Origin of the sequence: Nitrosomonas sp. (assembly GCF_020852615.1) — a bacterium.
Taxonomy (GTDB): Bacteria; Pseudomonadota; Gammaproteobacteria; order Burkholderiales; family Nitrosomonadaceae; genus Nitrosomonas.
This window is the reverse complement of sequence record NZ_JADZAJ010000022.1, coordinates 1-52,938: the sequence shown is the minus strand read 5'-3', so window position 1 is coordinate 52,938 and position 52,938 is coordinate 1. Positions and strand designations below refer to the sequence as shown.

37 protein-coding genes, 2 tRNA genes and 1 pseudogene are annotated in these 52,938 nt (G+C 47.7%); 10 read left to right on the top strand and 30 right to left on the bottom strand.

Annotation, left to right across the window (positions count from 1 at the left end):
* Window positions 1–326 precede the first annotated feature (326 nt).
* Complete coding sequence (locus IT527_RS05010) at window positions 327–1,004, top strand: GNAT family N-acetyltransferase (protein ID WP_292967295.1); 678 nt, start codon at window positions 327–329, stop codon at window positions 1,002–1,004.
* Between the two features lie 5 nt (window positions 1,005–1,009).
* On the opposite strand, the gene IT527_RS05005 is transcribed toward IT527_RS05010, so the two are convergent.
* The 14 genes from IT527_RS05005 to IT527_RS04940 form a co-directional block, all read right to left on the bottom strand.
* Window positions 1,010–2,242 carry a GNAT family N-acetyltransferase gene (locus IT527_RS05005; RefSeq protein ID WP_292967293.1) on the bottom strand — a complete coding sequence of 411 codons (1,233 nt, stop codon included), beginning with the start codon at window positions 2,240–2,242 and terminating at the stop codon, window positions 1,010–1,012.
* A gap of 45 nt (window positions 2,243–2,287) precedes the next feature.
* Window positions 2,288–3,226 (bottom strand): GNAT family N-acetyltransferase, encoded by a 939-nt coding sequence (locus tag IT527_RS05000; protein ID WP_292967291.1) that lies wholly within the window; start codon window positions 3,224–3,226, stop codon window positions 2,288–2,290.
* Entirely contained in the window at window positions 3,226–4,218 is a 993-nt protein-coding gene (locus IT527_RS04995) for a hypothetical protein (RefSeq protein WP_292967289.1), read from the bottom strand. Before IT527_RS04995 ends, IT527_RS05000 begins: the two co-directional genes overlap by 1 nt.
* Window positions 4,219–4,268: 50 nt before the next feature.
* Complete coding sequence (locus IT527_RS04990; protein ID WP_292967287.1) at window positions 4,269–6,203, bottom strand: XrtA/PEP-CTERM system amidotransferase; 1,935 nt, start codon at window positions 6,201–6,203, stop codon at window positions 4,269–4,271.
* A 12-nt stretch (window positions 6,204–6,215) separates the two neighbouring features.
* Entirely contained in the window at window positions 6,216–7,415 is a 1,200-nt protein-coding gene (locus tag IT527_RS04985) for a TIGR03088 family PEP-CTERM/XrtA system glycosyltransferase (RefSeq protein ID WP_292967285.1), read from the bottom strand.
* Window positions 7,408–8,976 (bottom strand): exosortase A, encoded by a 1,569-nt coding sequence (xrtA, locus tag IT527_RS04980; RefSeq protein WP_292967283.1) that lies wholly within the window; start codon window positions 8,974–8,976, stop codon window positions 7,408–7,410. Before xrtA ends, IT527_RS04985 begins: the two co-directional genes overlap by 8 nt.
* A gap of 67 nt (window positions 8,977–9,043) precedes the next feature.
* Window positions 9,044–10,249 carry a TIGR03087 family PEP-CTERM/XrtA system glycosyltransferase gene (locus IT527_RS04975; protein ID WP_292967281.1) on the bottom strand — a complete coding sequence of 402 codons (1,206 nt, stop codon included), beginning with the start codon at window positions 10,247–10,249 and terminating at the stop codon, window positions 9,044–9,046.
* Window positions 10,250–10,254: 5 nt separating this feature from the next.
* On the bottom strand, window positions 10,255–11,298 hold the full coding sequence (locus IT527_RS04970) for a FemAB family XrtA/PEP-CTERM system-associated protein (RefSeq protein ID WP_292967301.1): 1,044 nt from the start codon (window positions 11,296–11,298) through the stop codon (window positions 10,255–10,257).
* 33 nt (window positions 11,299–11,331) lie between these two features.
* On the bottom strand, window positions 11,332–12,180 hold the full coding sequence (locus tag IT527_RS04965) for an XrtA system polysaccharide deacetylase (RefSeq protein ID WP_292967279.1): 849 nt from the start codon (window positions 12,178–12,180) through the stop codon (window positions 11,332–11,334).
* On the bottom strand, window positions 12,177–13,010 hold the full coding sequence (locus IT527_RS04960; RefSeq protein ID WP_292967278.1) for an XrtA/PEP-CTERM system-associated ATPase: 834 nt from the start codon (window positions 13,008–13,010) through the stop codon (window positions 12,177–12,179). The genes IT527_RS04965 and IT527_RS04960 overlap by 4 nt, the downstream gene beginning before the upstream one ends.
* Before the next feature lie 13 nt (window positions 13,011–13,023).
* Entirely contained in the window at window positions 13,024–14,604 is a 1,581-nt protein-coding gene (locus tag IT527_RS04955; protein WP_292967277.1) for a TIGR03016 family PEP-CTERM system-associated outer membrane protein, read from the bottom strand.
* A complete protein-coding gene (locus IT527_RS04950; RefSeq protein ID WP_292967275.1) occupies window positions 14,604–15,539 on the bottom strand; it encodes an XrtA-associated tyrosine autokinase in 936 nt (311 codons plus the stop codon). The genes IT527_RS04955 and IT527_RS04950 overlap by 1 nt, the downstream gene beginning before the upstream one ends.
* A 68-nt stretch (window positions 15,540–15,607) precedes the next feature.
* Window positions 15,608–17,158 carry an XrtA system polysaccharide chain length determinant gene (locus IT527_RS04945; RefSeq protein WP_292967274.1) on the bottom strand — a complete coding sequence of 517 codons (1,551 nt, stop codon included), beginning with the start codon at window positions 17,156–17,158 and terminating at the stop codon, window positions 15,608–15,610.
* Between the two features lie 42 nt (window positions 17,159–17,200).
* Window positions 17,201–17,818, bottom strand: a complete 618-nt coding sequence (locus tag IT527_RS04940) for an XrtA/PEP-CTERM system exopolysaccharide export protein (protein WP_292967273.1) — start codon at window positions 17,816–17,818, stop codon at window positions 17,201–17,203.
* A 729-nt stretch (window positions 17,819–18,547) separates the two neighbouring features.
* On the opposite strand from IT527_RS04940, the gene ettA reads away from it, so the two are divergent.
* Both ettA and IT527_RS04930 read left to right on the top strand, forming a co-directional pair.
* Entirely contained in the window at window positions 18,548–20,215 is a 1,668-nt protein-coding gene (ettA, locus tag IT527_RS04935) for an energy-dependent translational throttle protein EttA (protein WP_292967272.1), read from the top strand.
* A 268-nt stretch (window positions 20,216–20,483) separates the two neighbouring features.
* Window positions 20,484–21,863, top strand: a complete 1,380-nt coding sequence (locus IT527_RS04930) for a DEAD/DEAH box helicase (RefSeq protein WP_292967271.1) — start codon at window positions 20,484–20,486, stop codon at window positions 21,861–21,863.
* 90 nt (window positions 21,864–21,953) lie between these two features.
* On the opposite strand, the gene radA is transcribed toward IT527_RS04930, so the two are convergent.
* Complete coding sequence (radA, locus tag IT527_RS04925; RefSeq protein WP_292967269.1) at window positions 21,954–23,303, bottom strand: DNA repair protein RadA; 1,350 nt, start codon at window positions 23,301–23,303, stop codon at window positions 21,954–21,956.
* A gap of 100 nt (window positions 23,304–23,403) precedes the next feature.
* Between radA and IT527_RS04920 the strand changes: the two genes are divergently transcribed.
* Window positions 23,404–23,496, top strand: a tRNA-Ser gene (locus IT527_RS04920).
* A 3-nt stretch (window positions 23,497–23,499) separates the two neighbouring features.
* On the opposite strand, the gene IT527_RS04915 is transcribed toward IT527_RS04920, so the two are convergent.
* Window positions 23,500–24,885, bottom strand: a complete 1,386-nt coding sequence (locus tag IT527_RS04915; RefSeq protein ID WP_292967268.1) for an L-serine ammonia-lyase — start codon at window positions 24,883–24,885, stop codon at window positions 23,500–23,502.
* A gap of 301 nt (window positions 24,886–25,186) precedes the next feature.
* Here IT527_RS04915 and IT527_RS04910 point away from each other — a divergent pair, with 301 nt between their 5' ends.
* The 4 genes from IT527_RS04910 to IT527_RS04895 all read left to right on the top strand — a co-directional run bounded on the left by IT527_RS04910 (window position 25,187) and on the right by IT527_RS04895 (window position 31,568).
* On the top strand, window positions 25,187–25,969 hold the full coding sequence (locus IT527_RS04910; protein ID WP_292967267.1) for a serine protease: 783 nt from the start codon (window positions 25,187–25,189) through the stop codon (window positions 25,967–25,969).
* Between the two features lie 105 nt (window positions 25,970–26,074).
* A complete protein-coding gene (locus IT527_RS04905) occupies window positions 26,075–27,472 on the top strand; it encodes a TIGR03013 family XrtA/PEP-CTERM system glycosyltransferase (RefSeq protein WP_292967266.1) in 1,398 nt (465 codons plus the stop codon).
* A gap of 37 nt (window positions 27,473–27,509) precedes the next feature.
* Window positions 27,510–29,567 carry an XrtA/PEP-CTERM system histidine kinase PrsK gene (gene prsK, locus IT527_RS04900; RefSeq protein ID WP_292967265.1) on the top strand — a complete coding sequence of 686 codons (2,058 nt, stop codon included), beginning with the start codon at window positions 27,510–27,512 and terminating at the stop codon, window positions 29,565–29,567.
* A gap of 105 nt (window positions 29,568–29,672) precedes the next feature.
* The gene (locus tag IT527_RS04895; protein ID WP_292967264.1) at window positions 29,673–31,568 is read left to right on the top strand and encodes an ABC transporter ATP-binding protein; all 1,896 of its coding nucleotides are present in this window, start codon (window positions 29,673–29,675) and stop codon (window positions 31,566–31,568) included.
* Here IT527_RS04895 and IT527_RS04890 read toward each other — a convergent pair.
* The 4 genes from IT527_RS04890 to IT527_RS04875 all read right to left on the bottom strand — a co-directional run bounded on the left by IT527_RS04890 (window position 31,554) and on the right by IT527_RS04875 (window position 38,197).
* The gene (locus IT527_RS04890) at window positions 31,554–34,658 is read right to left on the bottom strand and encodes a CusA/CzcA family heavy metal efflux RND transporter (RefSeq protein ID WP_292967263.1); all 3,105 of its coding nucleotides are present in this window, start codon (window positions 34,656–34,658) and stop codon (window positions 31,554–31,556) included. The two genes, IT527_RS04895 and IT527_RS04890, sit on opposite strands and share 15 nt — an antisense overlap.
* Window positions 34,659–34,660: 2 nt before the next feature.
* Complete coding sequence (locus IT527_RS04885; protein ID WP_292967262.1) at window positions 34,661–35,824, bottom strand: efflux RND transporter periplasmic adaptor subunit; 1,164 nt, start codon at window positions 35,822–35,824, stop codon at window positions 34,661–34,663.
* A gap of 9 nt (window positions 35,825–35,833) precedes the next feature.
* Window positions 35,834–37,138 carry a TolC family protein gene (locus IT527_RS04880; RefSeq protein WP_363278051.1) on the bottom strand — a complete coding sequence of 435 codons (1,305 nt, stop codon included), beginning with the start codon at window positions 37,136–37,138 and terminating at the stop codon, window positions 35,834–35,836.
* A 414-nt stretch (window positions 37,139–37,552) separates the two neighbouring features.
* The gene (locus IT527_RS04875) at window positions 37,553–38,197 is read right to left on the bottom strand and encodes a hypothetical protein (RefSeq protein ID WP_292967261.1); all 645 of its coding nucleotides are present in this window, start codon (window positions 38,195–38,197) and stop codon (window positions 37,553–37,555) included.
* A 110-nt stretch (window positions 38,198–38,307) separates the two neighbouring features.
* On the opposite strand from IT527_RS04875, the gene IT527_RS04870 reads away from it, so the two are divergent.
* Together IT527_RS04870 and IT527_RS04865 are read left to right on the top strand one after the other, a co-directional pair.
* Entirely contained in the window at window positions 38,308–39,045 is a 738-nt protein-coding gene (locus tag IT527_RS04870; protein WP_292967260.1) for a glycerophosphodiester phosphodiesterase family protein, read from the top strand.
* A complete protein-coding gene (locus IT527_RS04865; RefSeq protein ID WP_292967259.1) occupies window positions 39,008–40,231 on the top strand; it encodes an FAD-dependent oxidoreductase in 1,224 nt (407 codons plus the stop codon). The genes IT527_RS04870 and IT527_RS04865 overlap by 38 nt, the downstream gene beginning before the upstream one ends.
* A 245-nt stretch (window positions 40,232–40,476) precedes the next feature.
* Here the strand turns inward: IT527_RS04865 and rpoC are convergent, their stop codons facing one another.
* The 10 genes and pseudogenes from rpoC to tuf form a co-directional block, all read right to left on the bottom strand.
* Window positions 40,477–44,694 (bottom strand): DNA-directed RNA polymerase subunit beta', encoded by a 4,218-nt coding sequence (gene rpoC, locus IT527_RS04860; RefSeq protein WP_292967258.1) that lies wholly within the window; start codon window positions 44,692–44,694, stop codon window positions 40,477–40,479.
* A gap of 74 nt (window positions 44,695–44,768) precedes the next feature.
* Window positions 44,769–48,845, bottom strand: coding sequence for a DNA-directed RNA polymerase subunit beta (gene rpoB / locus IT527_RS04855; protein WP_292967297.1), 4,077 nt, complete (start codon window positions 48,843–48,845; stop codon window positions 44,769–44,771).
* A gap of 338 nt (window positions 48,846–49,183) precedes the next feature.
* Complete coding sequence (gene rplL / locus IT527_RS04850) at window positions 49,184–49,558, bottom strand: 50S ribosomal protein L7/L12 (protein ID WP_292967256.1); 375 nt, start codon at window positions 49,556–49,558, stop codon at window positions 49,184–49,186.
* Between the two features lie 67 nt (window positions 49,559–49,625).
* On the bottom strand, window positions 49,626–50,141 hold the full coding sequence (gene rplJ, locus IT527_RS04845; protein WP_292967254.1) for a 50S ribosomal protein L10: 516 nt from the start codon (window positions 50,139–50,141) through the stop codon (window positions 49,626–49,628).
* A 309-nt stretch (window positions 50,142–50,450) separates the two neighbouring features.
* Complete coding sequence (gene rplA, locus IT527_RS04840; RefSeq protein ID WP_292967253.1) at window positions 50,451–51,143, bottom strand: 50S ribosomal protein L1; 693 nt, start codon at window positions 51,141–51,143, stop codon at window positions 50,451–50,453.
* Between the two features lie 3 nt (window positions 51,144–51,146).
* Window positions 51,147–51,578 (bottom strand): 50S ribosomal protein L11, encoded by a 432-nt coding sequence (gene rplK / locus IT527_RS04835; protein WP_292967252.1) that lies wholly within the window; start codon window positions 51,576–51,578, stop codon window positions 51,147–51,149.
* 117 nt (window positions 51,579–51,695) lie between these two features.
* Complete coding sequence (nusG, locus tag IT527_RS04830; RefSeq protein WP_292967251.1) at window positions 51,696–52,229, bottom strand: transcription termination/antitermination protein NusG; 534 nt, start codon at window positions 52,227–52,229, stop codon at window positions 51,696–51,698.
* An 18-nt stretch (window positions 52,230–52,247) separates the two neighbouring features.
* Window positions 52,248–52,592 carry a preprotein translocase subunit SecE gene (secE, locus tag IT527_RS04825; protein ID WP_292967249.1) on the bottom strand — a complete coding sequence of 115 codons (345 nt, stop codon included), beginning with the start codon at window positions 52,590–52,592 and terminating at the stop codon, window positions 52,248–52,250.
* A gap of 101 nt (window positions 52,593–52,693) precedes the next feature.
* A tRNA-Trp gene (locus IT527_RS04820) sits at window positions 52,694–52,769 on the bottom strand.
* Window positions 52,770–52,810: 41 nt separating this feature from the next.
* Window positions 52,811–52,938 (bottom strand): annotated as a pseudogene (gene tuf / locus IT527_RS04815) (elongation factor Tu); the annotation flags it as partial.

Below are 52,938 nucleotides of genomic sequence, written 5' to 3'. Positions count from 1 at the left end.
CTTCTACAACCGCACCCGCAAACAGGCACGACTTGGTTATCTGTCGCCTGCTGCTTTCAGCCAACAATACTATGCAAAACAGATGACCGCTTAACCCGTTGGACTCTGTGATTGACGACCTACCTCAGGTTTCTGGTCGGAAGAAATTGAAATGGTACGCCGCCAGTCGTATCCGCGATATTGGGAGCAATTGAGCTGGTCACAGAAAAAGCTGGCCAATCTGATGCGTAAAATTGATGTTTTTTTCTAAATACACGGACTGCATGCAGCCGCTTGCTCGTCCGGGTAGAAAGGGTAGTGGTTACTTTATTTGGCAGATCAATATCATGAACGCATGGCAGGAAAGATTGGCACTCCTGAAATATAAGGGAGGATTCAAGGCGGCAGTATTCTGGCTGATTAAAGTGCTATGCAGAGTAGAGATTTATTTTTTCTGCACAACTGATTTGACACAGCGGCAAACGCCGTTATCACAGCCTCCTGTAAAAAAACCCGGGGCAGAAGTATTCCACTTTATTTCTCTAAGCTCCACCCGGGATATTGCCATATATCCAAACGAACTGATCGAACAAATCAATTCACAAAGCGGTCAGAGTGTTGCACAACTTATCCGTAACAATGCAAGAGTCTACGCATTGATCGACGGGACACAAGTCGTATCACAAACAAATATCAGCCACAGCGCTGTTATCCGGGTTGATTCACCAACAGATTTAGATATTGGCCTGGTGTCCGGGGACGCCTTCCTTGGCTATTTATTCACTTCCCCCCGTTACCGTGGATTAGGTGCTGCAGCATTGCTACTGGAAATGGTGTGTGAAGATATGAAGAAGCATGGCTGTTCCAGAATCGTGACACATATCCGTTCCACCAATGTGTCTTCACTTAATACTTTCAGGAAATGCGGCTGGCTCAAAGCCGGCTGGATAGCTGTCAGTACCGGCAATCGCCTTCTGCTGCGCCACCTGCAAAAAACCGGCATTACTGTCCTGGCTGTTAAATAATCCCGCTAGTCCCGACTGACTGACCACTTACGGAGAAAGCGGCGAATTCTGGATTTTAATCCCCATTTTTCAATAAAATCCCCTCCTAATCGGGAAAGCGTGTTGAATCCGCGTAAGGTATAGGCAAGCACGCCCAGCGGAAATTTTCTCGGAACCAGATAAAAATTCTGCTCTATCCGATACATATTGGATAAGCTTCTTTTTCTTTCATTATCTCCATACAAAAAATCCAATCGGGTGACTCCACAGCCAATCAGATCACGGATCCGATAGATCTGCACAATTGTACCGACAGATTTATCTCCCCAGGCGGGATCGTAGCCGGTTTGTTCCGCATAGTAGATACCACCATAAATGTAACCATGCTGGAACGCGACCGGCTCCTGATTACAAATCAGAAGATAACTCTGAAACCAGCCATTCTCTGCAGCACTTGTAAGAACATGGCGTGTTTCAATATCATCGCGAATACCAAGACCGAGTAAATTACGCTGATAAGTTTTATCAGATACCTGTTGAGCCAGAGGTAAAAATTCCAGTACATCTTCAGGTGTAGTAAATATGTGGTGATTAATCGTGATTTCAGGATCCTGTTCAAGACGGCGCAAAGCACGTCGCACTTCTTTACGGGTTCCATATCCCAGATTCTGAATATATTCCTCAAAGCTTTTAGGTAATGCAATCAGCCGTCTGTGATAAGCCTTTCCGGAAGGGAAAATCTGATACTTTTTCTGCAAAGCAGCATCGTTCTGAAGAAACTGGCCAAACGGTGAATCCAGTTCAACGCCCAGCCCAAACAAGGTTTCGCGATTTCCAAGTATTTGCCATATGCTATCGAACAGACTGCGCAGGACTTTCTCTGCATCGATTCCTTCCGACAACAAAGGGCTTGTTGTCATGCTGTAACGACGGATCCGGTATTCCCAGAGTGAAATACCGAATAATTCAAAACTCAAAGAGGATGGATGTACGAAAAATGGAGCGTAACCGGACAATGAGCCATCTCGTGCAAAATACAAAAAGATTTTGACGGATTTATCATGGCTGCATTTGGTATAAAGCCAATCCGGGTCATGATCCATAACAGCAGCGGAATGGTGCCGAATCAAATCTTTAACAGCCAGCAATGCCTGAGTTCGTGCTGTGGTATCGAGCTGATCCAGATCTTGCCATTCCCGGCCATCATCAAGTTGCGGTATATCGTATGATTCTGGAAGCGGTACATTTTGCGAAGACATAAACCTTCAGGATAAATAAATTCAGAGTAAGTAAACAATATGACCTTATGCGGCCGATCGAAGTATTTTTTTGATATAGGACTTCAATTTCAGCCTGTCCAGTACCTGGACGATACCGCGTGATAATCCGTCACTACCGGCATGTAATGCCACTCTGATCAGATTGCGCCAGGTGCGTCGAAAATAATAAATATCCGCACAATATTGTGCACTGGTTGCAAAGAATGCCTTATGGGCTCCCTCTCCCTCAGTAAAATCGAAGATCTTTATGCGGTCCGCTGCAAACAGACATTGCAAAGCATAGTACTGAAGTAATGTTCCAGGTGACCAGCATTGATATTCCGGATCGTGACCCACGTATTCGTAGAGAGCAATCCCGTTATGCACCGGACAATAAATATAGGCAACCGGTTTTCCCTGATAAAAAAGAATATAACCGCGAACGTTACCCTCTGCGGCAAGCGCCAGCATATCTTTACAGAATTGTTGACCGGAAGGCAAGCCACAGTCAAGTAGCCGTTCCTGGTAAGTCTTCTGTGAAACTTCCATTGCCAGTTTATAGAATTCATGCATCTCTTCCGGCCTAAGATATTCTCTCCAGTCGATTTCTCCCCCCGAAAATTCCGCAAACTTCTTTATTTTTCGTAAAAGTGTATTTCTGGATTTGGCAGAAAATTTCTTCAGATAATTCTCAAAACCACCATCGAGTACAACCCAGTGTCGCTGATAGCTTGAGGGAATATATCGAATTGTTTGCGGCAATATATTGAGTCTTGGCAAAGGAGACTCAATCGGATGAGAACGTGTTACCACCACATTAACAGAATTTCCAAAAAATTCTGCAAGCTCTTCCGGCACGACCGGATGAGCAGGTAGTTCAGTAAAATGCGTTTTCAGTACACAGGCATTCAGCGGCCAGGTAAGAAGCCTGATTTCCCCCAATCGTACGGTAAAATTTATTGATTGCCTGGACCATTTCTCCATTAGAAAAACCTTGAATAGACCTGCTCGGTATAACGTCTGATTGTATGATGCGGGCGGGAACGCAAAACCCCGGGTGAGTTTATTTCAGGAATGACTCCCGGATCAAGTTCAGAGAACAAAGCCGTTCTAAACTTACCGGCATGATCAGACAAAAATTTGCACAAATGATTAAAGCGGCTGATATTCAACTTATCTGGCAAACTCAGCTTGCCAGCACTTCTACCCTTGACCAGCTCAAAGCTGTGCAAAACAATCACAAATGAAAACCAGCCCTGCCGCCAGGCATCCAGTAAAGCTGTTTTCATTTCCTCAGCTGAACATGCTGCCAGCTGCGCATGCCGTTGATGCCCGGGATAATCCTGGAAAAATGAAATTGGAAATTCCCATACTTCTTCAAATTTATGCGGCTGCAACAACGGTTTATCCACATCAATCTTGCAGTCTTCCCCCAGATAGCAAAAGTTATAGCTGGAATCAAACGACAACCCGTTTTGTGCCACAGCACGTAACGTATCCCGATTGGCGCCATAACTCCCGGCACGAAAGGCATGGAGCTTTTTTACGCCAGCTGCCTGGAGACTGCGTACTCCCTTTGCTATCAATGCAGCCTGTTCATCCAGCGTGAATTGGTGTATGTATTGCCTGAAACAGGGAGGAACAGTCGGATCATGAATTTCACTGAGCCATTCAGTATGCAGGTGCAGCTGGACTTCCTGGCCATTACGCTGAATCAAATCAACCACATCAGCAAGATGATGGCCGCCAGCCCGGTCAGCAAACAGTGGCTCCAGAAAATAAGTGGCTTTTAACCCGTACCGGTTTAGCTGCTCAATTTGATAAGGCAGCCCAAAATCCCCTTCAGCAGTTCTGCCATAAAAGCACGCAGCAATTTCTTCATCAAACGTTTTTTTATCCGGTGACAGGGCACGCACCGGCCAACCCTCGGAATAAGGCCATAGCTCGGTATCAACAGTGAGATAGACGTTCAGCACTGAATTACCCTGCTTTCCGGTTGAGCATTCTGTGATTGACTGAATCAACCTCAGGCAACTTTTCTATCCTGACCCGTATATGACACATTTCCCGCATTGAGGGTATTGCGCAGAAAAGCCTCAAACATCAGTAACGTCCAGATAGGGGCGCTAAAATCCCGCCTGCCGGACTGGTGCTGATCCAGCATTTTTTTAACGAAGGCCATGTCAAAGATTCCTGTATCCGCTAACGTATTGCCAAGTAATGCTGTACGTACACGTTCGCGCAACGGGCCGCGAAACCAGCTGGCCAGCGGTACGGCAAAGCCCATCTTGTTACGGTAAAGCACTTCATGTGGCAAATACGGTTCCAGTGATTTTTTGAGCACGTATTTACCCTCCTGCTGGTGTAATTTCATGGAAGCAGGCAGCCCCGAGACCCATTCAACCAGCTCATGATCCAGCAGCGGAACGCGCACCTCCAGCGAATGGGCCATACTGGCACGATCCACCTTGGTCAGGATATCACCTGTAAGATAGGTTTTCATATCCAGATACTGAATCAGTGACAAAGGATCCTGTGTCGGGCTTTTATCCGCATAACCACGCAGCACCTCAACTGCCTGATAGCCTCGCAAACTGTGATGAAAATCCCGGGTAAACAATTGTGCACGCAGCCGATTGTCCAGAATGGATACGCTATGGAAATAACCTTCCACAGAATCACGTGCAAGCGATTCAAACGTGGTCTTGGCACGCAGAAACTTAGGCGCCCAGTCCGCCTTGGGATAAACATCACCCAGCAGGCCAAACAAGGGTTTTCGTAATCCTAACGGTAACCTGGAACGCAACCGTTCTTCTATCATGTGCCAGCGGTAACGGCGGTAACCGGCAAAGTTCTCGTCGCCCCCGTCTCCGGAAAGTGCCACTGTCACCCGTTTTCTGGCGAGCTCACAGACACGATAAGTCGGAATGGCGGAACTGTCAGCAAACGGCTCATCGTACAATGCGGCCAGCCGGTCAATAAGATCAAAATCGTCCTGTTTTACCTGCTCAGTAAAATGTCGGGTCTGGTAGCGCTCGGCAACCAGTCGGGCATAATCTGATTCATCAAAAGCAGGGTCAGCAAAAGCAATCGAGCAGGTATTGACCGATTCTTTCATCAGGCCACCCATCATTGCCACAACAGCACTGGAATCCACTCCCCCGGAAAGAAATGCGCCAAGCGGCACTTCGCTCATAAGATGACTGTCCACAGCATTTCGTAACCGGACAACCAGCTCTTCTGCCGCCTCCTCTTCACTTAAAACACCATGTGGCGCAAATGGTATATCCCAGTACTCACGGGGTAAGGCTGGCTGCTGTCCCTGATGCAATAATAATGAGTATCCAGGGTTCAGCTTGAACGCATTTTTAAAAATGGTTTTCGGCTCGGGGATGTAGCCATAGGCAAAATAATCTTCTATCGCCTGATGATCGAGTGTCTTGTCAAAATCCGGGTGGACCAGCAATGCCTTGAGTTCCGAAGCAAACAAAAATAACCCGTTATCCAGCAGGGTGTAATAAAATGGCTTGATACCCAGCCGGTCACGCGCCATAAACAGCATTTGCCGGTTGCGATCCCATACGGCAAAAGCAAACATGCCGCTGAAACGTTCCACACAGTGTTCGCCCCACTCTTCCCAAGCATGTACGATTACCTCAGTATCACAATGGGTACGGAATTGATGCCCCAATGCTGTCAGTTCTTTAGCCAGCTTCTGAAAGTTATAGATTTCACCATTGAACACGACAACCACGCTGCCATCTTCATTAAACAGCGGTTGCTGACCACTGGATACATCCATGATAGACAGGCGGCGATGTCCAAATCCCAAACCGGGCTCAATATGTACCTGCCCTTCGTCCGGGCCACGGTGCGTTAGTGTCTGGTTCATGCAGTGCAGCAGATTACGGTCAATCCCGCTGCCACTTCGTATATCAAATACACCTGTTATTCCACACATATCTTTATCCGGTCAGTTGGTTATTTCAGTTTCTGGTTGAACAACAGCATGACCCAATACCCGATCATATACTGCAAGGTAACCGTTTGTCATGGAACTCATACTGAATTGCTGCTCAATAACTTCACGTGCACGTTGCCCGTGTCTGCGGGCCATTACATCATTCCGGCAATATCCATGGATTGCACGGGCCATTGTTGCGGGATCTCTCGAAGGTACCAGATAACCGGTTTCTCCTTCCGTTACCAGTTCGGTATTCCCCCCCACCCGGGTTGCCACAACCGGCAAACCGCTTGCCATGGCTTCCAGTATGGTATTGGAAATACCCTCGGACAGTGATGGCAGTACAAACACATCCATCGCCTGCATTAGTTGTGCGATATCGTTACGCTCTCCCGGGAGCCAGGCAAATTGCTCAACCCCGGCTGAGCGCAGCATAGCTTCACATTGTGCTTTTGCAATACCATCTCCGATGATTACGAGCCGTACGGGCCTGTCTGTTGCAGATTGCTTTTCGTGCAACAATAAAAAAGCCTTGATCAGTGTTGGAAAATCCTTGATTTCAGCCATTCTGCCAACACTACCGATAACGAATGGATTACCTTCAAAAAACCCGGAAGGAAACAATTCAACCGGAATCGTGTTATCCGGATGAAAATGCAGATGCTCCACTCCGTTATAAATCTGATGTGTTTTTGTTAAGGGCACCCTGATTGTATCGGTTAACCAGCTCTCCAGGTCTCTGCTAACCGTAATGTAACGGTGAACGAGCGGACGAATCGATTTACGCAACAGGTTATATTTCCAGTTCTGCCCGTCAAGATCAAAAACATCCCGCCCATGTTCCCCGTGTATACGTGCCTTCACTCCGGATACAGCAGCAATCACCTGGGCTTCCATAGCGGCAAGGTTACGGGTATGCACGATATCTGGCTTAAGCTGCCTGAAAATCCGGTAGAGTTTTCCATAGACACTCAAATCGTTACCTTCACGCTTATTCAGCGTAATGATCCTGACATCGTCCCGGTTAAGCCGTTTATGAAATTCCGAGCACCCTTTGAGGCAAATAATGACGTGCCGGTAACGGTTCTCGGGAATATGATTAATCAGATTCACCAGGCCATTTTCCAGCCCTCCCACGCCAAAATGAAAAATCACATGGGCTATCAGTGGCGGGCAAGACATTTTCCCGGCTCCGTTTCGCTTAGTCATGCGCGCTGTGCACAGCCAGGAGTTTCCCGACAATCACCGGCTTCATATCAGCCATAAATTCGTGCAGCACCGATGCAGCTTCTTCCGGATCACGATCGTACGATGCAGCCACTATGATTTCAGCACCATCCTCTCCTTTACCGAGAATCCGGTTCATCGCAAGGATCGCTTTAGCAAGATAAGGATCAGCCGTTTCGTGTTCAATCAGCCAGAACCACCGCCAGATCAGTAATTTATCCTTCGGCCCGTACAGCTGGTTCTGATTGACAGTAAATTCTGCAGATCCCAATGATAAATTCTGCCTTTCTCCGTCTACGTTCCGCCAGCCACTGCGGTCAGTTGCCAGAACGTTGCCGGAACTGATCAGCCCGTTTCCCTGCTTCTGTCCCCGGTAATAGGTTATATAAAGGCTGATACGCCTGTTTTTCTGGTAAAAATGGCCAATAAACTGTTGAGAAAAACCAGTGTAATCCGGAACCCAATCGGTAAGTCGGGTCGGGTCAGCCTCCCATTTGCCGGAAGGATCAGTCACCCTGGTTTCCGGTACTGCGCGTACATCCGTTTCCTTATTTAAATAATCCAGATAAACCGGCCAGATCAGCGCAATCGCCACAACAGATCCAGCCATACCCAGCATTGATTTCACCGGAACAGCAGAAGATTTCAGATTGGTGGGAACACTCTCTGCTGATACGACCTCATCAATATGATCTTCCCGCCAGAATGAACCCAGCCAGAACAGCAAGAGCATAACCAGACCAAAAAAAATCCAGCCATAAACCAGATGATCTACGCCGACAGCAAGCGTCATGCCGCTCAAATGCCCGATCATGACGATCAGATAGGCACGCATCCCATTGGCGATAATGGGTACCAGGATGGAAAATATAATGAATATCAGTCGCCTGCTGACACTGCGGTAAGTCAGGTAAGCGTAGAGCGTTCCTAACGTCACCGAAGCAATCAGATAACGTACGCCACTGCAAGCCTCTACTACTGACCAGTTACCGCTGGGAATGCTGAAATAACTTCCCTCACGGTAGACCGGGATCCCTGTTGCCTGTAATGCTGTGACTGTAAAATCAGCAGTAAAATTAACCAGCGACGGAATCAATGCTTCACCAAACGGGACAGCAAACAGAAGATACGCGAGCGGGAAAATAACAGTAATAAACGCAGCCCGTCCAAGTATGGCCCACACTATTACGGGGATCATCGCTACCAGAGCATATTGCTCCACTACCAGCACATTTGCCGCCGACGCTGCCAGCCATCCAAATCCCAGCCCGACCAGAACCGGCAGTGACGTGTAATCAGGAAGATAACTGACTGCCACCAGCTGTGCCCGCTTCTTCCAGATCATGTAAATACTGAAGGGCGCAATCAGATAACCGTGAGCGTAGGTATCAGACCGGTTCCAGATGGCAACAATTGATTCAATGGTTTCGTGGTAAATCCCCAATACCGATACAATGACCAGCAGCGTTATCAATGCTGCCGTCTTTTGCTCGCTTGAAGAATTATTGCCTGATACAAGGCTTGACTGGATCTGTGTATGCATGACTGACCGGTTAAAGCAATGCAGGAATTGTAACCTGACTAACAGAACGGCCCGGTTCTTCTAAACCTTAGCCAGAACAGGCGCCCGAAAGTAACGCATCGACTCGCGACAGATTGGCCGACCAGGTGTAGTCCTGTAAGACCCGCTCTCTCGCCAGCCGCCCCATGGCTGCCTGCTCATCGGAATCAAGCAGGGAAAACAACCGTTCAACAAAATCCCCGGCATCCCTTGCCACGATCAGTTCTTTATCCGATATGGCATGAATACCTTCCATTGCCTGCTCAGAAACCACTACAGGTTTTTGCATGGCCATTGCCTCCAGCACCTTGTTCTGAATACCTCGCGCAATCCGCAAGGGGGCAACAGCAGCCGTTGCGTGCATGAGATAAGGGCGAATATCCCCGACAACCCCGGTTACATGTATACCCGGTAAATTGGCCAGCATTTGTACCTGCCTGGATGGTTTGGCGCCTACGATATAAAAACAAACATCCGGCAGTGTTGTATGAACAGCAGGAAACACTGAATTTGCAAACCAGTTCACCGCATCGATATTGGCCCAGTAATCCATGGCACCGGTAAATACCAGTACTCTTTTCTCAGCCGGATAAGGGTTGGGATAATCGCGTGCGGGGGAGAAAAAATCAGTATCAACACCGTTGTTGAAGAAACTAATTTTAGCTGCCGAGTCCGGTACGAACTGTCTGAATAACTCCGCCTCTTTTTCTGAAACAAAGGTCGAATAGCTGAACTGTCCGGCTATCTTTTTTTCATAATCAAGCAAGCACTTTGACTCTCTGCGGTAAATCCAGCTCAATGGCCAGGGCTTTGATTGCGCATACTGCCGCCATTTATCCGAGTCCACATCGACAAAATCAATGACGCGATGATGATCGGACAGATGTTCAGCATACTGTGCCATGGCAGAAGAGAACACCACTATGTCCTGAATGGATCTGGTATCAAACAGCCCATTAACCCATTGTTTTAGTTTCGTATTACGGTAATAGGCCAAAGTCAGCGGATCATTACCCGACAACGCGTACAGGCTTTTTACCCTGGCCTGTAATGGATCCAGCCGGGCAATGCACACATCCTGGCAGTAATTCCTGACTTCCTCCTCGTACTGCCAATCCTCCTCAGCATCAATAAATGTGCCCAGATACACGCGATAGCGCTTGCTCAGGTGCTGCAAGAGGTGGAAGGAACGTATTTTGTCCCCCTTATTGGGAGGATAGGGAATTCTGTGCGTCAGGTAAAGCAGTCCTTGCACCCTTCTCAACCCAGATTTTTAACAATATGCGGACCAATCATATTGGCCAATACTAATGGCATTTTTTGCCATACTTTAATAAAAAGCTGGTATTTCGGATTAAGCGGGTTATGCTCAGGGATTGTTTTCGCCTTATGAAGCTGATATTCGTAAAATAATGGCTGCGGCTCAAACCCCCAGTTCTTTTTGAAGCTGTACGACCCGGTTCCCTGCTTGCTGCGCCCGAAATCAAAAACCCGATAACCACGCTCACAGGCGCGCCGCATCAATTCCCAGTACATAAAATCATTGCCCGCCAGATCCCGCGCCGCATCTGTTCCACCACCGTAATAGGGCAAGACTTCATCCCGGAAATAGAAACTCATGACTGCGCTGACAATATTGCCGTCTTTGGTAATAACAAGCAGTTCACAATCTTCCGCAAAAACAGCTTTTAACAGCTGGAAATATTTACGGGAAAAAACCGGGGTACCCAGTCGATGCACACTGGCCGAATAGGCATGAAAGAAACGCCCGGTATCCTGATCAATATCACTTTGCAGTTCGTATTTGATCCCCTTACGCACCATGGCCCGCTGTTTACGGGGAATCGCCAGCATATTCTGTTCTGCATCGGGATCTATTGTCTTTCGGAACGTGACGTATAAGTCCTTGGTTGGCCAATCCGGATGGAATGGCTGGAAACTACGGTATTCCAGATAATCAACCTTCAGGTGCGCAGCCAGCACCTGCGCAGCCCGGTCAAGCCGGGTTCGCGCGCTGTCTGATATGGCAGCAATACCGCCATATACACAAAACGGCAGAGCACTCAGACTATGTCCAAACAAAAAACTGTTTATTTCTGCCAGAGGCAACACTCCTTGAATGTGCCCGTCCTCTTCCACATACAGAAACCAGGTTTTATGTCCGAAAGCCTGTTCTATCACCGGCTTCCACCCGGCACGATGAAAAAAGGTCGCTTCAGGACAAGCCATGACAAACTCATCCCACGCCTGAAACTTATCTTCAGATAAAACAGAAACCCCAGGTAACCCATCCACAAATGGCAGATCTGTATTTTGCACAGTAATATCGCTCAAAAATCAGGCTGTTCGCTGCAGAAAGATCTGATCCATACGTCCCCAGCTGAAATGTCGGGTTAGTGAGCCAAGTCTCTTTTCCATTCTGCCCAGATTAAGGTAATGGCGAAAACGTGTTTTGAGGCCAATTCCCGTCTGCCGGGGCTGATCAGGATCAATTTCCCAGGGGTGAAAATAAAAAATTGCCGGCTGTTTATCAACTGAATTGACTCTTTGTAAAAACCAGCGCGAAACTGCATAGGGCCAAAGACGGAAATAACCTCCCCCACCTGCTGGAAAATTACGATCCAGCAAGCGTACGGTCGTTACCGGTAATTCAAGTATCTTCCGGGAATCAGTCGGATTAAAGGCAAAACGTGGAGCATCCGGCATACCGTAATGATCATGCTCTACCGGATAAATACTGGAACTATATCGATAGCCTGCTTCTTCCAGGCAATCCAGCGCCCAGAGATTATCTTTATTGATAGAAAAACTGGGGGCACGATATCCCCAGACAGATTGTCCACCAATATCTTCCAGCAGGGATTTACTACGCACGATATCATCATGAAATTGATCACGATTCAGTTCAGTAACACGGTGATGAGCATAGCCATGACTGGCCAGTTCATGCCCATTTTCAACAATTTTCTTCACCATAGCCGGGTAACGCTCTGCTATCCAGCCCAGCGTAAAGAAAGTTGCCTTGATTTTTTGTTCATCCAACAGCATGAGGATCCGATCAATATTACCTTCCACTCTGCACGGCAGTTTATCCCAGGATGAGCGCGGAATATGCCGGGCAAAGGCAGATACCTGGAAGTAATCTTCCACATCGATTGTCAACGCATTACGGATCATACAGTTCATTCAGGAGACACAGCCAGATCAAACTCTTTCTGAATGTCAAGCATCACTTCATTGGCCTCAGTTTTACCCAAAGTCTGTAATTCTTCCAGACATCCCATGATAAGTAAGCGGTCACAAAATAGATTAATCTTGCGTGGAATCCCTGAAGAAAAATTATGAATTACCTCAAAAACCCCATCCTGTAATACAGGATTCCCACTCCAGCCGGCTTTTTGCAGGCGATGCTCAATATAAGCTCTGGTTTCAGCCTGATCCAGCGGCCCCAAGTGGTATGTTGCAATTACCCGCTGACGCAGTTGCTGCATCTGGCTGCCAAGCAACGTTTTTCTAAATTCCGGCTGACCAAGGAGAAAAGTTTGTAGCAATGGCCTGTTATCCGATTGAAAATTCGATAACATCCTTAATTCTTCAAGCGTCTGGGGTTGAAGATTCTGGGCTTCATCCACGACCAGCAAAGCTCTGCTACCCTCTCGCTCACACTTGCGAAAAAATCGCTCAAGCTCAAGCAGCAATGTCGCCTTGGATAAATTTTCATAAGGCAAACCAAAAGCAGCCACTACCATCCTTAAGGCATCGTCCGGATCCAGTCTTGTGCTCACTAACTGTGCTGCAGCAACCCGTTCCTGTTTCAACTTCTGAAACAGATGGCGCATCAAAGTTGTCTTACCAGCGCCTACATCACCGGTAATAATAATAAATCCATCTTCCTGTGAAAGGCCATACTCAAGATAAGCAGCAGCACGTTTGTGCCCACTGCTGGGAAAAAAGAAATTTGGATCGGGTTTTAACTGAAACGGCTTCTCGGTAAAACCGTAATAGGCCAGGTACATAAGCTTTATCTTTCTAAAAATTCATGCTTAAAGTTGCCGTTATCGTATTTGAGCTATATTCAGCATTACTACGGCTTGATAATCGACGCTGATGGAAATACATAATTGAACCATTTACATTAGCACCGAGCTGCTTGTTTAACCCTGTACTGGCTATTATATTGTCATCTGTCTGATTAGTTACATCATAACTGGTTCGAATATAACCAAAGTTAATATTAGCGTTTGTACGGGGGGACAACCTGTGATTCCACAGCATGTTTCCTCCCGTCTGCGTGGTATTTTGAGTCAATATCGCATTGGTCCCCATTAAACCGGCATCCTCCGCGTCAGGACTAAATGATTTCCTGGAATAGTTAAATGCGCGGAATACAAGCGAGTTCTTTTTACCATTCAAGGTAAGCGAAGCATTCAAGTTTTTAAGTAAAAATACGCGGTTGGTCAAAAAATTATTGGGATCAGAGAAGGAAAGAGGAAGCCCCTGATTTAACAGCGTCTGCCCCCCCTGAGTACCTGAAAATAACTGACTCAGCATGGATGCATTCATGATTGGCCCGCCAGACAAGGATTGCTGGCCAAAAGTAGTAAGGTCCTCGTTGTAGCTTAAGCTCCATACCGTTGCACGAGTACGGTGATCGATAGCTGCTGCATAGGTATTACCAAAAAATCTTTTCCCGCCAGATGCGCTGATACTGGTTCTCTTGGTGGGAATCCAGGAAAAACCGACTGTCCAGGAGGGGCCGGATGTTCGCCCTCTTATCGAAATGAAACTGTTTCGTTCATAACCAGCAGTACCAATAAGACTAAACTGTGAAGTAACCATATACTTGAGTGAGCCAATAGCCTTCTCCATCTCTATTGTCCCAAGATTACCCAAATAGGTTCCTGAGCCTTTCCGGCTTATCTCTGAACGATCGTAATTTAATCCCCAGCCAACCGTCTTGAAAGCGGAACCACTGTTCAGTGAAAAAATCACTGTGTCAACCGTGTTATTTAAGAAATTACGGGCATTAGAACCTACCTCGCCATGGGCATAGCGAAGCTGTCCTGAAGCAAAATTCTTGAAACGATGCTGGATATAGGGAGAAATATTCCATGCGCGAATATCACGTCTGTTACCAGTCAGATTCGTATTATCAGCCGCCAAAGGGGCAAATAAAAAAGCATTCTGCTGAGTAACAGTAGCAGTCCCGTCTATAAAAAAATAATGCTTGATAATTTCAGCTGTACCATTGGCTGCCAGCTGATTACGTGCCTGAAACCGCCCGTTCCTGGCATATATCAGGTTATTCAAGGTATAGTTTAAGTTGGATGTGAAGCGACGTCCGTGACCCGTTATGTCTATTCCCGGGTTAATTTGAGTAATAAACTCACTTCCGGAGAGGCCTCCTCCACCGAACCCGCCCAGTCCCCCGCCAAATCCACCCATTCCTATATTGTCAGTATAGGACTCGCTCACCACTACCCGGGGCCGGATATCCCATTCTGCTGAAACTGCCTGAGAAATCCAGCTACTTAACCCCAGAATACAACTGACCTTCAGGTATACCCCCCAATAAAGAGGGCTACCCGCAACATACCTGGATAATCTCATTAATAATAGCCGTAGTATCCGGCACTGCCATGTGCTCTGGCTTTGTTATAAATCAGATTAACAACATCGCACACTTCAATCTGTTGCAAAGACTCCTTTACTGTCTGCTGTGTTGTTCTCTCTGCTTCAACTACCAGGACAATTTGCCCCATTTGGCCTGCAAGCACTCGCGACTCACTGGTTAATAACAACGGAGGGGAATCAAAAATCACCACACGGTCATGATAGCGCTGTGCAAGCTCTACCAGAATGGAGCGCATACTCTGACTCGCCAGCAACTCGGTTGCTTGTGTATGGCGTCTGCCCGCAGGTATTAAGGTGAGTTTTTCCACATTCGTTTTCATCATCACATCAGATATTGATAAACGTGGATCACGAATAACATCCAGCAACCCGGGCTCTTCCGGACTGAAACCCAGGGTTACCGGGATAGAAGGACGAGCAACATCAGCATCCACCAGCAAAACCCGATGATCCATCTCCATAGCAATACTCATTGCCAGATTGAGTGAGCAGAAGCTCTTCCCTTCCCCAGATAATGAACTGGTAACCATAATCAAATTACCATTTTTTATTCCACTATCAGGATTAAAGGCATTTGCTAATAACGGACGTTTTATCAGCCTAAACTGCTCAGCCACCTCAGATTTAGTATGGTGAAGTGTTACCACTCCTTTTCGATGCAGACCCTCCAGATCAATATCAATTCTCTTTGCGGATTTCGTGTCAGTAACCCGGTTAACCGGGTCAATCAGCAAATCACTCCTGGCAACCTTGCTGCCACCTCCTCCCTTTTTTTCCACCTCTGTATCAGATAAAAATAATGAGCTACGATCACTTTTTTCACGAGAATCGTGCTGCAACACGTCACCTGGTACAAAGTTTTTTATATCTTTCTTTGCAAGCTTGCCTGCAGCCCTTTCTATAAGGCTCATATCCACTCCATCATTATTTCAATCTCAGCCGAATTTTTGTTCAGGTACAACGACTTCAAACAACCCATTCAGGCAGACGGCGTTACATACGGCTTAGCATAAACCATTAATACCACATAACAGGTCAGCAACACCAGCAAAGAAATGCTAAACGCATAGATCTGTTTTTTGTTTTTCAGTTTTTCCTGTTCTGTCCATATCATTGGAACTGATCCCAGAATAGGCAGACTTGTTAATTCCCTTAAAGTACTCTGGCTATGAAAGGTTGGCCGAATTTGGCTGACGAGGAAAGCAAGGCCAATCCCGCCAGCCAGAGCCCCAATCAGAACAAATGTAAAAAACTTCTTACGATCCGGTCCGGATGGATTCTCCGGAACCGTGGGCGGATCAACAATCCTGAAAGACATCAGGCCTGTAGTTGAAGTCAATTCACCTGAAATTTCAGCGGATGCTCTGCGCTCCAGCAGTTTTTCGTAATTGGCTTTATTCACACTATAATCACGATTAAGCTGCTGCATTTCCACCTCAACAGCCGGCACTGTGTTGCTCATTGATTTCAGACGTTCAAGCCGCGCTTCGTACTCAGTCACTCGCGCTTTCATAGATGCTACCTGTGCCTCAGATTCAGCCAGCGCAATATTCAGCTGCTGCATCATTGGATCGTAATTTTTACCGGTATTATTTACATTACCAGCAAGCTTGGCTTCCTCAACCTTGCGCTCCTCAAGCTGGGTAATCAATCGTTTTGTTGCAACCACATCAGGATGCTGGTCAGTAAAACTCAGCATTAAATTATCCAGATTTTTATTTAAATCCTGTATACGGGAATCAATTTCCGGATTGACAATACTTTTCGGCGATACCTCACCCACTTCAAGCAACAATAGAGGTTCATCACCTGTTATCTGTTTCTTAACCGCATCACGTGCCTGTTCAGCTTCAAGTAAAGCGAGCCTGGCTTTTTCCAATTTTTCAGCAGCCGATACCAGCTGGCTATAGTAATCCCCCCCCTGGCCCGGCAAATAGCCAATATTTTTCTGTTTAAAAGCCGTCAGTGCGGCCTCAGCAGCCACCAGCTTTTCTTCATAGGCAGCAATCTGCTGATCAATAAAACGTAACGCTGAAGCTGAATCCTGTTTTTTACCTTCCAGCCCACCCTCAACGAAAATCGTCAGTAACGACTGAACAATATCTTTAGCTAATTTCGGATCTTTATTATCGTATGAGATCATGAAGATATTATCTGATCCTGTTGTTCCCAGCTTGATATCCTTCATCAGTTTGGTTACCAGTTCTTCCCTGGCGCTATCATCCACAATCTTGATATCCAGATCGACCATACGAATAATTCTTTCAACATTCGGCCGGCTAATAAGTGTCCGGCTCATTATGCTGATCTGCTGATCCGGATTAGGTGATACGGTCATCCCGGCCATCAGCGGACGCAGAATACTCTGGGTATCCACATAAATCCGCGCAGATGCCTGGTAATTATCCGGCATCCGATAGACGAAGGACCAGCCTGCAACAGCAACAACCCACGCTGTTGCAACTGAGACCCATCTATACTTCCAAACACCCTTGATATAAACCAGCAGTTGAGCAATTAACTCACTCATATCGGGCTACCCCTTCACCTATCATGGTTACAGCCAAATTAATCAAAAAAAACTTTCCGGAATAACCAGTACATCCCCCTGATACACCGGTACGTTGGCAGAAATATCGCCATCCCGAATCAAGTCTTCCAGCCTGACCCGAAACTGCTGTTGCTCACCATTAACATTGCGAATGATTCTCGCGCTGTTTCCCGCCGCAAAATCGGTTAATCCCCCTACTGCAATCATGACGTCCATTAATGACATATTTTCTCTGTAGGGCAATGCCTGGGGCTGTGTCGCCTCACCCACCACTCTGATCTGCTCACTAAACGGTCCGACAAAATCAGTTACAACGACAGTAACGACCGGCTGCTGCAGATATTTAGAAAGCACTTCTTCGATACTGCGTGCCAGCTCAGTGGAAGTCTTTCCACTTGCAGGTAAATCCTCCACAAGTGGCGTAGTAATCTTTCCGTCCGGGCGCACCGGAACACTCATGGATATCTCCGGGTTGCGCCAGACAATAATATTTATTGTATCGCCCGGCCCGATCAGATAATCGTGAGGCACCTGCTCTCCCTGCTTGGAAAGTAACGGATAAGTTGAACATCCGTTGACAACAAACAGATTAAGAGCGACTAACAGACAAATTGCCCAGGATTTAATAGAAATATTCACTCGAATCCTCAATAAAAAACAGGTGTATTTTCAGCTCTACTACAGAAGCTGCAGTATGGAGCCCGCTTTCCAGCCAAGCATAAATACAAACCACTTTATCAGCCTGATAACATCCCGAAAAAACAACCGGTGTTACGCTGTAAAAACTGACAAACAATTATTAGCCTACTATGCTTTCAGATAAAAAATATGATTAATATCATGTCTTTTTTTCTTTTTACACACACAAAAAGATACCAGACCCAAACAGGTTTCTAACAGAAACAAGGGGCTGTTATTCTATATGTTTTTCACCCTGACCATGGTTAGAACTTACCCTCCCCGACATGGTATTTGTGAGATTTTGAGCTGAATGATACAAATTCAACTCTAAGCACATCTCCCCCCACCTCCTCGGCCATTTTTCGAAACTCAGTAACCTGTATCTCAGCCGGAACAATGAATACCTGAAAATTTCCCGATTTATAATGAACTGTAACTTTCATACCTCGCCCCGGTATATAGCTGCCCGAATAAACAACCCTGTCAACCTGATAAAATCTTTAATTGCTTTAAACGGCTATATTTGCCTTTTACCTTACTGCCTTTTAATATAGCCACACGGTAATCACCGTCCCACAATACCGGCTTCATTCTGCGGTTTCTTTTCTCTCTTATTGAATTCCTGCAGAAGCCCCCCGAATTCTAGGCTGTTCAAACCAATTCAAATTCAGGATTAGTAAAGCATTTATGGCTCAATACGTTTTAATCATGAATCGCGTTAGTAAAATCGTCCCTCCCAAACGCGTTATTCTCAAAGATATTTCACTAAGTTTTTTTCCAGGTGCAAAAATTGGCCTTCTTGGCCTAAACGGCTCTGGTAAATCCACCCTGTTAAAAATCATGGCCGGAGTAGATAACGATTTTGAGGGGGAATGCACGCCCATGCCAGATCTGAAAATCGGCTATCTGCCACAGGAACCACAATTGGATCCCAAACTTACTGTGCGCGAAGCCGTTCAGGGGGGATTGGGGGAAATATTCGATGCACAACAGCAGCTGGAAGCTGTTTACGCCGCCTACGCCGAACCAGACGCTGATTTTGAAGCACTGGCTGCTGAACAGTCACGACTAGAAGCCATACTGTCTGCACAAAATGGAGACAATTTATCCCAGCAAATGGAAATAGCCGCCGATGCACTGCGCCTTCCGGAATGGGATGCTCAAATCCAACAGCTCTCAGGTGGAGAAAAACGTCGTGTCGCACTCTGCAGACTGCTTCTCTCCAGACCGGACATGCTGCTTCTGGACGAACCCACCAACCATCTGGATGCAGAATCGGTAGAGTGGCTCGAACAATTCCTGGCACGCTTCCCCGGCACAGTGGTAGCAGTTACCCATGACCGCTATTTCCTGGACAACGCAGCTGAATGGATACTGGAGCTTGATCGTGGCTATGGTATTCCCTGGAAAGGAAATTATTCAAGCTGGCTGGAACAAAAAGAAGCACGCCTGAAACAGGAAGAAAGCACGGAATCTGCGCGCCAGAAATCACTCAAGCAAGAACTGGAATGGGTACGACAGAATCCCAAAGGCAGGCAGGCAAAATCCAAGGCCCGTCTGGCCAGATTTGAAGAACTCAGCTCCCAGGAATATCAGAAACGCAACGAAACACAAGAGATTTTTATTCCCACAGCAGACCGGCTGGGGAATGAAGTTATCGAATTTACCAATGTCTCCAAAGGATTTGGCGATCGTCTGCTGATTGACAACCTGAGCTTCCGGATACCGCCCGGCGCGATCGTTGGGATCATCGGCCCCAATGGTGCCGGTAAATCCACCTTGTTCCGCATGATCATGGGAAAAGAACAACCGGATACAGGCAGCATTAAAACAGGCGAGACAGTGAAAATTGCCTACGTAGATCAATCACGTGACGCTCTGCCCGATGATCAGAATGTTTTCCAGGCCATCTCCGGCGGAAATGACATGCTTATCGTTGGTAAATATGAGGTCCCTGCTCGCGCCTATCTTGGCCGCTTTAACTTCAAAGGTCCGGATCAGCAAAAAATTACAGGAACCCTTTCCGGTGGTGAACGGGGCCGGTTGCATCTGGCCAAGACGCTGATATCAGGAGGCAACGTACTGCTGCTGGATGAACCTTCCAATGATCTGGATGTGGAAACATTAAGGGCACTGGAAAATGCCTTACTGGAATTTGCCGGTTGCGTGCTCGTTATTTCTCACGACCGCTGGTTTCTGGATCGCATAGCTACCCATATCCTGGCTTTTGAAGGCAATTCACAAGTCACTTTCTTTACAGGCAATTATCAGGAATATGAAGCTGACAAACGCCAGCGCCTGGGTGAAGAAGGCGCAAAACCCAAACGAATCCGCTATAAGCCAATTACGCGCTGATTTGCTGCCTGTTTTCAACTGTTACAAAAAGACACAATCCTTAAGTAATTGCTGTATAATTATGGCCCTGCCTGAGCTTTAAATCATGGCAGGGTTTATTGGTTTCATCGTTTCTGACCTCTCCAGATTCCTCTGTTTCTTCTTGAAATTGTGCAGTATCCCTGGTTAGCAGCGATGTTTTACATGTGTGCACCAGCGATACCGGCAATTTTTGCTGCGGTATATTCCTGTTTGCGCATTTAATTTCTTTACTATCAGGAAAACCGAAGTGTCATTTGAAAATCTGAATCTGCATCCCGCCATTGTAAAAGCCGTATTGGCAGCGGGTTATACTTCTCCCACCCCTATCCAGCAACAGGCTATTCCCGAATTAATTGCCGGCCACGATGTGATGGCAAGCGCACAGACCGGAACCGGCAAGACAGCTGCTTTCATGTTACCGGCATTACATCGCCTTGCCACACCCGCAAAAAACCATGGCCGGGGTCCACGCATTCTGGTCCTGACACCAACACGCGAGCTGGCTTTGCAAGTTTCTGACGCTGCCAGTAAATATGGAAAATTTCTGCCGCGTATCAACGTAGTCAGTATTCTGGGTGGAATGCCCTATCCCGTACAGAACAAGCTCCTGTCCCAAACCGTAGATGTACTGGTCGCCACTCCCGGACGTTTGATCGACCACATCGAACGCGGCCGCATCAATTTTTCACGACTGGAAATGCTGGTACTGGATGAAGCTGATCGCATGCTGGATATGGGATTTATTCAGGATGTCGAACGTATTGCGCTCTCAACACCGGCAGAAAGACAAACGCTGCTGTTCTCGGCAACGATGGATTCTGCCATAGAGAAAATTGCCGCACGTTTGCTCAAAACTCCCAAACGTATTCAGGTTGCTACCCAGCATGCCAGGCTTGATCATATCGAGCAACGCATGCATTACGTGGACGACCTCATGCACAAAAACCGGTTACTGGATCACCTGCTGCGTGATACCGCCATTAAACAGGCGATCGTCTTTACTGCAACGAAACGCGATGCCGACTCTCTGGCAGACAATCTTGCTTCTCAGGGACACATGGCTGCCGCAATGCATGGAGACATGACGCAACGCGAGCGTACACGCACTTTAACCGGATTACGTCAGGGACGGCTCAAAATCCTTGTCGCCACGGATGTTGCTGCACGCGGAATTGATATTGCTGACATTACCCATGTCATCAATTTTGATTTGCCAAAATTTGCTGAAGATTACGTGCATCGTATCGGACGAACCGGTCGGGCTGGCGCTTCCGGTATTGCCGTCTCATTTGCATCAGGAAAAGATGTCGCACACTTGAAACGAATTGAGCGGTTTACCGGCAACCACTTTGAATTTCAGGTCGTACCAGGCATGGAGCCGCGCACCAAACCAAGATTTGGTCGTGGCGATGACAAACCCGGGAAAAGGCCTTCATCTGCGCACAAAGCCAAACGCTCATGGCCGGATAATGCCAATCCGCGTACATCTTCCCAGAACCGCAAAGGAGGGAGTGATAAAGGAACCGAGTTTACGCAGCCATTTGCTCGTGAAACCCGAAAACGTCCATTCAGAGACAGTAAATTTAACAGCAGCGACCGTTTTGCCCGTACAGAGCAAAGCCAGTAAGTAAAACCAGCATTCTCCGGGTATTGATTTGATGATTGATACCTGGAGTCTGCCAACCCCGGGCATCACTGAAAATTCGGAGCGCAGTACTTAGAAAAATACCCTGACAGCTTCCTCTACCCGTTCCACCGCAACAATTTCAATTCCTTTGATAACCTGCCTGGACTGGTTAGCTTTCGGAATAATGGCGCGAGTAAAGCCCAGTTTGGCCGCTTCCTTTACCCGTTCCTGTCCCCGCTGCACTGGCCGCACTTCGCCCGCCAGTCCTATTTCTCCAAAGATGGCTGTCTTTTCAGGCAAAACCCGGTTCTTCAGCGACGAAACAATCGCCAGCAACACAGCCAGATCAGCACCTGGCTCAGTAATTTTGACCCCACCCACCGCGTTGATAAAGATATCCTGATCAAAACAGGGAATGCCGGCATGACGATGCAGTACTGCCAGCAGCATTGCCAGCCGGTTCTGTTCCAGTCCAACACATAATCTCCGCGGGCTGGGTGCATGTGCCTCATCTACCAATGCCTGAATTTCCACCAGCAGCGGGCGTGACCCCTCTTGCGTTACCATCACACAAGTACCCGGCACACGCACACTATGGTGAGAAAGAAACAGAGCCGAAGGATTACCCACTTCCCGCAACCCCTTTTCTGTCATGGCGAAGACACCCAGCTCATTCACGGCTCCAAAACGGTTTTTAAAAGCGCGAATCAAACGAAAAGCCGAGTGTGTATCCCCTTCAAAATAAAGCACTGTATCCACCATATGCTCCAGAACACGCGGCCCGGCCAATGCCCCATCCTTGGTTACATGCCCTACCAGTACGATGCAGGTACCACTGGTTTTGGCAAAACGTGTCAGACGAGCCGCACATTCACGCACTTGCGCAACCGAGCCGGGTGCGGAATGCAATGTTTCAGAATAGATAGTCTGAATCGAATCAATAATGGCAATTCGTGGATGATGTTCTGCCAGGATTGATTCAATAGCCTCAAGCCGGATCTCAGTCAGCAGACCAACCCCGGCCACATCCAGAGACAGCCGCTTCGCACGAAGTGCAACCTGCTGCATCGACTCCTCACCACTGACATACAACACCCGGTGCTGGGCGGACATTCGGGACAGCGCCTGCAATAACAATGTGGATTTACCTATCCCCGGATCACCACCCAGTAACACAACGCTGCCTTGTACCGCTCCTCCACCCAGCACTCTGTCAAACTCATCCATTCCTGTCTGAAAACGGGGCATATCTTCAGCCTCGACTTCACTCAGACTCAATACCTGTTTCTGCCCGGAGTCCGGAGTAAGGCGCAGTAAACTCTTTTCCCGTACAGTTTCTGTCAGTGTATTCCATTCGCGACAGTGCGGACACTGACCCTGCCATTTCAAAGTCTGCCCGCCGCACGAATGGCAGACATAAAGCATCCTGAGCTTGGTCATGAATGAACCACTGATTGGAAATTATTGATACAAGATAGCTGAGACCCGCTATCCCGGGATTGAAAAACTGATAAAATGGCGTCCCTGAATACCTCAGACCGGAGAGGTACCGAAGTGGCCATAACGGCGCTGACTCGAAATCAGATGGTCAGGATTTCCTGGCACGTGGGTTCGAATCCCACCCTCTCCGCCACCCTCAGCATTCGGTAATGCTGACACTGACAGCCAGGCCACCCAGTGAAGTTTCCTTATATTTATGCGACATTTCCAGGCCTGTCTGCTTCATCGCATTAATACAGTTATCCAGCGGGATGAAATGCTCGCCAGTACCGCGACAGGCAAGTGCTGCAGCCGTGTGTGCCTTGATTGCACCAAAGCCGTTACGTTCGATACAGGGTACCTGAACCAATCCGCCTACCGGGTCACAGGTCATACCCAGATGATGCTCCAGTGCAATTTCAGCTGCATTCTCAATTTGCTCTGTAGTGCCGCCCCGTACAGCACAAAGGCCGGCAGCAGCCATCGCTGCTGCCGAGCCCACTTCTCCCTGACACCCCACTTCCGCACCAGAGATAGAGCTGAGGTGTTTGATCAGCCCTCCGACAGCTGCTGCAGCCAGTAAAAAATCCCGTACCTGCTGCTCAGTACCGCCTTCGTGCTTAAGCAGATAGTAAATAACTGCCGGAATAACCCCCGCTGCGCCGTTAGTCGGTGCTGTGACAACCATGTGCCCGGCAGCATTTTCTTCATTTACCGCCATCGCATAAGTACATAACCAATCGTTTAGTGTGGCCTTCTCCGGGTGTGTCTGCAGCTGCCCAAATAAATCTTTTGCACGTCTGCGTATATTTAACCCGCCCGGAAGACGGCCTTCTGCTGCCAACCCCTGCTCAACACAGTGACACATGGCTTGCCAGATATTGTCCAGCCCCTGTTCCAGTTCCAGTGCTGACATTCTGGTCAGCTCGTTGGCACGCTTCATTTCAGCAACGGTCAGTCTGCTCTGCCGAGACATTTCAAGCATACTGCCTGCAGAATCAAACGGATAAGGATACGCTCCGGCGGATTCAATCTTGAGCGGGGCATTCAACTGGTTGATTTCTGCCAGTGTGCAGATAAACCCGCCCCCGATGGAAAAAAAAGTTTCGGACAGAATTTTCTTTCCCTCTTCATCCAGCAGATAAAAAATCATCCCGTTGGGATGCTGTGGCAGAGGGTCTGATTTATCGAAAACAATATCATCCTCGGGATTAAACCCAACGCATCTCCCGCTTGCCAGTTCCAATTTACCGGTAGCCCAGAGTGTTGCTGTCAGTGCATTAACATCCTGCCCGGCAAGTGATGCGGGACTATAGCCATGCAGCCCCAGAGTGACCGCCCTGTCAGTGGCATGCCCTCTGCCGGTAAATGCCAGCGAACCCTTAAGCACACAATAAACACGGTAGTCAAGATCACCCGATGTCTGTGAAATCAGCTGATCCACATGATCACGAAAAACATTTGCTGCCGCCATGGGTCCCATGGTGTGAGAACTGGAAGGGCCGATACCAATTTTGAACAGATCAAGTACGCTGATAAACATGAAATAAGTCTTGCCGGGTTATGGATGGTTAAGAGTCATGCCTGTTTTACAGATTGCTGCCATTTCGGGAATTGTATAGCAGATTAAGCAAGATTTACCGGGGCAGTCATAAATTTGACCGGCATAAACCGGCTATGATCTAATCTTGTCGTTCAGGTGCAACAAATGATAACCCCATAAAGCATGCCATCTTCCTGCGGTAAAAATTATGGACGTAAACGCCGACTGCACAACAGACACAATCTAAACCATGTGCTGCACGAATAATCACAGATAACCCAATCGACTTTATTTCTGACAGATGCCCAACCTACTACCTATATTGTTTGTTATACGCTTCTTCCTTGCCTGCCTGGTGTTTTTTCACTCCCCGTTCTGCCAGGCCGATCTCGTGGAAACAGTTGAGCGGATCAAGCCGGCAATTGTTGGAATCGGGACTTTCCAGAAATTACGTTCCCCTCCTGTTAACTTCCTGGGTACCGGGTTTGTGATCGAAGACGGGCTGCATGCTATAACCAATACCCACGTAATCGCTGATTTTTCCAGTGGTGCCGGTAAAAAAGACACCCTGATCATCATGACCGGCAGGGGTGATAAACCCGAATTAAGAAATGCCAGCATCGTAGCGCTGGATAAAGTGCATGATCTTGCCCTGTTACGCTTCGAAGGAACTGCGCTGCCTGTGATGAAGCTGGGAGACGCCAGAAGAATTAAAGAAGGGAAATCCATGGCATTTACCGGTTTCCCGATCGGGATGGTACTCGGCTTCTACCCGGTAACCCATCGCGCTACCATCTCATCCATTACTCCCGTCATCCTCCCGGCACAAAACGTCAGGCAGCTTGATGCAACCAAAATTCGTGAGCTGCAGCAATCCGCCTATAAAGTATTTCAGCTTGACGGCACAGCCTACCCGGGCAACAGCGGAAGTCCGTTATATGATCCGGATACAGGTGAAGTTTACGGTGTAGTCAATATGGTCTTCATTAAAGGCAAGAAAGAATCGATACTGAGCGACCCCAGTGGTATCAGCTACGCTATTCCGGGAAATTACATCACTGATTTACTGAACCATCAAAATTAACTCCCGATTACTTTATGATGGTGAGATAATTTGGCAGCTTTCACCATTTGTGCTTTTTATTAGCTTGCCAGCTCTGTTTATGCACCCCTTACACTGGAGCGTGCCGTGATTCGGGTATCTAATCATTACATTTCCAGATTCTCGGTGTTGCTTGCCTGTATCGAAGCCTCCGTCCTGCTTGGTATTTTTTTTGCCGGAGCAACTATCCGGTTTATGCAGTGGGGCACTCCCTCAACCGAAGCACTGCTTGAACAGTTACCCGGGGCCATTACCTTTACTATCGTCGTTATTGCCAGTATGGCAGCGCTGGGTATGTACCAACTGGCAGGCAGACAGGATTTTGAAAGTATCCTGTTGAGACTCCTCCCCTCCCTGGCACTGGGTTTTGGTTTCATTACACTGATTTTTTATCTGTTTCCGGATCTTTATTTCGGCCGCGGACTGCTGGCCATTGCCATGCTGCTGGCCTTGTCACTGATACTGATAATCCGGCTGCTTTTCTTCAGATGGTCCGGGCTGGACAGCTTGCGTCCCCGCGTACTTGTATTGGGAGTCGGTGAAAATACCAGGGAATTGCTTGATCTGACCGATAACAATTCCACACTTTCCAATTTGAAAATAGTTGGATTCGTACCATTTGATAAAGAAAACCGATGTGTCCCGGCAGATAAAATTATTCCCAAAACCGGCTCCCTGCTTTCTCTGGCCAATCAGCATGATGTCAGTGAAATCATTGTCACCACACAGGAAAGACGGGGCGGCACCTTTCCAATACAGGAACTGCTGGAATGCCGGATCAGCGGGATCAAAGTCATGGATCTCGTCGGTTTTTATGAACAGGAAAGCGGCCATTTACGGATGGATGCACTCTATCCCAGCTGGCTGGTATTTGGCAGCGGCTTTAACCAGGGATCCCTAAGAACAGCGGTTAAACGAATATTCGATATTGTCGCCAGTCTGGTGTTGCTGCTCGTGACATTGCCTGTCATGCTGCTGACCGCACTGCTGATCCTGCTTGAAGATGGGCTGCCTCTGTTTTACCGGCAGGAAAGAGTGGGATATGCCGGGAAACCGTATATGGTTATCAAATTCCGCAGCATGTTCAAGGACGCGGAAAAGGCTGGAAAACCCCAATGGGCCAGTGCTGATGACCCCCGCTCCACACGGGTGGGAAAAATCATCCGCAAATTGAGAATCGATGAAATACCGCAGATCTTTAATGTGCTCAAAGGAGAAATGAGTTTCGTCGGCCCACGTCCCGAACGCCCTCATTTTGTTGATATGCTGAGTGCACAGGTTCCGTATTACAGCATGCGGCACAGCATTAAACCCGGTATCACCGGCTGGGCTCAAGTTCGTTATCCCTATGGCGCCTCAATAGAAGATGCCATTGAGAAACTTCAGTATGATCTGTACTACGTCAAGAACCACAGCCTGTTCCTTGATTTCATTATCCTGATCGACACGGTCGGTGTCGTCCTGCTGCGCAAAGGCAGCCGATGAATCCAGGCTGTCACCTGCTTCCCCGGTACTAATTGCCATGGCAACCCTTGGCTACGCGACAGCAGCGGTTGTCTTTTTCTTTCTGTCGATACTGCTGATCACCAGCTGGCGAGGCCGCCTCTACGGGTTACTGCTGGCAGCAGCCTGCCTTGTATCCTCAGTATGGGCAGCCACCATTGCCGGGCTGGCCTATCTGGACTACTCATCTCCCCTGCTGGTTCAGATACTGGAATTACTGCGCAACGCCACTCTTACCGCTTTCCTGATTACCCTGCTGGGCCCTTTTCAATCCGGACAACCCGGAGAAACTGATCAACCCCCGCTCAGAATCAGGCCAGCAGTTGCTGCCATTATTCTGTTCTATCTGATTAACCTGATTCAGGTAATTTTCTTTAGCCAGATTGATATCAGCCCGAACCGGTTAACCCCTTCCTACGAATTTCTCACCTGGGTAACAATGGCCATTATCGGGATGATTCTGGTAGAACAGTACTACCGGAATACGCCGCAAGAGCAACGTTGGGGAATCAAGTTTATCTGCCTGGGGATCGGCAGTCTGTTTGTCTTCGATTTTTACCTGTACAGTGATGCCCTCCTGTTCAGAAAAATCAGCGCTGATATTTGGGCAGCGCGTGGCTGGATCAATACACTTATCGTTCCTATGATCGCCCTTTCAGCTGCACGCAATCCCAAATGGACAGTAGGTATTGCAGTGTCACGCCGAATCCTGTTTTATTCCTCTGCACTGTTTGGTGCAGCCATTTATTTATTATTGATGGCTGCGGCAGGTTATTACCTCCGGTTCTCTGGGGGTACCTGGGGCACAATATTTCAGCTGATTTTCCTGTTTGGCGCGATTATCCTTTTGATCGTCGTGCTGTTTTCCGGAACAACACGTTCCTGGTTAAAAGTATTCATCAGCAAACATTTTTTTAGCTATAACTATGATTACCGAGAAGAATGGCTGCGCTTTACGCGCACACTATCCGAAGAAGAAACGGAATTACGGGTCAGGGTAATCAAATCTCTCGCACAGCTCGTCGAAAGCCCGGCCGGTGCAGTTTGGTTCAAATCAGAACAGTATCAGGCCTATCTGCCGATTGCCCGCTGGAATATTCAGCCTGTTGATGCTTCCGTGGCAATTGACAGCCCCTTTTGCCAGTTCATGCTGGAAACATCCTGGGTAATTGATCTATACCAGCACGATTCCAAATCACAGCAATATGCAGCAATGGTACTGCCGGACTGGCTGCCTGCCATTCCCAAGGCGCGCTGGGTAGTGCCGCTGCTCTTGCATGGAGAACTGTCGGGGTTTGTTGTACTGACCGAGCCCAGGAGTACGGTCGAATTCAATTGGGAAGTCAGAGATTTACTGAAAGTGGCCGGCAGACAGGCAGCCAGTTATCTGGCACAGCATGAAGCGGCACAGGCACTATCTACAGCTCGGCAGTTTGAATCCTTCAATCGCATGTCCACATTCATTGTGCATGACATCAAAAATCTGATTGCCCAGCTTTCGCTGCTGCTCGCCAATGCGGAAAAACACAAGAATAACCCTGAATTCCAGCAGGATATGCTGGATACCGTAGCGTTATCCATCAACAAAATGAAACGCATGCTTGAGAAACTCAGCAGCGGCAGCATGCATGATACAAAAAATTCCCTGTCACTTGATGAGGTGCTGCAGCAGATCATTGCAAGCAAATCCTTCCATGAACCCCAACCGATACTTGATATTATTAATCCCGGGCAACAGATACTGGCCGATCCGTCACGGCTGGAGCGTGTTCTCGGCCATCTGATACAAAATGCAATCGAAGCAACCCCCAAAGAGGGACATGTTACAGTACGGCTCAAACAGCAATCCGGACAAGCAGTCGTTGAAATTGAAGATAGCGGACATGGCATGAGTGAACAATTCATCCGTGAAAAACTGTTTACTCCTTTCGAATCAACCAAAACAGCAGGTATGGGCATTGGTGTATTCGAGAGCAGAGAATACGTTGAAGAAATCGGCGGAAAATTGCATGTGTCCAGCAAAGTCGCTCAAGGAACGATTTTTACAGTCACGCTGCCATCAGTACCTCCTCCGTAACCTGCCAGATATTCCTGAAAATACGATCGTCCAGATTCTGGTGCTCACCATCATGAGGTTGGTCCGGTATTTACCCGTTACCCGCTTTTTCTGAAAGCTGATTTTATGCTCCACTACTTCGAACATCTGATCAATCCTTTCCCGTCCGGCAAACTGACCGAACCACCTGCCGAGCTCTACCCGTTCTGCCGTCATTACATGAAAGGTGCAGAGCGCTATTTTATTTTGCTGGCAATCGCCACCTTTTGTGTGGCAGTGGGCGAAGCCATGCTGTTCGGTGTACTGGGAACGGTGGTGGACTGGCTGGCTGAGAAAAACCCGCAAGCATTCCTGCAGGAAGAAAAACTGACTCTGATCGGGTTATCGCTTTTTATTCTGGTACTGATGCCGATAATCGTGTTCTTTCATTCAGCCATTCTGTATCAGACCCTGATGGGAAATTTTCCCATGGTCGTTCGCTGGCTGGCTCACCGCTACCTGCTTGATCAAAGTTATGCTTTTTTTCAGAACGAGTTCAGCGGGCGCATTGCGACCAAAGTTATGCAAACAGCACTGGCTGTACGTGAATCAATCATCAAAACACTGGATGTGCTGCTGTTTGTCACTGTCTATCTGGCCACAGCATTACTGCTGATTGCCCATGCGGATTTGCGCCTTTGCATCCCGCTGCTGATCTGGCTGGTCGTGTATTTGTGCATCCTGCGTCATTTCATCCCCAAACTCAGGCATATTTCCAAGATCCAGGCAGATACCCGTTCCGACATGACCGGACGCATCGTGGACAGCTACGCCAACATCCTCACCCTCAAACTCTTTTCTCACACCCGGCGAGAATCCGGTTATGCCCAGGATGGCATGCAAGCGTTCCTGGATACTGTTTATCCACAAATGCGCCTGGTGACATGGCTGAATACCTGTGTCTGGATCAATAACATGCTGTCCGTTTTCGCAATCGGCACACTTGGCATCCTGCTGTGGCTTGACGGCAGTATCAGCACGGGTGCAATCGCCATTGCACTCAGTCTCGCCATCCGTCTGACCGGAATGTCTCACTGGATCATGCTGGAAGTGGGAGAATTGTTCGAAAATATCGGTATCGTACAGGATGGCATGAACATGCTGGCCAGACCACATGCGATAACAGATTCCCCTGACGCCATACCACTCACCGTCACAAAGGGGGCAATAGACTACAATCGGGTTGAATTTTCCTACCACAATAACGTTAAAAATGAGGATCACCGGATTTTCGACGCACTGGATCTGCATATCAGCGCCGGCGAAAAAGTAGGCATTGTCGGGCCTTCCGGAGCCGGGAAATCGACCCTGATTCACTTACTGCTGCGTTTTTATGATATTCAACAGGGCAATATCCAGATCGATCAGCAGGATATCCGCGCTGTAACACAGGAAAGCCTGCGTGCCAGCATCGCCATCGTTACCCAGGATACCTCACTGCTGCACCGTTCCATTCGGGAGAACATCCTGTTCGGCAGACCCGATGCCACCGAAGACGAAGTCATACTGGCCGCACAGCGGGCACATGCGCATGAATTTATTCAGGAACTGGCTGATAGTCACGGCCGCAGAGGCTATGATGCCATGGTGGGAGAACGCGGTGTCAATCTGTCAGGCGGGCAGCGTCAGCGTATCGCCATCGCTCGAGTCTTGCTCAAGGATGCCCCTATCCTGATTCTGGATGAAGCAACGTCTGCACTGGATTCCGATATCGAGGCCAGTATCCAGCAAAGCCTGCATGAGCTGATGCAGAACAAAACCGTCATCGCCATTGCTCATCGCCTCTCCACCATTGCCGCGATGGATCGGCTGATTGTCCTGGACAACGGGCGTATCGCCGAACAGGGACCCCATACGGAATTACTCGCGCATAATGGACTTTACGCCAGATTATGGAATCATCAGTCCGGCGGCTTTTTAGGTCATATCAATCGGGATGAAATCTGCCAGCCGGCCAATGATGCACCCTCAGAGCGAAACTGACTGCCGGGTGACGGACGGCTGATCAAACCGCCGGTACAGTACCGGCAATACCACCAGTGTTAATAATGTGGAGGTAATCAACCCGCCGATCACCACAATGGCAAGCGGCCGCTGCACTTCTGATCCCGGACCGGTGGCAAACAGGAATGGAACCAGCCCAAGCATGGCAACTGTCGCTGTCATCAGGACCGGGCGAAACCGCTGTTCACATCCTTTGATGACAGCATCTCTGACACTGGCACCTTCATCGCGTAGTTTGCGGATACAGGAAATCAGCACCACTCCGTTCAATACCGCAATCCCCCATAATGCAATAAAACCCACTGAAGCAGGCACTGACAGATATTCACCAGTGATAAACAGGCCGAACACGCCCCCTATTGATGCAAACGGCAGTACCAGAATGATCAGGGCAGCCAGCTTAATTGAATTGAACAGCAGGAACAGCAGAAAGAAAATTGCAAGAACAGTTACTGGAACGATGATCGAAAGGGTGCTCATGGCGCGCTCCATATTCTCGAACTGCCCGCCCCATTCAAAGAAATAGCCGTCTGGCAGTTTTACCTCACTGGCAATCCGTTCCTGCACTTCCGCCACAAATCCACCCAGATCACGGCCTTCAACATTCGAGCCGACAACCACGCGGCGCTTGGCACTTTCACGTGATATCTGTGCAGGCCCGTCAACGATGCTGACATTGGCAACGGTATACAAAGGTACAGTTGCGCCATCTGGCGCCCGCAGTGGCAGGTTACGAATACTCTCGATACTGTCGCGAAAATGTTGCGGAAAACGGACTACGATGGCAAAACGCCGCTCACCTTCATACAGACTGGTTACCTCCCGGCCACCAACAGCGGTCTCGATCAGCTCATGCACATCAGCAACATTGATACCATTACGTGCAATAGCGTTGCGATCAATGTCAATGGTGAGTGATTGCTGGCCGGACAGCCGCTCTATGCGGATATCCCGCGCACCCGGCACACTGCGCAGAATGCGCGCAATCTGCTCTGACAGCGAGCGTAATCTGTCCAGATCATCCCCGAAAATTTTTACGGCAATCTCGGAGCGCACCCCGGTCACCATCTCATCCACTCTTTCGGCAATCGGCTGTGACAAAACGATATTGACGCCCGGCAGAACTTCCAGCAATTTACGGATATCGTCATCCACATCGTCCTGGGTACGGCCGGATTCCGGATCCAGCGTCACCATCGGATCGGATTCATTCTGCCCGGCCGGGTCAGCGGGAGATTCTCCCCGCCCCAGTTTGGAGACTACACTTTTTACACCTGGTACCTTCGATACCGCCTTCATCGCTTCCATTTCCATCGCAATCGCCTCATCCAGCGATATCGAAGCCACCCGGTTAATTTGCGGTGTCAGCGCACCTTCTTTTAAAGTCGGAATAAATGATTTCCCCAGCAATGGAAATAATGCAAAAGACAGAAACAGGAAACCCAAGGCGATCGTGACAGTCAGTTTCTTGCTCTGCAGTGCGTTATTGAGCAGCGAACGGTAAGCTGCTCTCATCCTGGCGATAATCGGAGTATCGTGATCCGCTCCCCCTTTCAGAATATAGGCACACAACACCGGTGATAATGTCAGCGAAACCATCAGAGAAATTGCCAGTGCAATCGCAATCGTGAAAGCCAGCGGGCTGAACAGCTTGCCTTCCATGCCCTGCAGTGTCATCAATGGCAGGAAAACCAGAATGATGATGCCGATCCCGAAAATGACAGGTGTCCCCACCTCGCCCACTGCTTCAACAATGGTGCGTGCACGCGATTCCTGCGAATTACTGCCCTGCCCAAGATGGTGAAAGACATTTTCCACCACTACCACGGTTGAATCGACCATCAGTCCAATGGCGATCGCAAGCCCGCCTAATGACATCAGATTGGCGGAAATGCCCTGATGGTTCATTACCATAAAGGTCAGTAAAGGCGTAACCACCAGTGTCGCCACCACTATCAGACTGGAGCGCACATCCCCCAGAAAAATAAACAGCACGACGATGACCAGAAAGATACCTTCCATCAGCACCTTGCTGACTGTCCACAATGCGGCATCGACCAGATCGGTACGATCGTAATACGGGACAATCTGCAGCCCGCCGGGCAGCAGCTTCTGCTCATTAATCTCGGCTACCTTTGCCTTGACGCGCTCCACAATTTCCTTGGCATTACCGCCCCTGACCATCAGCACAATACCGGAAGCCGATTCGGTATACCCTCCCTTGATGACGGCTCCTGCCCGAACCTCCGTACCCGGTTTCACTTCAGCAACGTCCCGCACAAACACGGGTACACCACGTTCTTCTGACAGAACGATATTGCCGATATCCTGCAGCTTGCGGATCAGCCCGACTCCCTTGACGAGATACTGTTCACTGCCGGTTGGCAGGATTCCGCCACTGGCGTTGGCATTATTTTCCGCAATCGCCTTTTCAACCTGCTCAAGCGTCAGATGATAATGGCGCAGCTTGTTGGGATCTGTCAGTACATGGTATTGCCTGACATACCCGCCCTGTGAATTGATTTCCGCCACCCCGGGAATTGACCGCAACATCGGCCGTACCACCCAGTCCTGCACAATGCGTCGCTCAGTCAACTCTTCAACGGTCAGTGCCCGCTCACCATCATCGGGGTGGTCAATTGTGTACTGATAAACCTCACCCAGCCCTGTGGAAACCGGGCCCAAACGCGGGATGATTCCGGGCGGCATTTTGCTGGCCACTTCCAGCAGCCGCTCCATCACCAGTTGCCGGGCAAAATAAACATCAGTTTCATCAGTGAATACCAGCGTGATAATGGACAGACCGCTCTTGTTCAGCGAGCGCATTTCCTCCAGCCCGGGCATCCCGGTCATGGCAATTTCCAGCGGAACTGTCACCAGCCGCTCTATCTCTTCCGGACTGCGGCCAATCGCTTCCGTTGCAATCTGTACCTGCACATTAGTGACATCCGGAAAGGCATCGACCGACAAACGCTGCGCGGCATACAAACCAAACCCCATCAGAATCAGCGCCAGTACGACTACTACCAGCCGCTGCGCCAGTATGGCGCGTACCAGAGAAATAATCATGGCTATTCCAGATCTTTGCGCTTACGCTCGTTATTCAGGTGAAAAGCACCTTCCACGATAATCTGCTGATCCGGTATCAGCCCTTCCACAACGGGCCTCATCCGATTGATTGCTTCCTCCAGCCTGACCGGAGTTAACGTAAACCCACCATCTTTCCGAGCGACAAATACGTGATCTTCGTTATTCTCACGTACCACGGCCCCTTCCGGAACGACCAGGCGTTCACGCGCATGTTCATCAATATGTACCGTAGTCAGCATATCGGGCCGCAGCCTGCGTTCCGGATTGTCTACCTCCGTGCGTACAGTCACAGTCCGGGTCAGCGGATTCACAATATCGGATACAAAAATGATGGTTCCATCAAAACTCGCATCCCCCAGTGCGGGTACTCGCACCTCGACATGCTGACCCTGTTTGACAAAATGTGCTGCGTGTTCAGGCACGTCGCCCACTACCCACAGTACTGATAAATCAGCCAGTGTAAATAACTGATCTGACGGCTGTACCACTTGTCCCAGTGCAACATTGCGCGTAATTACCGTACCGCTGCGTGGCGCGGTAATTACTACGGAAGGCAGGATTTGTCCGTGTTTAGTCAGATCCTGCACCGCTTTATTATCTATCCCCAGCAAACGCAGGTGGTCTTTGGCAGCACTGAGTTCGGCATTTGACACCTGTAACTCCGATTCCCGACGCTGCAGCTCGGCCGCACTGATAACATCCTCTTTAAATAATTGTTTCGCACGCATGGCCGCGCGCTGCGCCAGTACAGCCAGTGAATTGGCTCGCAGATAGGCCAGTTGTGCCTGGGTCAGTTCCGGGCTTGAGATCCGTGCCAGTCTGGTACCGGTGGAAACACTGTCCCCCAGATGTGCATAAATCTCGACAATCCGCCCGGTAAAACTTGCTCCAACCTGAACGAGCTTCAGTTCATTTACCTTGATCTGCCCGGGAACCGTCAGCTTTTCCGCAATATCGGTATAAAACGGCTTGCCGGTTTTAATCCGTTTACGTAAATCCGGCCGGAGAAAAATCGTACCGGCATCATCCGTTTCTGCCTTGACGTGGCTTTCCGCCGGTTTTTGCTCTGTTTCTTTCCCGCAACCTGCAGCCAGGAAGGTGACAAGTATCAGAAAAATAACGGTAATTTTTATCGGAAAATGCATTGGGAAACGCTACTCCTTTGGATAATGTGCCCGCAGCCGGTCTATCTCCGCTGCTGCCGACTGTAACTCGAACTGGGCCTGCAATAATTCCGAGCGCGTATTGCGTAACACCCGCTGGGTATCCAGCACTTCAATGAATCCTCTTTCACCCAGCCGGAAGGCCGCTTCTGCCACACGCAGCGCCGCTTCTGCTTCCTTGACGATACCGCCTTCAAACATTTCCACTCTGCGCCGCGCAATCTCCATCGCCTGCCAGGCAGATTCCAGCAACCGATCAATCTCATAGCGCCGATAATCGAGTGTTTCACGTACTCTGGCTGCATCTGAAACCGCAGCATCGACTTCACCCCGCCGCTGGTAGAAAAGTGGAATCCGCACACTTAAACCGGCGGTATTCGATGTAAATTGTTTATCCTGAAAATTGCTGTATAAAACATCTACTGATGGCAGTACGGAAGCACGTTCCTGATCAATCCGCAAACGTGCACGGTTCTGTTCTGCCTCCAAACGGAGAATTTCCGGATTGGCTGCCTTCAACTCGGCACGTAACGCCTCCAGTGAAGGCAGATCAACCGGATCACCGAGTGAGGCGGTCACGTTAAATTCAGCAGGCAACGCTCCTGCAGTCAGTTTCAGTAAAGCAACCCGGGCCCGTTCTGTATTAAGGAATGCCGCTTCTTTCCTGCTGGCTGCTGTCATCACTTCGGTATCGGCACGGATCAATTCAAAGCGGGCTGTTTCACCTGATTCAACACTCAGCCTGATACGGCGCTGAATTTCTCCCATCAAGCCATGAATGTCTGATTCCATCATTGCCAGATCGCGCCGCAGCAAGAATTCGTAGACACTGACTCGAATCTGTGCCGCCAAATCCGCACGTGCCTGTTCCAGATTGGCACGACTGGCTTCAACACCCGCCTCTGCCGCACCGATGCGGGCACGTCGTACAAACGGGTTCTCCAGCGACTGGCTGACTGTCACCTGTCGCTGCATGGAAGAAGGTCCGGTTTCACTCTCAGGCAGACGACGGCTGTCAGGCCCCGCCATAAAAGTGACTTCAGGGTTGGGAAAAGCTGATGCACTGATGACTTCCGCGCTGGCAATATCCACCTGTGAACGGGCGGCCCGCAACAGGCCATTGGCTTGCAAGCCTATACGCTGAATATCAGTAACACGATATCCACCTTCTGCTGCCTGAAGCGAATCATTTACCCCTGCGAATAAAGCAATACCGGCCAGGAAACTCCAGAAAACAATTTTCTGCATACAAAGAAGAGATAAAAAACTGTGTTCATGATTCATGAGCTGAGTCATAAGGATTGAACCATGCGGACTAAATTATGAGAGCTGCACCGCGACAACTATTTATGCAGACAGTCTGGAATATCAAATGAATGCGCCAACTCCCCGGATAAAACCTGCCAGGAAAAATCAACGACTGATGACAGATGCAAATTGACAAATGATCTTACGGATTCTCTGAAAAACGACTTGTATTGCCATCACTACGTTAAACACAGTCTAAAAACACATATTTACGATCGGTAAACCGTGTTTTTACTCGGCGCAAGAATCGTCCCTATAGCAATCCACTCTATGCATCCGCGGATCAGCCCCATGGTTATTCGCTGCGCTTTACCTGTGTCATCTGTTTTTACCCGTTTTTTTCCTGACGCAAGCCGCCTCGCCAGTATCTTTCAGAAAATCCCTGGAATTACGTTTTTTCAATTATTCCTGCTTCTTTGCCAGACGTTTTTTCCACCACCATCCTGCTACCAGCAGAATGAGTGCCGCATACCCGATACCGTAAGTACGTATCCATGCATCAGGATTTTTTTGTACAAATAACTGGATCACGGCCAGATCCACAGCCTGCGGCTGCTCTCGCACCGTCTCCGATGTCTGCAGATACAGTTTGAGCAACAGCTTGTAACGCCCTGTTTTTTCAGGTGTCACGATCCATGACCAGTCTGTCTCACCCCGGCTGTCAACAAGCTGTATCTGCGGTTCAGGCGGGTCAATCGAAAACACATCATCACCCGCTATACCGGCACGCATTTCGGGAAAAACTTCGCCATAAATACCCTGCGGTTCTGTTCCTGGCAGAGATTTCTTAACAATATCGTTGATACGCTGCGCCAGCTCTTTGGTATTCAATCGCAACCTGATCTCGAAGGGGCTGTATTGCCTGACTTCTTGAGGCAGGCTGATTATTGAGCTGTTTGCGGGCAATTTCATCATCGTTAATGGCGGAAAGTGTTTCTGTCCGAACCAGGCATGTCCGAGAAAATTCATGACAAACGGGACAAACAAAATTGCTGCCAGTAAAACCGGCAGCACTATATTGAAGCGAACAGCTTTCCTGCGAATCATGCCTTCTCCTAACTGAACAGCACCTGAATTGATTTTTCGTCACCGCACGACATCGCAATCCAATGGAATAGGGAGTAGACTCCCGGGAAAATCAGATCCGTTTTTTTGCCATGGCACATAACATTCCCTGTTTCGTTGCTCATCGAGGGTATCCTGCATTGTATCCGGAAAATTCTCTGGTCGGAATTGATGCCGCAGTCCGGGCAGGTGCCCGTTATATTGAAACTGATATTCAGCTGAGCCGCCAGCTCACCCCCTATCTCTGTCATGATAACGACCTGAAGCGGCTGACTGGCTGCGACGCTTATCTGACAGAGCTGGCAGACAATGAAATCGACTTGCTGGCAGTTCCATATCCCGACTCCACAAGTACAGTCAGTCCGGCCGCACCTGTCCCCATTTCCCGTTTGGCGAAATTAAGCCGGTATCTGTCACAGCATCTCCAGGTTATTGCATTCGTTGAAATCAAAGCTGAAAGTATTGCCCGGTTTGGCTTGGGTCAGACAATGGATGCAATTCTTCCGGTTATTGACCGGGTATATGAACAATGTGTCCTGATTTCGTTCGATTGGGAACTGATGATGCAAATTAAATCACGTCAGAAATACAAAACCGGCTGGATCATTGACAATTGGACTCATGAACAATCTGCCATGGCTAAACATTTGCAGCCGGATTACCTGTTCAGCAGCATTCATTGCCTGCCCGCAAAACTCGATCAACTCTGGTCAGGTTCCTGGCAATGGGTGATCTATACCGTTAACGATTACAATACAGCACTCGATTACGCACAAGCCGGTATTACACTGATTGAAACCGATACAATCGGCACCCTGCTTACTCCCTGATCCACAGACCATGTCCATTACCTGCCACTACGACATTGCCATTATTGGAGGAGGTATTCAGGGCGTAGCAGTTGCACAGGCGGCAGCCGCTCACGGTTATGACGTGCTGGTACTGGAGAAAACAGCATTGGCAGCGGGTACATCGAGCCGTTCAAGCAAATTGATCCATGGTGGCCTGCGTTATCTGGAAAGCGGCCAGTTTAGTCTGGTACGGGAAAGCCTGAAAGAACGTGCGGCACTGCTGCGGCTGGCACCTTCTCTCGTTAGCCTGCAACCGTTTTATATTCCTGTTTACGACCAGACCTTACGTAATCCGCTGACCATACGCGCCGGACTCAGTCTTTATGCTTTACTGGCAGGACTGGGTCAGGGATCAGGTTTCCGTTCCATACCCAGAAGTAGATGGGGAACACTGGATGGTATTTCCATACGTGGACTCAAGCACATCTTTCAGTATTGGGATGCACAGACTGATGATCAGGCACTCACTCGGGCAATCATGCATTCTGCATCTTCGTTAGGTGCAGAATTACGCTGCCCGGCAGAGCTTATCCACGCAACAATTTATGAGGATATCTGTGAAATTGAATTTCTGGAAAATGATCGGCGCTATCAGTGTACGGCAGGCGCACTCGTCAATGCCGCCGGCCCCTGGATAAATCAGGTAGCAGAACGCATCTCGCCAGCATTGCCATCGTACCCGGTAGAGCTGGTACAAGGCACTCATCTGATATTAGAAGGAAAATTAGACAGGGGTTGTTATTATCTCGAATCACCGCAGGATCAGAGAGCCATTTTCGCCATGCCATGGAAGCAGCATATTTTACTGGGCACGACCGAGACAGTATTCAGGGGCGATCCTGAAAAAGTGCTTCCGCTAAAAGCGGAAGAAAATTATCTGCTGGGCTGCTTCCGGTATTATTTTCCCGATCACAGCGCTAAGGTTCTGGATCGATTTTCCGGTTTACGTGTACTACCTGCATCGCACAATACCCCGTTCAGCCGCTCGCGTGAAACCCACCTGCAGCCTGATTCCCTGCAATCTCCACGGGTCGTTGGAATATACGGAGGGAAGCTGACGGTCTGCCGTGCAACCGCCAGGAAAGTCTTGCACACCTTGCGTCTTTCACTTCCTGTCAGAACCCCCAGGGCGGATGTCTCACAGCTACCACTGAAAATTCCTTAAACTTCCTTAAGCGTCTCCTGAAAAACTCTCTGTGTTGCCATTATTACGTTAAAAATCACCCAAAAATACGTATTTAAATCTGTAAGCCGCGTTTTACTTACACCATCTGTTTTTTACCTGTTTTTTCTTCGTGCCGGCTGCTTCGCTAACACTTCGCAGAGAGCCTTTAGCTCACCCGGGAAACCCTCTGAATAAATATTCCCGGGATTTTCCGGATGATTCTTAAGATCTGCGAACGATAAACCTCATCGCTCAACGGCTTCACTTTCTGTTAAATCAGTATCGAGATAAGTCGTGTGCTCTGATGATCGCTGCTTTTTCCGGGCATTATGGAAAGACAGCCCTGTACCCGCCGGTATTAACCGACCGACTATCACGTTCTCTTTCAAACCACGCAAATCATCTTTTTTACCCATGATTGAGGCCTCTGTCAGGACACGGGTAGTCTCCTGGAAAGAAGCTGCCGAAATAAATGAGTCAGTGGAAAGTGATGCCTTGGTTATACCTAACAACACATATTCATAGGTGGCAGGTATCTTGTTTTCAGCCATAAGCTTTTCATTTTCGGTCAGCACTTCCGCACGTTCGACCTGTTCGCCCGGGATGAAACTTGAATCACCCGCGTTCGTTATCTGGACTCGACGTAACATCTGACGAACAATCACTTCAATATGCTTATCATTGATGCGCACCCCCTGTAAGCGGTATACATCCTGCACCTCGTCACTAATATAGCGGGCCAATGCCTCAACCCCCTGTAATCGTAATATATCGTGAGGATCTATTGGGCCGTCAACGATTACCTCCCCTTTGTTCACTACCTGGCCATCATGTGCTGTCACATGCTTATCTTTAGGAATCAGATATTCATGCGCGACGCCATCCAGATCAGTAATAACCAAGCGCTGTTTCCCTTTGGTGTCCTTTCCGAATGCTACCGTACCAGTTGCTTCTGCCAGGAAACCCACATCTTTGGGCACCCTGGCTTCGAACAATTCGGCCACTCGCGGTAAACCTCCCGTAATATCACGCGTTTTCGATGTTTCCTGAGGAATACGGGCCAAAACTTCACCAATACTCACCTGCTGGCCATCTCGAACCGTGATGATAGATCCGACGTGAAATGTAATGCTGACAGGCTGATCGCTACCCGGGATATTGATTTCCTTGTCATTCTCATCCAAAAATTTGACAAGAGGCCGCAACCCTTTAGATTGTGAAGCACTGCGCCGTTTCGGATCAATGACTACCAGCGTTGCCAGCCCGGTTATCTCATCAATTTGCCTGACTACCGTTACGCCCTCTTCCACATTTTCAAATCGAACTTTGCCCGCATATTCCGCAATGATCGGACGTTTGTGCGGCTCCCATGAAGCCAAAATTTGCCCGATCCTGATCGTTTCACCATCTTGAACAAGCAAGGTTGCACCATAAGGAATCTTATGCCGTTCACGTTCACGGCCATTTTCATCCTGAATATAAACCTCACCGCTGCGAGAAATTACGATCAGCTCATTCTGAGCATTCTTTACATAACGAACGTGATGAGAATAACGAATAATCCCATTGGACTTGCTTTCAACCTGATTCGCTACAATGGTCCTTGAAGCTGCGCCACCAATATGGAATGTTCGCATGGTCAACTGGGTACCTGGTTCACCAATCGACTGTGCGGCGATTACCCCCACCGCTTCCCCTACATTGACTAACATGCCTCGACCCAGATCACGCCCATAACATTTTGCGCACAATCCATAGCGGGTTTCACAGGTCAGCGGCGTCCTGACTTTGACTTCATCCACACCGCAAGCTTCGATCTCGCCAACCGCATCTTCATCGAGCAACGTACCTGCTGCATAAATCACGATGCCAGTTTCCGGGTTTACGATATCGGTCGCAGCAACACGGCCTAATATCCGCTCCCGTAATGATTCAATGACATCACCACCTTCCACCAGGGCCTTCATTACTACGCCACCATCTGTATCACAATCATCTTCTGTAATAACCAGATCCTGAGTTACATCAACCAGGCGTCGAGTGAGATATCCTGAATTTGCCGTTTTAAGTGCTGTATCAGCCAGCCCCTTCCGCGCACCATGGGTAGAAATAAAATATTGAAGAATGTTGAGTCCTTCACGGAAATTGGCTGTAATCGGTGTTTCAATAATCGAACCATCCGGCTTTGCCATCAGACCACGCATACCGGAAAGCTGGCGAATCTGCGCAGCAGAGCCGCGAGCTCCTGAATCCGCCATCATGTAGATGGAGTTAAATGACTCCTGTGTAACACCCTTCCCGTTTTTATCGGTTCTGATTTGCCCGGTTTCACGATCAACCACAGGTTCAACACTAAGCTGATCCATCATTGCTTTTGCTACCTGATCACCAGCTTTACCCCAGATATCCACCACCTTGTTATAACGTTCTCCCTGTGTTACCAGGCCGGATATGTACTGATTGGCAATTTCATGCACTTCCTGTTCAGCTGCCTGAATAATATTATTTTTCTGCGAAGGCGTAACAAGATCATCCAGGCATATGGAAATACCACCGCGTGTAGCATAGGTAAAGCCTGAATACATCAGCTTATCCGCAAAAATAACGGTTTCCCGTAAACCACACAGACGGAAACTTGCATTAATAAGCTTTGAAATTTCTTTTTTCTTGAGTGCTTTGTTGACTACGGAAAAAGGAAGTCCTGCCGGAAGAATTTCAGAAATAATTGCTCGACCAATGGTGGTTTCATAACGCGTTACTGTTTCAAGTAGTTCTTCACCAGGTGTATGAGGTTTTTTCTTCTCTTTAATTCTGACAGTGATTCGTGCATTCAACTCTGCCACCCTGTTTTCATAAGCACGCAGCACCTCCGAGACATCGGAGAAAACCATTCCCTCACCCAGAGCACCCGCCTTCTCGCGAGTCATATAATAAAGACCCAGCACGATATCCTGAGAAGGAACAATAATCGGGTCACCATTCGCTGGCGACAGCACATTGTTAGTTGCCAGCATCAAAGTACGGCATTCCATTTGCGCCTCAAGTGACAATGGAACGTGTACGGCCATCTGATCACCATCAAAGTCAGCATTGAAGGCGGCACATACAAGCGGGTGCAGCTGGATCGCCTTTCCTTCGATGAGAACAGGCTCAAACGCCTGGATACCAAGCCGGTGCAGGGTAGGGGCGCGGTTAAGCATCACCGGATGTTCACGGATTACTTCTTCCAGAATATCCCAAACGATAGGGTTTTCGTTTTCAACTTCTCGTTTGGCGGCTTTGATCGTGCTTGCAACACCCATTACTTCCAGTTTATTGAAAATAAACGGTTTGAATAATTCCAGAGCCATTTTTTTCGGCAAACCACACTGATGAAGCTTGAGCTGCGGGCCCACCACGATGACAGAACGGCCAGAATAATCAACACGCTTGCCCAGCAAATTCTGACGGAAACGGCCACCTTTACCTTTGATCATATCCGCAAGCGATTTTAAAGGCCGCTTATTTGCCCCGGTCATGGCCTTTCCTCGGCGGCCATTATCAAGTAATGAATCTACCGATTCCTGCAACATCCGTTTCTCGTTACGAATAATAATTTCGGGTGCCCGCAGTTCCAGCAACCGCTTCAGACGATTATTGCGATTGATAACGCGTCTGTATAAATCATTCAGATCAGATGTTGCAAAACGTCCACCATCCAACGGGACCAGAGGCCTCAATTCAGGTGGGAGAACCGGCAATACCGTCAATATCATCCATTCCGGCTTCATGCCTGATTTATTGAATGCTTCAAGTACCTTGAGCCGTTTGGCAGCTTTTTTGATCTTGGTTTCCGAACCTGTTGACTGTATTTCCAGGCGCAAAGACTCTATTTCCGACGGGATATCCATGCTGCTCAGCAGAGTACGAATCCCTTCTGCACCCATCGTGGCATTAAAATCATCTCCGAACTCTTCAGTTTTGTTCAGATAATCATCTTCTGTCAGAAGTTGCCCCCGGGTAAGCGGGGTCATACCGGGATCAGTAACGACATAGGCTTCAAAATACAGAACCCGTTCGATATCGCGTAACGTCATATCGAGAACAAGTCCAAGACGCGATGGCAGTGATTTCAGAAACCAGATATGTGCGACGGGTGAAGCCAGTTCTATATGGCCCATTCGCTCGCGCCTGATTCTGGACAAAGTAACCTCTACCCCGCACTTCTCACATATCACGCCCCGGTGCTTGAGCCGTTTGTACTTACCACAGAGACATTCGTAATCCTTAACCGGACCAAAAATTTTGGCACAGAACAGACCATCCCTCTCCGGTTTAAATGTCCGGTAATTAATTGTCTCTGGTTTTTTTACTTCTCCATAAGACCATGAACGAATCTTCTCAGGGGAAGCCAGCCCTATTTTTATAGAGTCAAATTCTTCTTTTTGTGTAACTTGTTTAAATAAATCAAGCAGCGCTTTCACGTTTCACTCCTGTGGATCAACGTATAAACCTGAAATGGATCAAAGAAATTCTGAATATCGTGCCGACAAATATATCAATGTTGTTCCAGGTCAATATCCAACCCCAGAGATCTGATTTCCTTAACCAGCACATTGAAAGATTCCGGCATGCCTGCATCAATTTTATGGTCGCCCTTGACAATACTTTCGTAAACTCTGGTTCGCCCGTTCACATCATCAGATTTCACGGTAAGCATCTCCTGTAAGGTATAAGAAGCACCGTAAGCTTCCAGTGCCCACACCTCCATCTCACCAAAGCGCTGTCCTCCAAACTGAGCCTTACCGCCTAACGGTTGCTGTGTAACAAGACTGTATGGCCCTGTAGAGCGGGCATGCATCTTGTCATCCACCAGGTGATGGAGTTTCAATACATGCATATAACCAACAGTTACCGGACGATCAAACGCTTCCCCAGTTCTGCCATCATAAAGTGTAGTTTGACCAGATTCAGGCAACCCGGCCAGCTTCAACATCTGTTTAATCTCTAACTCGTGGGCCCCATCAAATACCGGCGTAGCGAAAGGCACACCACTTCTCAGGTTTTTTGCAAGTGCAAACACTTCTTCATTCGACAGTGAAGCCAAATCTTCCTGTTTACCACCACTGTTATAGATCTTGTTCAAAAATTCGCGAATTTCAGAAACATTACGCTGTGAAGCCAGCATTTCATTCACCCGTTTACCCAGTTCCTTGGCTGCCCACCCCAAATGTACTTCAAGCACCTGGCCAATATTCATACGTGAAGGCACACCCAACGGATTCAATACGACATCAACCGGTGTACCATCAGCCATATATGGCATATCCTCTATTGGTACGATTTTGGAGATAACACCCTTGTTTCCATGGCGGCCCGCCATTTTGTCACCGGATTGCAATCTTCTTTTCACAGCAATATAAACTTTCACCATTTTCTGCACACCGGGCGGCAGCTCATCACCCTGGGAAAGTTTTCTGTGTTTTTCTTCAAAAGCCAGATCAAAAAATTTCCGCTTTTGTACCAGGCTGTCCTTAATCTGCTCCAGCTGCAGACTTGTACTCTCATCAACCAAACGAATATCAAACCAGTGATGCCGCTCGACACTCTCGAGATATTCATGAGTAATAACCGAGTTTTTTGCCAGTTTTTTAGGTCCGCCAGCGGCAATTTTACCGACAAGCAAGCGTTCCACACGTTGGAATGCATCTGCTTCAACAATACGCATCTGGTCAGCCAAATCTTTTTTGAAACGACCCAGCTCATCGGCAATTATCTGTTTAGAACGTTTATCGCGATCCACCCCTTCACGCGTAAAAATCTGTACATCAATTACCGTTCCGGAAATACCAGCTGGTACATGCAGGGACGTATCTTTAACATCAGAAGCCTTTTCTCCAAAAATTGCCCGCAAAAGTTTCTCTTCCGGCGTTAACTGTGTTTCGCTTTTAGGCGTCACTTTACCTACCAGCACATCACCAGCTTCAACTTCAGCACCGATATAGACTATCCCTGATTCATCAAGACGTGCACGCTGACGCTCAGATAAATTAGGTATATCTGCAGTTATTTCCTCGGTACCCAATTTTGTATCGCGACTGACGGCTGACAATTCCTCAATATGGATTGAAGTGAATCGATCGTCAGAAACAACTTTTTCTGATATCAGAATAGAATCTTCAAAATTAAGGCCATTCCAGGGCATAAATGCTATTAACATATTCTGCCCTAGTGCGAGCTCGCCCAAATCTGTTGATGCACCGTCTGCAATCACATCATCACGCGAAAGCACATCCCCTATTTTTACAATAGGTCTCTGATTGATATTAGTGTTCTGGTTCGAACGGGTATATTTTGTGAGGTTATAGATATCCACACCAACTTCACCCGCGCGCGCTTCTGCATCGTGTACACGAATCACGATACGGCCGGCATCCACATAATCCACTATACCGCCACGTATTGCTCTAACCGCAGTACCCGAATGCACGGCAACCACTCGCTCAATCCCTGTACCAACTAGGGGTTTCTCTGCCCGTAAGCAGGGGACAGCCTGGCGCTGCATGTTCGAACCCATCAATGCCCGGTTAGCATCATCATGTTCAAGGAAAGGAATAAGAGACGCTGCTACAGATACAATCTGAGCAGGAGCAATATCAACATACTCAATCTGGTCTCTGGACGCCAAAGTAAATTCATTCTTATGGCGACATGAAACAACTTCATCAGTAAATATCCCATCCTGATCAAAATTTGCGTTTGCCTGAGCAATCACATACTGACTTTCCTCGATAGCTGAAAGATAAACAACTTCTTCAGTTACCCGGCCATTCTTAACCATTCGATATGGCGTTTCTATAAACCCGTACTCATTCGTTCTGGCGTAGAGCGCCAGCGAATTGATCAGGCCGATATTCGGTCCTTCCGGTGTTTCAATCGGACAAACACGCCCATAATGCGTTGGATGCACATCTCGCACCTCAAAACCTGCACGTTCACGTGTTAAGCCACCTGGTCCCAATGCTGAAATACGTCTTTTATGCGTTATTTCAGACAGAGGATTAGTTTGATCCATAAATTGCGACAACTGACTCGATCCAAAAAATTCACGGATCGCTGAAGATACCGGCTTAGCATTGATGAAATCATGCGGCATGAGATTTTCGGATTCCGCCTGACTCAACCGCTCCTTAACCGCTTTTTCAACCCGGGCCAACCCGGCTCTAAACTGATTTTCGGCTAATTCGCCAACAGAGCGAACACGACGATTCCCCAAGTGATCAATATCATCAATCTCTCCTCGACCATTCCTCAGTTCGACCAGTATCTTGATTACATCAATAATGTCATCATTGGATAATGTTGTAGATCCGGTTAGTTCCTCGCGTCCCACTCTACGGTTGAATTTCATCCGTCCAACAACGGATAAATCATAACGCTCAGAAGAATAGAAAAGGCCATTAAATAAAGCCAGAACGGCTTCTTCAGTAGGAGGTTCTCCAGGACGCATCATTCTGTAAATAGCGACCTGTGCAGACATTTGGTCCGTAGTTTCGTCTATTCTTAATGTTTGCGAAATAAAAGGGCCATAGTTAAGATCATTTACAAACAGTGTATTAATGGCACTGTTTCCGGACTGCCTGATCCGCTCAAGCAGTGTCTCATTTATTTCACTATTCGCAAGGGCAACAACCTCTCCGGTTTCCTTATCGATAACATCCTCAGCCAGAATTTTCCCCAGTAAAAATTCTTCAGGTACGGGAATTTTAGTAAGTTTGGCTTGCTGCAAATCACGCACATGTTTTGCTGTTATCCGCTTATCCTTCTGTACAAATACTTTGCCATCTTCTGAAGTGATATCAAAACTCGCTAATTCTCCACGCAATCTCTCAGGTATAAGATCAAAAAGGATCTTGTTATCTTCTAACAGGGTAAAGCGGTCAAATTCAAAAAAATCTGCAAGAATCTGCGAAGAAGTGTAACCCATAGATTTCAAGAGAGTCGTAACCGGCATTTTACGGCGACGATCAATCCTGAAATAAACGTAATCCTTTGGATCAAACTCAAAGTCCAGCCAGGAACCACGGTACGGAATAATACGAGCAGAAAATAACAGCTTTCCGGATGAATGGGTTTTTCCGCGATCATGCTCAAAAAATACGCCAGGCGAGCGGTGCAGCTGTGAAACAATGACGCGCTCCGTGCCGTTGATGACAAAGGACCCCGTATCAGTCATAAGCGGAATTTCACCCATATAAACTTCCTGCTCTTTGACTTCTTTGACGGTCGGCTTGGATGCTTCCTTATCCAAAATAGTCAATCTAACCCTGGCACGTAACGGAGATGCATAAGTAAGTCCTCTTTGCTGACATTCCTTAACATCAAACACAGGGGAACCAAGTGAATAACTTATAAAATCCAGACGAGCATTATTGGAATGACTCTCTATTGGAAAAACTGAGTTAAATGCTGCCTGTAACCCCTGATTTTTACGTTTAGCGGGCGTAATCTCCGCCTGCAGAAAATCGGTATAAGATTCTATTTGGGTGGCAAGAAGAAACGGAAATGGTAGAATACTGGCACGTTTAGCAAAACTTTTCCGAATACGTTTTTTCTCGGCAAACGAGTAACTCATTAAATTTCTCCGTGCGCTGAAGATACAATTGGGTTGCGGGGTTTTTATTTGGTTTAGTGCTTTCCGATTGAAACAGAACTGCAACACTAACCCTACCTGCAAAATACGTGGGCTATGATAAGAAACGCTTTACTCTAACAGCTCATATCACTATAGGCAAAGATGTTAAAAGTAATTGAAAAAATATAAATAAAATAGCAAGGTCAGCTTTGAAAAATGTCTTTCTTTTTTTACTGTAACTTACCTGGCTTTATATGGAAAGATACCTTCAGCTTCCGTATATAAACAAAGGCTGGTAGTAGCAAATATGCACTAACCAGCCTTTGTGGTTAAATCACTTATTTAATCTCGCAACCAGCACCAGCTTCAATTAACTGCTTCTTAAGTGACTCAGCATCTTCCTTAGAAATACCTTCTTTAACAGCTTTAGGTGCACCATCAACCAAATCCTTTGCTTCTTTCAAACCTAATCCAGTAACAGCTCTAACCACTTTAATAACATTAACCTTGTTATCACCCGCTGAAGTAAGGATTACAGAAAACTCAGTTTGCTCCTCAACAGCAGCAGCTGCTGCCGGTGCCGCAGCCACGGCAACTGTTGCAGCCGCTGCTGAAACACCAAACTTTTCTTCCATTTCCTTAATAAGCTCGGATAGCTCCAGAACTGTCATATTCGCAATAGAATCTAAAATTTCTGCTTTTCCCGTAGCCATTTTCTCTCCTGATATAAATTAAATTCTGATCAAATTGATATAAATTGTTTCCAGTCAGCCATGACAATTATTTTTTATCACGCACTGCAGCAAGCCCGCGCACAAACTTTGATGGTACTTCATTAAGTGTTCTAACAAATTTTGCAATCGGAGCCTGCATAGTACCAAGCAATTTAGAGAGCAACTCTTCTCTACCAGGCAATACAGCCAGAGCAGCAACATCTTTATCAGACATTACTACCCCTGCCATAGCCCCGGCTTTAATTACAAAATGATCGTTACCCTTGGCGAACTCATGAAAAACTTTTGCAGTTGCAACAGGATCACTACCGATTCCATAAGCAAGTGGCCCCACCATCGATTCAGCCAGATCGGAAAACGGAGTACCAGCTACCGCCCGTCTTACAAAAGTATTTTTGATTACTCTGAAATAAACACCTGACTCGCGAGCTTTGACTCGCAATTGTGTGAATTTATCCACTCCCAGTCCACGATATTCAGCTATAACTACGGCCTGAGCTTTTGCTATTTGCCCGCTTACCTCGGCAACAATTGCCTTTTTTTCTTCGATATTTTGACCCAAAAATACTCTCCAGTCAGAATTTAGCCAATAAAAACCTATCGTTACATAAACGATAACCCTTTTACATCAAAAAACGGCGTCCTAACCAGGAGAAATTTACCTCTACCTGCTTGTGGGTACACCATCTACGTTGGGAGCAATTATTATGGTTACTAATTTTTATTAATTAAACCAGCAAACCTTGCTATTAAGCCCATCTCAGCCAACAACTAACTTACTAATTGCTGGCGTATTAAAAAACGGCCCCGACGGTCTTTGACAATCTGCTGACTCTATAAATCAACAGCCCAAAGCTCTTTTACTATAACCTTACAACGTCTCGGTGTGATCTACACGCACACCCACACCCATCGTACTTGAAACAGCCATCCTGCGCAGATAAACACCTTTGGACGTTGCTGGCTTTGATTTATTCAACGCCTCCACCAATGCCACAACATTTGCCTTAAGTGCTTCCACATTAAAAGAAGCTCTCCCTACTGTACAATGCACTATACCCGCTTTATCAGCCCTGAATTGAATCTGACCGGCCTTGGCATTCTTAATCGCATTTACAATATCGGTTGTTACTGTCCCAACCTTTGGATTTGGCATTAACCCTCGCGGCCCAAGTATCTGACCTAATTGTCCAACTACGCGCATCGCATCAGGGCTGGCAATAACCAGGTCAAAATTAATCTCACCTGCTTTCACACGTTCTGCGAGATCCTCAAAACCTACAATATCTGCACCCGCTTCCAAAGCTTCTTTAGCTTTATCTCCCTGTGCAAAGACCGCCACTCTAACTGTCTTTCCAGTTCCCGATGGTAAAACCACCGAACCCCTTACCACCTGGTCAGATTTACGTACATCAATACCCAAGTTTATTGCAATATCGACTGATTCATCAAATTTTGCTACGGCAGTTTCTTTTACAAGTGCCAACGCGTCAGTTAGTGGATACAAACGGTTACGATCAACCTTTTGCGCTATTTCTTTGTAACGCTTTGAAATTTTAGCCATATCTCACACTCCCTCCACTTCCACGCCCATGCTTCTGGCACTTCCGGCAATCGTCCGCACAGCTGCATCCATATCGGCTGCGGTAAGGTCTGCCATTTTTATTTTGGCAATCTCTTCTGCCTGTTCGCGTGTTAACTTACCCACCTTATCTACGTGTGGCTGCGCACTTCCCTTACTGAGGCCAGACAGCTTTTTAATTAAAACAGATGCAGGAGTTGTTTTCAGAACAAATGTAAAACTTTTATCTGCATAAGCAGTTATTACTACCGGTACCGGCAAACCCGGTTCCATCTTCTGCGTAGCCGCGTTAAAAGCCTTACAAAACTCCATAATATTCAACTGACGCTGGCCAAGAGCAGGCCCTACCGGTGGACTTGGATTTGCCTTACCTGCCGGGATCTGAAGTTTTATATAACCTATTATTTTTTTTGCCAAAATATTCTCCTGTCGGGTTCAAACGAGTATCACTTACGATACCCTCCCCTTTTTTAGTTATTTCTTAAGTTTTTGCTTAGCTATAAGATTGCACTTACTCTGAACGACAACGATTTTTTAAATCTTATCAACCTGATGAAAATCTAATTCGACAGGAGTTGGTCGCCCAAAAATAGATACCGACACCCACAACTTACTTTTGTCGTAATTAACTTCCTCAACATTTCCATGAAAATCAGTAAACGGCCCTTCTTTTACGCGCACAGCTTCGCCCGCTTCAAAAACCACTTTTGGCTTAGGCTTTTCTACCCCTTCTTTTACCTGATTAAATATACTTTCAATCTCTTTATGACTTATTGCAACGGGCTGCATGGACGTCCCGCCAACAAACCCCGTAACCTTTGGTGTCCCTTTAACCAAATGCCACGTTTCATCAGTCATCTCCATCTCAATCAGGATATAGCTCGGGAAAAACTTCCTTTCACTAATATTTTTCTGGCCACCCTTTACTTCAACCACTTCTTCTACCGGTATCAGTATCTCACCAAATTTTTCCTCAAGCTTGAGCTGTGCTATCCGGTCTTTCAATGCTTTTTTTACATTTTTCTCAAAACCGGAATAGGTATGAACGGCGTACCATTTCTTACTCATATTCCTCCCGGAACACCTTCAACTCTCCTGACCCATAGCATACTTAACAATCGCCATCAAACTTGAATCTATTATCCACAAAAAAAACGCCATCGTTATAACAAACGCACAAACCACACCCGCCATCTGTAACGTTTCCTTTCGACTTGGCCAAACAACTTTCTTTACCTCATCCACCGAATCCCGGAAAAAAGAAAACAGCTGCTTTCCTTGCGTCGTAAATAAAACTATCACGAATGCAAAAACTAATCCCAGCAGCAGAGACATCACCCTAACTACCATGGGGCTATCTTGAAGAAAATAAAAGCTAAAAAAGCCGGCTATCGCTAAAAATACCGCCAACCCAAGCTTAATTTTATTCACTTTTCCACTCTCGTAAGTTTTATCTTATCCCTCAAGGGATTAGGGATTTTTCACATTGTCAGCCAATAAAGGCAAGGCACAAACCTGTTTTTACTATTCCATGGCAGGCCAGGAGGGCATCGAACCCCCAACCTTCGGTTTTGGAGACCGACGCTCTGCCAATTGAGCTACTGGCCTATTCCCAAAAGCTTAAACACACAACAACCAAATCAACAAAACTACTCAATCACCTTAGCGACGACACCTGCGCCCACGGTACGGCCACCTTCTCTGATTGCAAAACGCAAACCTTCACTCATTGCAATTGGTGCAATCAGGTTAACTGTAACCGATATATTATCGCCAG

Excerpts from the sequence above, each read along its gene's own strand:
- IT527_RS05005 (WP_292967293.1), bottom strand. The coding sequence starts at position 2,242 with ATGTCTTCGCAAAATGTACCGCTTCCAGAATCATACGATATACCGCAA.
- radA (WP_292967269.1), bottom strand. The coding sequence starts at position 23,303 with ATGACCAAGCTCAGGATGCTTTATGTCTGCCATTCGTGCGGCGGGCAG.
- IT527_RS04955 (WP_292967277.1), bottom strand. The coding sequence starts at position 14,604 with ATGAGATTATCCAGGTATGTTGCGGGTAGCCCTCTTTATTGGGGGGTA.
- IT527_RS04880 (WP_363278051.1), bottom strand. The coding sequence starts at position 37,138 with ATGACTCAGCTCATGAATCATGAACACAGTTTTTTATCTCTTCTTTGT.
- IT527_RS05000 (WP_292967291.1), bottom strand. The coding sequence starts at position 3,226 with ATGGAGAAATGGTCCAGGCAATCAATAAATTTTACCGTACGATTGGGG.
- IT527_RS04945 (WP_292967274.1), bottom strand. The coding sequence starts at position 17,158 with ATGAGTGAGTTAATTGCTCAACTGCTGGTTTATATCAAGGGTGTTTGG.
- IT527_RS04915 (WP_292967268.1), bottom strand. The coding sequence starts at position 24,885 with ATGTTTATCAGCGTACTTGATCTGTTCAAAATTGGTATCGGCCCTTCC.
- IT527_RS04950 (WP_292967275.1), bottom strand. The coding sequence starts at position 15,539 with ATGAGCCTTATAGAAAGGGCTGCAGGCAAGCTTGCAAAGAAAGATATA.
- IT527_RS04910 (WP_292967267.1), top strand. The coding sequence starts at position 25,187 with ATGCCCAACCTACTACCTATATTGTTTGTTATACGCTTCTTCCTTGCC.
- rplL (WP_292967256.1), bottom strand. The coding sequence starts at position 49,558 with ATGGCTACGGGAAAAGCAGAAATTTTAGATTCTATTGCGAATATGACA.
- IT527_RS04885 (WP_292967262.1), bottom strand. The coding sequence starts at position 35,824 with ATGCATTTTCCGATAAAAATTACCGTTATTTTTCTGATACTTGTCACC.
- IT527_RS04870 (WP_292967260.1), top strand. The coding sequence starts at position 38,308 with ATGGCACATAACATTCCCTGTTTCGTTGCTCATCGAGGGTATCCTGCA.
- ettA (WP_292967272.1), top strand. The coding sequence starts at position 18,548 with ATGGCTCAATACGTTTTAATCATGAATCGCGTTAGTAAAATCGTCCCT.
- IT527_RS05010 (WP_292967295.1), top strand. The coding sequence starts at position 327 with ATGAACGCATGGCAGGAAAGATTGGCACTCCTGAAATATAAGGGAGGA.
- IT527_RS04890 (WP_292967263.1), bottom strand. The coding sequence starts at position 34,658 with ATGATTATTTCTCTGGTACGCGCCATACTGGCGCAGCGGCTGGTAGTA.
- rpoB (WP_292967297.1), bottom strand. The coding sequence starts at position 48,845 with ATGAGTTACTCGTTTGCCGAGAAAAAACGTATTCGGAAAAGTTTTGCT.
- prsK (WP_292967265.1), top strand. The coding sequence starts at position 27,510 with ATGGCAACCCTTGGCTACGCGACAGCAGCGGTTGTCTTTTTCTTTCTG.
- xrtA (WP_292967283.1), bottom strand. The coding sequence starts at position 8,976 with ATGCATACACAGATCCAGTCAAGCCTTGTATCAGGCAATAATTCTTCA.
- IT527_RS04895 (WP_292967264.1), top strand. The coding sequence starts at position 29,673 with ATGCTCCACTACTTCGAACATCTGATCAATCCTTTCCCGTCCGGCAAA.
- IT527_RS04990 (WP_292967287.1), bottom strand. The coding sequence starts at position 6,203 with ATGTGTGGAATAACAGGTGTATTTGATATACGAAGTGGCAGCGGGATT.
- rplA (WP_292967253.1), bottom strand. The coding sequence starts at position 51,143 with ATGGCTAAAATTTCAAAGCGTTACAAAGAAATAGCGCAAAAGGTTGAT.
- nusG (WP_292967251.1), bottom strand. The coding sequence starts at position 52,229 with ATGAGTAAGAAATGGTACGCCGTTCATACCTATTCCGGTTTTGAGAAA.
- IT527_RS04960 (WP_292967278.1), bottom strand. The coding sequence starts at position 13,010 with ATGTACCTGGCCTATTACGGTTTTACCGAGAAGCCGTTTCAGTTAAAA.
- IT527_RS04875 (WP_292967261.1), bottom strand. The coding sequence starts at position 38,197 with ATGATTCGCAGGAAAGCTGTTCGCTTCAATATAGTGCTGCCGGTTTTA.
- IT527_RS04985 (WP_292967285.1), bottom strand. The coding sequence starts at position 7,415 with ATGACTAAGCGAAACGGAGCCGGGAAAATGTCTTGCCCGCCACTGATA.
- IT527_RS04965 (WP_292967279.1), bottom strand. The coding sequence starts at position 12,180 with ATGAACTGTATGATCCGTAATGCGTTGACAATCGATGTGGAAGATTAC.